This window comes from Variovorax multivorans (assembly GCF_051216835.1).
Lineage (GTDB): Bacteria > Pseudomonadota > Gammaproteobacteria > Burkholderiales > Burkholderiaceae_C > Variovorax.
This window is the reverse complement of record NZ_JBPJZL010000011.1, coordinates 57,035-113,615: the sequence shown is the minus strand read 5'-3', so window position 1 is coordinate 113,615 and position 56,581 is coordinate 57,035. Positions and strand designations below refer to the sequence as shown.

The window sequence follows — 56,581 nt, the reverse complement described above, 5'->3', positions numbered from 1 at the left end:
AGTCGATCGACGCCACCTTGCCCACCGCGATGCCGCGGTAGCGCACCATCGCCTGCGGCTGCAGGCCGCTGACGGCGTCGCGCGTGGACAGCTCGTAGATGTTGCGCACGGTGTTGTCGCGCGTGAACCAGATCACCAGCCCGACGAGCGCGGCGATCAGGCCGAGCACGAAGGCGCCGGCGGCGAGGGCGTGGGCCTTGTTTTCCATGGTGGCTACCTACCTTTCAGCGGCCCGCCTCGGCGGCGGGCTGCGATGGAGATTGTTCGGCGGGCTTGTCGTGCAGAGCCTCAAGGGCGCGCTGGCCGCGCCCGCCGAGAAAGTATTCGTGAATGAAGGGATGCGGGTACGCGATGACTTCGCGCGCCGCGCCGGTGACGATCACCTTCTGGTCGGCCAGCACCGCGATGCGGGTGCTCAGGTCGAACAGTGTGTCCAGGTCGTGCGTGACCATCACCACCGTGAGGCCCAGCTCGCGGTGCAGGCCGCGCAGCAGGTCGCAGAAACTGTCGGCCGCCTCGGGGTCGAGGCCGGCCGTGGGCTCGTCGAGCAGCAGCAGCGGCGGGTCCATGATGAGCGCGCGCGCCAGCGCCACGCGCTTGATCATGCCGCCCGAGAGGTCTGACGGGCTCTTGTTCGCGTGCTGCGGGCCCAGGCCCACCATCTGCAGCTTCACCAGCGCCGCGTGGCGGATCAGCTCGTCGGGCAGCAGCTTCAGCTCGCGCAACGGAAAGGCGATGTTCTCCAGCACGCTGAAGGCCGAGAACAACGCGCCGTGCTGGAACAGCATGCCCACGTTGGCCGCGCCCGATGCGCTGAGCTCGCCGGGCTCCTGGCCCAGCACCTCGACGTGGCCGCGCGTGGGTTTTTCGAGCCCGAGGATCTGGCGCAGCAGCACCGTCTTGCCGGTGCCCGAGCCGCCGACCAGCGACAGCACCTCGCCGCGGTCGATGTGCAGCTGCAAGTCGCGGTGCACCACCTGCTCGCCATCGGGGCTCTGGAACACCGTCCACAGGCCGCGGATGTCCACCACGGTGGTGTAGGTGTCGGAGCGTACGGGCATGCTCATGGTGTCAGGCCCTGAATCCGATGCCCTTGAAGAGCACTGCGAAGAGCGCGTCCACAAGAATCACCGCGGTGATCGACGTGACGACCGACTGCGTGGTGCCGCGCCCCAGGCTCTCGGTGTTGGGCTTGACCTTCATGCCGAAGTAGCAGCCGATCAGCGCAATCAGAATGCCGAACACCGCCGACTTGGCAAGCGCCAGCCAGAGGTTCGAGATGGGCACCGCGCGCGGCAGCGCTGAAAGAAAGTAGGCGGGCGAAATATTGAGCGCCGCATCGGCCGCCAGCATGCCGCCCGCGAGCGCCGCCATCGAAGTCCAGAGGCTGATCAGCGGCATCGCGATGGCCAGTGCCAGCACGCGCGGCATCACGAGGCGAAAGCCGTGGGCGATGCCCATCACGCGCATTGCGTCGAGTTCTTCCGTTACCCGCATCACGCCGATCTGCGCCGTGATGGCCGAGCCCGAACGCCCGGCGATCAGCACGGCAGCCAGCACCGGCCCCAGCTCGCGGATCAGCGAGAGCCCGAGGATGTTCACCACGAAAGTCTCGGCGCCGTACTGCCGCAGCTGCTGCGAGATCAGGTAGGCCAGCACCACGCCAATCAGCAGCCCCACCAGCGCCGTGATGTGCAGGGCCGTGGCGCCGAACTGATACAGGTGCCCCGAGAAATCGCGCCACGGCCCGCGGTGCGGCGCGCGGATCAGCCGGCCCACGTCGAGCGCCAGCTGGCCGATCAGGCTCGTGAAGTCGCGCACCACGTACATCACGCGCGGGCCGTTGTGCGAGAACGCGCGGATGCGGTCGCTGAGCGAGGGCGGGGGCTCGTCCGGCGTGGCGACGGTGTACTGCGCCACCTGGTCGAGCACGGCCTTGTGCTGCGGCAACATTTCGAGCGTGGCCGGCCACTGGTGGCGCCAGTGCTCCCACAGCAGCTGCGCGCCGATGTGGTCGAGCTGCCCGATGGGGCGCAGGTCCCAGGCGCGGTCGTCGGCGGGAGGGGCGGTTTCCAGGCTTTTGGCCAGTGCTTGCCAGGCCGGCTTGGACGACATCGCCAGCGTGGTCCAGCAGCCGCTGGCTACCGTCCACTGGCGGCCTTCCTGCTCCCGCTGCTCGACGCGGGGCCACGCGCTGTCGGCGGCGGAAGCGTCGGCAGTCGATGTGGCAGGGGACATAGGGCGGGTGAGCGGGAAAGTTAACAAAGGCGGGGGTGGAAGCGCGCATCGTAACCGGGTGCATCCAGTGTGAAGGTGCTCCAGACCCCTCGTTTGCGTAGGGCACAACGCCGTTTCTTCAGGTTTTCTTCAGGGCAGATGCGATCACGCTGAAAAGCCCTCGGACAGCGCCTCGCGCAGCCACCCCACAAAGGCCGTCACAGCCTGCGGCACATGCGTGGCGTAAGGACGTATTGCATACAGCCGCTCGCCGAAAGCACCCACCGAGCGCCACTGCGGCAACACCTGCTGCAGCTTGCCCGACTGCAGCGCCGACTGCGCGCTGAAGTCGGGCACCAGCGCAATGCCCAGCCCGCTGAGGGCCGCGTCGCGCAGCGCCTCGCTGTTGTTCGCGACCAGCGGCCCCGAGACCGGCACCGTGATGCGCGGTGCCGAGGCCTTTGCCTCGAAGTGCCAGGTCGGCGTTTCCTGCGCGCGCGGGTAGTGCAGGCAGTCGTGCTCCGCCAGCGCCTGCGGCTCGCGCGGCGTGCCGCGGCGGCGCAGGTAGGCACGGCTGGCCACCAGCACCGAGCGGGTTTCGCAAAGCGTCCACGCCACGTGCGTGTCGGGCGGTGCGGCCGTATGGCGGATGGCCAGGTCGAAGCCCTCCATCGCGAGCGAGCTGAGCCGGTCCGACAGGTCGAGCTCGAGGCGCACTTCGGGCTGCGCGCGCAGGAAGTCGGCCAGCCGCGGCACCAGCTGCTGGCGCGCGAATGCCACCGGCGCCGTCACCCGCACCAGCCCGCGCGGTACGCCAGCCAAGTCGCGCACGCCCGCGAAGCTGTGGGCAATCTGCTCGAAGGGGCCGCGCATGTCTTCCACCAGCCGCTGGCCGGCCTCGGTGAGCCGCACGCTGCGCGTGGTGCGCTGCACCAATGGCGCACCGGCCGCGCGTTCGAGCTCGGCGATGCGCTGGCTCATGGCCGCCTTGCTCACGCCCAGGCGTAGCGCCGCAGCCGTGAAGCTGCCCTGTTGAGCCAGCACCGTGAGCCAGTGCAGGTGCGTCCAGAGCGACTCGATATTTTGGGGTTTCATGTTTGTATTGTTCAGCATCATGAACAATAAGTTCAAGCTTCGTGACTAGGCGCGGAACAAGGTGCTGCCTAAACTGACCGCACTCCTCCGCCAGCAAAGCCCTCTTCAAAGCCTTCCCCATGCCCACCTCCATCGACCACTTCATCGCCGGCAAGCCCGCCGCCAACACCTCCGGCCGCACGCAGGACGTGACCAACCCCGCCACCGGCGCCGTCACCGGCAAGGTCGGCCTGGCCGACACCGCGCAGGTCGCGGCAGCCGTTGCAGCCGCGCAGGCCGCCTTCCCGGCCTGGGCCGACACCCCGCCCATCCGCCGCGCGCGCGTCATGTTCAAGTTCCTGCAGCTGCTCAACGAGCACAAGGACGAGCTGGCCCACCTCATCACCGCCGAGCACGGCAAGGTCTTCACCGACGCGCAGGGCGAAGTCAGCCGCGGCATCGACATCGTCGAGTTCGCCTGCGGCATTCCGCAGCTGCTCAAGGGCGACTTCACCGACCAGGTGAGCACCGGCATCGACAACTGGACGCTGCGCCAGCCGCTCGGCGTGGTTGCCGGCATCACGCCCTTCAACTTCCCGGTGATGGTGCCGATGTGGATGTTCCCGGTGGCCATTGCCGCGGGCAACACCTTCGTGCTCAAGCCCAGCCCGACCGACCCGAGCGCCTCGCTGCGCATGGCCGAGCTGCTGACGGAAGCCGGCCTGCCCGACGGCGTGTTCAACGTCGTGCAGGGCGACAAGGCCGCCGTCGACGCGCTGCTCGAACATCCGGACGTCAAGGCCATCAGCTTCGTCGGCTCCACGCCCATCGCCAACTACATCTACGAAACCGGCGCACGCCACGGCAAGCGCGTGCAAGCCCTGGGTGGCGCGAAGAACCACATGGTGGTGCTGCCCGACGCCGACATCGAGCAGACGGTCGACGCGCTGATCGGCGCGGGCTACGGCTCGGCCGGCGAGCGCTGCATGGCCATCAGCGTGGCAGTGCTGGTCGGCGACGTGGCCGACAAGATCATTCCCAAGCTCATCGAACGCACGAAGACGCTGAAGGTGCTCAACGGCACCAACCTTGCCGCCGAAATGGGCCCGATCGTCACGCGTGCCGCGCACGAGCGCATCACCGGCTACATCGACCTGGGCGAGAAGGAAGGCGCGAAGCTGCTGGTCGACGGCCGCGGCTTCGACGGCAGCAAGGCCGGCGAAGGTTGTGGCGACGGCTTCTGGATGGGCGGCACGCTGTTCGACAACGTCACGCCCGAGATGCGCATCTACAAGGAAGAAATCTTCGGCCCGGTGCTCAGCTGCGTGCGCGTGGCCAACTTCAAGGACGCGGTTGACCTCGTCAACGCGCACGAGTTCGGCAACGGCGTGAGCTGCTTCACCCGCGACGGCAACGTGGCGCGCGAATTCAGCCGCCGCATCCAGGTCGGCATGGTCGGCATCAACGTGCCGATCCCGGTGCCCATGGCCTGGCACGGCTTCGGCGGCTGGAAGCGCTCGCTGTTCGGCGACATGCACGCCTACGGCGAAGAGGGCGTGCGCTTCTATACCAAGCAGAAGTCCGTGATGCAGCGCTGGCCCGAGAGCATCGGCAAGGGTGCCGAGTTCGTGATGCCGACTGCCAAGTAATCAGATAAAAAAGCAAGCCCCCGGCCGCCGTTGCGCCGGGGCCTCCCCGATCCTTCGGGTTCTGAAACGTTTCTTCCGTAGAGTTCGCCATGACCGCCTAGAAACCCGGACGCATCTCGCGTCCAACATCAGAAGACCAGAGAGGACCGAGGAGACATGGCTGCGAACAACAACACGAGGACTTTCCGAAACCCGGCTTCGGCCGGCGGCGCGCTCTGGCGGCTGCTGGCCCTGGCCACGGCGCTCGTCGCGGCGCCGACGCTGCACGCGGCCAGCGTGCTCAGCGTGAGCCCGCAAGGCGAAGCGCGCGACGTGCGGCAGGTGGCTATCCGCTTCGATGCCGACATGGTGCCGCTGGGCCAGAGTGAAGGGGCCGAGCCCGCGAGCGTGCAGTGCTCGCCGCAGGCGCCGGCAGGGCGCGCGCGCTGGATCGGTCCGCGCGCCTGGGCCTTCGAGTTCGAGAAAGATGTGCGTGGTGGGACGCGATGCAATGTCGTGTTCAAGGCTGGGCTGAAGACGCTGGCGGGCGAGGCCGTGACCACGCCGCCGGCTGCGAGCTTCGTGGCCGGTCCCCATGGTTTTTCTACTTCCTTTCCGGCCGAGGGCTCGCAGGTCGCGCCCGATCAGGTCTTCCTGCTGCGCCATTACGACCCCCAGCCCGTGGGTGATCCGCAGACGCTGGCGGCCGGCTTCACCTGCGAGCTGCGCGACGGCGACAAGGTGCAGAGCCAGCCGACAGAGCTGGTCACCGGGGCCGCCCTGACCTCGGCGCTGCGCGCAGCCCAGTCGGGTACCTATGCCCTGGCACTGCGCTGCGCGCAGCCGCTGCCCGAAGGCGTGCAATTGCGCTTGCGCCAGGTGCCCGTGGACGGTGCCGAGCCGAAGCTCTTCAACTACACCACCCGCCCGCGCTTCACCGCGCGTGTCGAGTGCACGGTGCTCGACTACCCCCAGGGACAGAAGGCCTGCGACCCGCGCCGGCCGGTCGAACTGACTTTCTCCGCCGGCATCGGCCTCATGAGGTCCGGCGGCATCCGCCTGACCGACGCGTCGGGCGCCGACCTGTCTTTCGATGCCGTCGACACGTGGCGCCGTGACGAGGTTCGGCAGTTGCGTGTGATGCCGCCGAAGGGCAGTTTTGGCGAGGGCACTCGCTTCACCGTGCGCCTGCCCGAGGACTTCCGCGACGTGCTCGGCCGGCCGCTGGTCAACGCGTCGGAGTTTCCCAAGACAGTCGAATTCGCTCGCCTGCCGCCATATCTGGGTGTGGCCAACTCTCTCGCCGTCATGCCGTGGCAAGCCGGCAAGTCCGACGCAGTGGCGGCCTTTGCCGTGCGCCGCGTCGAGAAGTCGGTGCCGCTGCGGCAATGGCGGCTCGGCGGCGAGATGGGCGTGGGCATCGAGGCCTACGCCATCGAACTGCTGCAGAACCAGCAGGCCGGCCAGTGGCCCACCGAACAGCTGAACGCCAAGGCAGGGGTACCGCGTACATCGACGTTGGCCACGCAGGGCGAAGGCATGGAATTCGTCGGCGTGCCGCTCGCCGCGCCCGGCTTGCACGTGGTGCGCGCTGACAGCGCCGCCTTCACGCAATACATCGACACGCGCCCGCTTGGTCCGAGCGAAACCCGGGATGCCTCGCCGCGCCAGCGCTATGCGGTGGTGCAAGCCACCAACCTCAACCCCGGCGCGAGCTTCGGCAATGCGGGCGCTTCGGTGATCTGGGTCACCGCGTTCGACAGCGCCAAGCCGGTGGCGGGCGCCGATGTGGCTGTGTACTCATGCAACCGCGAACTGCTCTGGCGCGGCAAGACCGATGCGCAGGGCCTGGCCCGGCCGGACGAAGCCTTGCGCGGCAAGTTGGCGTGCAGCAACAACACCCGTGCCGTGACGCCACGCTACGGTGGCGGCGGCAACAACAGCCCTTGGGTGGTGGTGCGCGCCGGCGACGACATGGCATTGATGCAGGTCTCGGCCGGGTGGAACGGCTTCTCCGCAGGCCGCGATGCGCAGAACATCCGCGCCCATACCGTGCTCGACCGCACGCTCTTCAAGGCGGGCGAGACCGTCAGCATGCAGCACGTCGTGCGGCTGCTCGAAAGCCGTGGCTTCGCGCTGCCGCCAGCGGGCACGCTGGATGTCGAGATTCGCTACAGCTGGAGCGACAAGGTGAATACGTCCAGTGTGCCGCTCGGCGCCGACGGCAGCGCCACCAGCCAGTGGACGATCCCGTTCGACGCCAAGCTCGGCAACTACACCGTGTTGGTGTTGCAGGGCGGCCGGCAGCTGGCCAGTGCGCAGTTCCAGGTCGAGGAGTTCCGCACGCCGGTGTTCGACAGCGAACTGCGCACCAAGGCGCTGTGGGAGCGCGACGCTCAGCTCGCGGTGGTCGATGCGCGGCTGAGCTACTTCGCCGGCGGCGCCGCGGCCGGGCTGCCGGTGACCGTGCAGCAGGGCTGGGCGCGCCAGGTGCAAGGCCCGCAGCCCGGCTACGCGTTCTACGACGAAACGCTCGATGCCGCGCCTGCCATGCCGTCGTCCATTCCACCGCAAGCCACGAAGCTCGATGCCGCCGGCAGGACGCAGCTGCGGCTCAAGGCGCCATCGCTGGAACGGCCGATGCTGCTGCAGACCGAGCTGAAGTTCCAGGACCCCAACGGCGAAACCCAGACCGTCGGCGCCAGCACCATGCTGTGGCCCGACCGCATGAAGCTCGGCCTGCGCGTGCGTGCGAAAGACCGGGATCGGCCGCAGGCCATCGAAGGCATTGCCCTCGACGACCAGAACCGGCCGGTGGTCGACGAGCCCGTGAGCGTGCGCGTCAAGCCGGTGCAGCGGAACTGGAACAGCGGGCAGACGCGAGTCACCGACCTCGGCCCCGAGATGGATGTGTGCAGCACCCGCACCGACGCGCAAGGGCGGTGGACCTGCGATTGGCAGCTACCCGCCGCGGTGTCGGGCCAGCAGGTGCCCGAGCAATGGCTGTTCAGCGCGAGCGCCAGCAGCCTGAAGCACAGCCGCGCCGTCGTGCGCACCGACATGCTGCAGTACCGCTGGACACTGGGCTGGCAGGAGGCGCTGGCCCGCTCAGCGCTGCAGCTGGAGAACGGACCGTCCTTCGGCCCTGGCGAGACCGCCATCGTGGTCGCGCGTCCCGAGCGTCTGCCGGCGAACCTGCTGCTCACCGTGGAACGCGAAGGTGTGATGGCCGCCAGCGTGCATGCGATCACCGCGATGGCGCAGCGCATCGAACTGCCGCTGACCGCGCAACATGCGCCCAACGTGCATCTGGCGGCGCGCTATGTGTATCCGCTGCAGGACGCAGGCAAGGACGCACCGCTGGCGAGCGTGCAGCGAGCCGAGGTGCCGGTGCGTCCCGACGCGTGGACGCTTTCCGTCGGTTTGCGTCCCGAGGCTGCGACGGCGCGGCCGCGCACGCAGCTACCGATGGAAGTCGCGGTGCGCGATGTTGCCGGCCAGCCCGTGGGTGGCGCGCGCGTGACACTGGTCGCGGTGGACCAGGCCCTGCTGGCGCTCAAGCCCAATGGCACCTGGGCGCTGGCCCGGGCGATGTTCGCGGCGCGTGGCAACTCGGTCACCAGCACGGCCCTCGATGCCCGCCTGTTGCGCCGGGTCGAGCTCGGTCTGCAGCCGCAGCACCGGCCGGACGACGAGGCCGCGCGCGGCTTGTTCGGCGTCGTACCGGGCGCTCCGGCCCCGGTCGCGGCCGCCGCGATGCGCGCCTCGAAGCCGGACGCGCCGGACGAGCCGCCCCCGCGCACTGACCTCTCCTCCCTCATCCTCTGGCGCACCGACCTGCGCACCGACGCCCAAGGCATCGCCCGCGCCACCGTCCCGCTCAACGACGCGCTCACCCAGTTCCGCATCGTCGCCATCGCCAGCGCGGGCGAGGCGCAGTTCGGCCAGGGCGAAACCACCATCACCAGCACGCAGCCGCTGCAGATCTTCAGCGGCCTGCCAGAGCTGCTGCGCGCGGACGATGCCATCGTGCAGAAGCTCAGCCTGCGCAACACGGGTGCGTCGCCGCTCGCCGTGGTGCTCAAGGCCGAGGCCGTCGTCGAGCCCAATGGCGAATGGTCCGGCGCACGCGATGTAGTGCCCGCCGATGCACTGGCCGCGCGCGGCCTGAAGATCGAGCGCCGCGTGCAGCTCGCGGCCGGCCAGACGCAGGAAGTGTTGTGGCCTGTCGCCGTGCCCGGTGGCGCCGGCACGCTGCGCTGGCGCATCAGTGCGCAGGGTGGTGAAGAACGCGACGCGCTGGAAGTCACGCAGCGCGTGGTGCCAGCACTGACCGCCACGGTGCGCCAGTCGACGCTGCTGTCGGTGGTCGACGCGGGCGCCGTGCCCGTTGTGCAGCCGCGCGATGCGGTGCCGCTCACAGGCGGCATGCGCGTCGCGCTGCAGTCCAGCCTCGTCGATGCGGCACTCGCCGAATCGACGCGCTGGATGGCGCAGTACCCGTACAGCTGCCTCGAACAGCAAAGCTCGCGCTATGTCTCGCTCGACGACCGGGCGAGCTGGGACAAGCTGATGGCCCAGCTGCCCAAGTACATCGACGGCAAGGGGCTGGCGCGCTACTTCCCCGAGTCCTCGCTGTCCGGCAGCGAGATGCTCACCGTGCAACTGCTCGACCTCGCCCACGCCAAGAGCTGGCCCGTGCCCGAGGCACTGCGCCGCCAGATGCTCGATGCGCTCGATGCCCTGCTTCAAGGCCGTCTGACCGCGCAAGACTGGGCGCCGCGCAATTACCTGGAGCCGCAGCAGCTCGCCGCGCAGGCAACGCTGGTGGAGCACGGCCGCGCGAAGATCGTGGTCAAGCCCAAGGCGCTCGATGCGCTCTCGGCCCAATCGCTGGTCGACTGGTCGCGCGCGCTCATGGCAATGCCCGCCGATGCCGAGCGCGACGCCGCACTGAAGGAAGCCGGCGCGCAGTTGCGCAGCCGCTTCGACGTGCAAGGCACGCGCCTGCGCTGGCGCGACGAATCGGCGCAGCACTGGTGGTGGTTCATGTGGAGCGGCGACAGCACCGCCGCGCGCATGGCCCTGCTCGCTCAGCAATGGGCCGAGACCGACGCAAGCTGGAAGGCCGATGCACCGCTCATCACGCAGGGGCTGGTCGGCCGCCAGAGCGTAGGCCGTTGGAGCACCACCACCGGCAATGCCTGGAGCACGGTCGCGCTGCGCCGCTTCCAGCAGCAGTTCGAGGCGGGCCCGGTCGATGGCGTGACGCGCGCCACGCTGGGCCGCACCACGCGCGACGCCACATGGGCCGATGCCAAGGCCCCGAGCATGCTGCTGCCCTGGCCCGCGCAAGGCGCCCGAGGCACGCTGCAGTTGCGCCACGAAGGCAGCGGCAAGCCGTGGGCCACCATCAGCACGCTGGCAGCAGTGCGCAACACGCAGCCCGTCACCAACGGCCTCGTGGTGCGCCGCAGCGTCACGCCAGTCGAGCAGAAGCGCAAGGGCCAGTGGTCGGTGGGCGACGTCTACCGCGTGCGGCTGGATCTCGAATCGACCGCCGAGCAGACCTGGGTGGTGGTGCGCGACGCCGTGCCCTCGGGCGCGAGCCAGCTCGGCCGCGGCCTGGGCCGCGAGAGCAATCTCGCGCAGCGCGGCGAAACCAGAGAGGGCTGGGCCTGGCCCAGCTACATCGAACGCGCCACCGACAGCTATCGTGCCTACTTCCGCTATGTGCCGCGCGGCAACTGGCGCGTGGAATACACCGTGCGGCTGAACAACGCGGGCGACTTCAAGCTGCCCCCGGTGCGCGTGGAAGCCATGTACGCGCCTGAAGTTTTCGGCGAGGGCACCGCCCAGACCATGACCGTGAAACCCTGAGAAAAAAGATGAGAGACAACGACAACACCTTCGACTACATCATCATCGGCGCGGGCACCGCCGGCGCGCTCATGGCGAACCGGCTCAGTGCCGACAAGAGCAAGCGCGTGCTGCTCATCGAGGCAGGCCGCAAGGACGACTACCACTGGATCCACATCCCGGTTGGCTACCTCTACTGCATCGGCAATCCGCGCACCGACTGGCTCTACAGCACCGAGCCCGACGCTGGCCTCAACGGCCGCGTGCTGCGCTACCCGCGCGGCAAGACGCTCGGGGGCTCGTCGAGCATCAACGGCATGATCTACATGCGCGGCCAGTCGCGTGATTACGAGCACTGGGCCGACCTCACCGGCGACGAAGACTGGCGCTGGCAGAGCGTGCTGCCGGCCTTCAAGAAGCACGAAGACTTCTACCTGGGCGCCGACGAGATGCATGGCGCCGGCGGCGAGTGGCGCATCGAGAAGCAGCGCCTGCGCTGGGACATCCTCGACGCCTTTGCCGAAGCCGCCTCACAGGCCGGCGTGCCGCACACCGCCGACTTCAACCGCGGCAACAACGAAGGCGTGGGCTACTTCCAGGTCAACCAGAAGAACGGCTGGCGCTGGAACACCGCCAAGGCCTTCCTGCGGCCGACCTGCTATGGCAGGCCCAACTTCGAGCTCTGGACCGGCGCGCAGGTGTCGCGCCTGCTGTTCGAGACGCTGCCCGACGGTACGCGCCGCTGCACCGGCGCCGAGGTTTGGAACGGCAGCGAGATGACCACCGCGCACGCTTCGCGCGAAGTGATCCTGAGCGCGGGTGCCATCGGCTCGCCGCAGATCCTGCAGCTCTCGGGCATCGGCCCGGCCGACCTGCTGCGCCAGCACGGCATCGATGTGGTGCTCGACGCGCCAGGCGTCGGCGCCAACCTGCAAGACCATCTGCAGATTCGCGCGGTCTACAAGATCGAAGGCGCGCCCACGCTCAACGTGATGGCCTCGTCGATGGTCGGCAAGGCCAAGATTGGCCTCGAATATCTGCTCAAGCGCAGCGGCCCGATGAGCATGGCGCCGTCGCAGCTCGGTGCCTTCACGCGCAGCTCGCCCGATCGCGAATGGCCCAATCTGCAGTACCACGTGCAGCCGCTGTCGCTCGATGCCTTCGGCGATCCGCTGCACAGCTTTCCGGCTTTCACCGCGAGCGTGTGCAATCTCAATCCGACCAGCCGGGGCTCGGTGCGCATCAAGAGCAAGCGCTTCGAAGACGCCCCGGCCATCGCGCCCAACTACCTGAGCACCGACGAAGACCGCAAGGTGGCGGCCGATTCGCTGCGCGTCACGCGCCGCATCGCCGAGCAGCCCGCGCTTGCCAAGTACAAGCCGCAGGAGTGGAAGCCCGGCGTGCAGTACCAGACCGACGAAGACCTCGCGCGGCTGGCTGGCGACATCGCCACCACCATCTTCCATCCGGTGGGCACCACGAAGATGGGAGCAGAGGGCGACCCGATGGCCGTGCTCGATTCGCAGCTGCGGGTGCGCGGGATCCAGGGCCTGCGCGTGGTGGATGCGGGCGCGATGCCGACCATTACCAGCGGCAACACCAACAGCCCTACGTTGATGATGGCGGAGAAGGCCGCCGGCTGGATTCTCGGCGGGGCCGGGGGCTAGCCTCGGCGGCCTGGCCCTTGTCCGCGAGGCGCGCCTTCGCGCCTTCGAGCATCAGGTCGACGCCGATCTCGAACAGCGCGTCGGGCCCGGCCCGGCGGTAGTGGGCGAATGCCTCGGCCAGCAGCGGACGCGAGGCCGCGGCGGCATCGAGCACCTGCTGGCGCATCTCCGCGTCGGGCGGCGTCGCCTGTTCCTCCAGCACGCAGCCTACGGTGTAGCGGCCCAGCGCGATCAACAGCGTCATCGCCTGCGTCGCCGGCACGCCCAGGTTGACCACGGCCGCGAGTTGAGCCTCGACCATGTCGAGGTCGCCCGGATCGGGCTCGGAGCCGGCATGCAGCCGCGCGCCGTCTCGCCGCGCCAGCAGCGCGCGGCGGAAGCTGTGCGCGTTCTCGCGCAGGAACGCGTCCCAGGTCTCGCTGGGCAGCGGCAGCTTGCGCTCGTGGGCGCGGTGCAGGATCTCGCTGTTCATCGCGTCGAGCAGCGCCCGCTTGTTCTTGAAATGCCAGTACAGCGCGGGTTGCTGCACGCCGAGCCGCTCGGCCAGCAGCCGGGTGCTGAGTTTGTCCATGCCGACCTCGTCGAGCAGCGCGAGCGCTGCCTCGAGGATCACTTCGCGGTCCAGTTTCATGTCGATTCGGGTGGGTACTTCACAGCCTGGAATTTATCGCTGATAATTACTTATCAATGATAAATTCCAACAGTTCATCAACTTCTTTCGCGACGAACGGCCGCCACGCGCAGTTCGTGATCCTCGCGATCGTCACGCTCGACGCCATCGGCATCAGCCTGGTCATGCCGATCGTGCCGAGCCTGCTGCGCGAGGTCGGCCACACCGGCGACCTCGGCTGGCACTTCGGCGCCTTTCTCTCGCTCTATGCGCTGATGCAGTTCCTCTGCGCGCCCGTGCTCGGCGCGTTGAGCGACCGCTTCGGCCGCCGGCCGGTGCTGCTGGCTTCGGTGCTGGGCGCGGCTGTCGACGCGCTCTTCATGGCCTTCGCGCCTTCGCTGTGGATGCTGTTCGTGGGCCGCGCGATCGCGGGCGTGACGGGCGCGAGCACCGCCGTGGCCTCCGCCGCCATCGCCGACCTCACGCCCGAGCACCAGCGCGCGCGCTGGTTCGGCCGCATGGGCGCCTGCTTCGGCCTGGGCTTCATCGCCGGGCCGGCAATCGGCGGCGTGCTCGGCGACCACGGCGTGCGGCTGCCGTTCATCGCGGCCGCGATGCTCAATGGCGTGACCTTTCTCGTGGGTCTGCTGGTGTTGCGCGAGTCGCGCCCGCCGGCACTCGCGTCGCAGCCCTTCGACCGCGGCGTGCTGCATCCGCTCGCGCCGCTGCGCTGGGCCACGAGCTTTCCGGCGCTGCTGCCCTTGCTCGGCGTGTTCCTGCTGCTCGTGCTGGTGGGCGAAGTCGCCGGCACGACCTGGGTGCTCTACGGCCAGGACCGCTACGCCTGGAACGGCACCATGGTCGGCCTCTCGCTCGCGGTCTTCGGCCTGCTCCATGCGCTGGTGCAGGGCTTCGTGGCGGGTCCGCTGGTCGAGCGCTGGGGCGAACGCGCGGCCATCGCCGTCGGCACCATCGCCGACGGCACGGGCTATGCGCTGATCGCCTTCGCCACGCAGGGCTGGATGGTGATCGCGCTGCTGCCGCTGCTGTGCATGGGCGGCGTCTGCGCACCCGCGCTGCAGGCGACGCTCTCGGCGCGCGTGGGCGAGGCGCAGCAGGGGCGCCTGCAGGGCGTGCTCGCGAGCATTACCAGCCTGGCGGCGGTGTTCGGCCCGCTGCTGATCAGCCCGCTCTACTTCGCGTTCCACACGCGCTTTCCGGGCATCGTGTGGCTGGCGGGGGCGTCGCTCTACCTGCTGTGCCTGCCGGTGCTGCTGCGCAGGACAGCCCGGCAATAGCTCCCGTCCAACACCAGAAACACCGAGGAACCGGCTTTGCCGGGCCTCAGGTGTTGCCCCCGGTAGGGGGTTGGCGCAGCGACACGAAGTGCGCGCAGCCTGGGGGCGAGCCCTATTTTTCGATCGTCTTGTTCCAGCGGGCGTTCCACGCGGGGCGATTGGCGTTGATGCTCTCCCAGTCGATGGTGACAGCGGCCTTCATCCACTTGTTGATGTTCGCCACCTGCGTCGCGCTTTCACCCACGACCGGGGCCTTGGGGTTGGTCGGGATCTGCGCGCCGTACTGCAGCACGTTGGCCTGGGCCACCGGGCTGAGCAGGAACTCGGCGAGCTTTTGCGACAGCTCGGGCTCGCTGTTGTTGGCGATCACGCACTGGGCCGTGACCAGCACCACCGCGCCTTCCTTGGGCGGCGCATATTCGACCGGAATGCCCTTTTCCTTGAGCGCACCCACGATCGTGGGCGTCAGCGGAAAGATCGCCGCCTCGCCGGTCTGAACCATCTCCGAAAGCTTGGCCGAACTCGGGATGTACTCCAGCACGTTCGGCCCGATCGTGGTGGGCCACGCCTTGAAGCCCGGCTCCACGTTCTTGTCGTTGCCGCCCTGGATGCGGTTGAACATCAGGAAGCCGTGCAGCCCGAAGGACGAGGACGACATCGACTGGAACACCACCTTGCCCTTGTACTTGGGGTCGGCCAGGTCCATCCACGAGGTGGGCGGGGCCCAGCCCTTTTCCTTGAACATCTTGGCGTTGTAGGCAAGGCCCGTCATGCCCAGGCTCACGCCGCTGGCCATGTCGTCCTTGAAGCGCGCGGCCGGGTAGATCTCGCTGAGCGACTGGCTGGGCTTCTGCTTCTGGCACAGGCCCATGCCGATGGCGCGCACCATCACGCCGTCGTCCAGGAACATCACGTGCATCTGCGGCTTGTCCTTGTTGGCTTGCGCCTTCGCGAGGATGTCGGACGAGGTGCCGGGCACCACCACCACCTTGGCACCGTAGGCCTTCTCGAAGGCCGGGAAGACGTACTGCGTGTACGCCTTCTCCATGGTGCCGCCGTTCATGCCGATATAGATGGTCTTGGTCTGCGCGCTGGCGCTGCCGGCCGCCGCGAGCAGCGCGACAAGGAGGAGAAACCGGGGGGACTTGGCGATGCGGTACATGGCGATGCTCTCCAATCAAGTTCAGGTTCAGGTGGGGGAAACGGTAAGGGGTTGTTCGTCGAAGCGCTCGATGGCGAAGGCGTCGATGGGCGTCTCGGTGCGCCCGTCGCGCGCCAGCTCGGCCAGCACTTCGCCGGCGGCCGGGCCGATCTGGAAGCCCGCGCCCGAGAAGCCGAAGCCGTGGAACAGGCCGGGCGTGGTGCGGCTGGGCCCGAGCACCGGTTCGCGGTCGGGCAGGTAGCCTTCGGTGCCGCCCCAGGTGCGGATGATGTGCGCATGGCGCAGCACGGGCAACAGCTCCACGGCCTGCATTGCGAGCGTGGCGATGGCGTCGCGCTCGGCGCGCGCGCGTTCGGCATCGAGCGTGATGCCCGTGCCGCCGCCGAGCACGAGATTGCCACGCGCCACCTGCCGGCAGTAGATGCCGCCGCCTTCCACGCCAAGGCTCCATTGCATGAAGTGCGGCACCGGCTCGGTCACCGCCATCACGGGGCTGCGCGCGCGCAGCGGCGGCGTCTCGTCGAACTGGCTGGCGATGGCGCCGGCCCAGGCGCCCGCGCAGTTGAGCAGCACGGGGGCCTGCACTTCGAGCGCATTGCCGCTGCGCACCATGAACATGGCGCCGTCATGTGCGACTTCGTCGACCTTGTGGCGCTCGAAGATCTGCGCGCCCGCGCGCTGCGCCGCGAGCGCGAAGGCCGGCGACACCAGGCGCGGATTGGCCTGCCCGTCTTCTGCGCACAGCGAGCCGCCCACGGCGCGCGTGCCGAGCCAGGGGCATTGCTCGCGCAGGCGCGCACCGGAGATCAGCTCGAGGCCCAGGTCGAAGTCGCTGCTCAGCGCGCGGTAGCGTTCGAGCGAAGCCATGTCCGATTCGCTGCGCGCGATCTTGAAATGGCCCGAGCGGATGTATTCGCCGTCGGTGCCCAGCAGTTCGGGCAGCTGGCCCCAGATGCGGTGCGCGCGCTGCGTCAGCGGCAGCTGGCTCAATGACCGGCCCTGCCGGCGCACGCCGCCGAAGTTCACGCCGCTGGAGCGCGAGCCGCAAAGATCGCGCTCCAGCAGCACCACGCCCAGACCCATGCGGCGCAAGGCCAGCGCGGCAGAAGAGCCGACGATGCCGCCGCCGATGATGGCGACGTCGGTCTGCAGCTTTTTGATGGTGCTCATTGGAGTACCTTCGTGCTTCGCACTGCGGTGCGAGCTTGCTTGGGGCGGCCCGGCGCGGCGCTCATGCGCCGGCTCCCTCGGCGGGCACGAGCATGATCGGAATCGGCTTGATCGGCGCCTGCCCGCGCAGCCTGCCGACCTGCTGCAGCGGCTGGCCCGTGGCGTGCGCGAGGATCTCCGCCGCCGCCACGCCGCACATGCGGCCCTGGCAGCGGCCCATGCCGACGCGCGACAGCGCCTTCAGGCGGTTCATCTCGTCGGCGCCGGCGGTGGCGACGGTCTGGCGCAGCGTGCCGGCCGTGATGTTCTCGCAGCGGCAGATCACGAGGTCGTCGCTCACGTGCGCGGCCCAGTCCTGCGGCACGGGGAAGGCGCGTTCGAGGCCCTGGCGGAATTTGGTGAGCTTGTCGAGCTTGCGTTCGAGTTCGGCGGCGCGTGTTGTGTCGACGGTCACGCCGTTGTCCGCCAGCAGCGCCAGTGCAGCGCGTTCGCCGGCCCACTCGGCCGCGTCAGCGCCCATGATGCCGGCGCCATCGCCCGCGAGGTACACACCTTCGACGCTGGAGCGCCCCGCCGCATCGCGCACCGGCAGGTGCGCGCGGTGCATCGGCGCGTAGTCGAATCGGCAGCCGAGCAGGTCGGCGAGCTGCGTTTCGGAGCGCAGCGCGTAGCCGAAGCCGACGGCGTCGCAGACCAGCGTGCGTTCTTCATTGCCGTCTTGCCATGCCACGCCGGTGACGCGGCCCTGCGCCTCGTCGCCGAGCACGCGCAGCGGCCGCACGCCGCTGTGCAGCGCCACGCCGTGCGCGCGCAGCCAGCCCACGTAGTACACGCCCTTGGCGAACACCGCAGGCTGCGTCAGCATCGCGGGCGTGGCGGCGATCTGGTCGGCCAGGCGCGCGGTGTCGAGCACCGCGGCCACCTCTACGCCAGCCTTCGCGTACTGATACGCCACCAGGTACAGCAGCGGCCCGGTGCCCATGAACACCACGCGCTGCCCGATGGCGCAGCCCTGGAACTTGAGCGCGACCTGCGCGCCGCCGAGCGTGTAGACACCGGGCAGCGTCCAGCCCGGCACCGGCAGCACGCGGTCGGTGGCGCCGGTCGCCACGATGAGATGGCTGTAGGGCACGCGGCGGGTGCTGCACGTGGGGTTGTGCATCACGTCGAGCTTGTGGTCCTGTGCGTTCCACACGAGGCTGTCGGGGTGATGGTCGATGCGGCCCTGCAGTGCGTCGAAGGCCGCGTGCACGGCGTCGGCGCGCTTCGACTCGAAGCCGTAGAGTGTTCGCGCAGTGCGCTGTGCCAACACGGTGGGCGGGCGGCGGTAGATCTGCCCGCCGGCGCGCGAGGCTTCGTCGATCAGCACGGGCCGCAGGTCATGCGCCACCAGCGTCTGCGCCGCGCGCACGCCGGCCGGGCCAGCGCCGACGATCACGGGGCGGATTTCGCTTGCCGTCGTCATGCGCCGTTCCTTCCCGTGACCAGCGCCATGCCGGGCGCGATGAAGGTCGAGCAGGCGCGCAGCCGTTCGCCTTCGCCGGTGGAGATCCAGCAGTCCTGGCAGGCGCCCATCATGCAGAAGCCCGCGCGCGGCAGGTTGCTGAATTCGTTGCGGCGCAGCTGGGCGCATTGCGTGAGCACGGCCGTGAGCACGGTGTCGCCGGCCAGTGCGCTCGCGGGTGCGCCGTCGAGGGTGAAGGGCACGGCGTCGCGGCCGTTGATTTCGGCCACGCGGTGCAGAAGTGCATGTTGAGTCATGGTCATTTACCTGCGTCCCACCAGCACGCGGTCCAGTCCGTACACGCGGTCGAGAACGATCATCGCGACGGCCGTCACCGCCACCATCAGCGCCGACACAGCCGCCATCAGCGGATCGATCGACTCGGTCGCGTACATGTACATGCGCACCGGCAGCGTCACCGTGCTCGGCGCGGTGACGAAGATCGACATCGTCACTTCGTCGAAGCTGTTGATGAACGACAGCATCCAGCCGCCCGTCACGCCCGGCAGGATCATCGGCAGCGTGATGCGACGGAACACCGTGGCCTGGCTCGCGCCCAGCGACAGCGCGGCCTGCTCGGCGCTGCGGTCGAAGCCCACCAGCGCCGCCACCACCAGCCGCAGCGTGTAGGGCGTGACGATGAGTGCATGCGCCATCACCAGCCAGCCGAAGCTGCCCGTGCCGCCGACCAGCGCGAACAGCCTCAGCAGCGCCACGCCCAGCACCAGGTGCGGCACGATCAGCGGCGATAGGAACAGGCCGTTGAGAAAGTTGCGCCCCGGAAATTCATAGCGCGTGATCGCCATGCCGGCCGGCACCGCGAGCAGCGTGGCGATGGTGGCCGAGCTCAGCGCGAGCCACAGGCTGTTCCAGAACGACTGCATGAAGTCGGGATGCGCGAACACCGCCTTGAACCACCGCAGCGAGAAGTGCGTGGTCGGAATGGTCAGCGTGTTCTCGGGCGTGAACGCCACGATGCACACCACCACCAGCGGCGCCAGCATGAAGACGATGACGAGCGCGTTGAACGCGAGGGCGATGGGGCCGTTCTTGTTCATCGCTTCAGCCCAGCGCTTTCTTGTAGCGGCCTTCTACCAGGCGGTTGTAGCTGAGCGTCACGACGAGATTGGCCACCAGCAGAACCAGCGCCACGGCTGCGCCGAGCGGCCAGTTGAGCTCGCTGAGGTATTCGTCATAGACGATGGTCGCGACCATCTTGAGGCGGCGTCCGCCAAGCAGCCCCGGAATCGCGAACGAGCTCGCGGCCAGGCCGAACACGATCAGGCTGCCCGAGAGAATGCCCGGCATCACCTGCGGCAGCACGATGCGCCGCAACGTGATGAAGGGCGTGGCGTTGAGCGAGAGCGCTGCGTTCTCGACACCCGGGTCGAGCTTCTGCAGCGATGTCCACACCGGTATCACCATGAAGGGCAGCATCACGTGCACCAGCGCAATGACCACGGCCGTGCTGGTGTAGAGGATCTTCACCGGGCCGATGCCGAGCAGACCCAGCAAGCCGTTCACAGCGCCCTCGGGGCCCAGCAGCATGCTCCAGCCGAAGGCGCGCACCACCACCGACACCAGCAGCGGCGCCAGCACCACCAGCAGCAGCACCGAGCGCCACGGGTTGCGCATGCGGCTCAGCACATAGGCCTCGGGCGCACCGACCAGCACGCAGATCAGCGTGACCAGGGCCGAGACCCAGAAGGTGCGCCAGAAGATGCCGAGGTAGTACGAGTCGGAGAACACCAGCGCGTAGTGCGCGAGCGTGAACTCGCCGGACTTCGGGCCGGTGGCCGGGTCGTACACGTTGAACGACAGCACCGCCGTGAGCGCGAGCGGCACCAGCAGCAGCGCGGTGAACAGCAGCAGCGCGGGGCCGGAGAGCCACCACGGGGTGGCCTTGCTCTTCAATGCGCTGCTCATGCTGCAACGGCCTTTTCTTCCGCAGGCAGCAGCCGCATGCAGTGCGCCGGCCAGTCGAGGCCTGTGCGGCTGCCTTCTTCGAGCGCTTCGCGCCCGTCGTTGGGGCTCAGCACAGTGAGGTCTCCCACGGAAGTGGCCACGCGGTAGAGCCACTGGCTGCCGAGGAAGAAGCGCTCCTGCACCTCGCCGTCGAGGCGGCCACGACCAGGCGGCACGAGCTGCAGTTTCTCGGGCCGCACGCTCAGCAGCGCGGCGGCATCGACGCTGAAGCCCGTGTCGTCCACGTCGAGCGAGAGCGCGCCGACCTCGACGCAGGTGCGCGTGGCGCCACTGTTCGAAACGCGGCAGTCCAGCAGGTTGGCCTTGCCCACGAATGTGGAAATGAAGCGCGTGCTCGGGTGTTCGTACACGCGCTGCGGGTGGTCGATCTGCGTGGCGCAGCCGCCTTCCATCACCACCACGCGGTCGCTGATCGACATGGCCTCGCTCTGGTCGTGCGTGACCATCACCGTGGTGGTGCCGACCTTGCGCTGGATCTGGCGCAGCTCGAACTGCATTTCCTCGCGCAGCTTGGCGTCGAGGTTGGACAGCGGCTCGTCGAGCAGCAGCACCGGCGGCTCGATCACCAGCGCGCGCGCCAGCGCCACGCGCTGCCGCTGGCCGCCCGAAAGCTCGCGCGGATAGCGCCCGGCATGCGCTTCGAGGTGCACCAGCGCCAGCGCCTGCTTCACGCGCTCGATGCGCTCGGCCTTGGGCATCTTGCGCATCTCGAGGCCGAAGCTCACGTTGTCGGCCACCGTCATGTGGGGGAACAGGGCGTAGGTCTGGAACACGATGCCCAGCCCGCGCGTGTTGGCCTTGGCATGCGTGATGTCCTTGCCCGCGAGCTCGATGCGGCCGCTGCTCACGGCCTCGAAGCCCGCAATCATCTGCAGCGTGGTGGTCTTGCCGCAGCCCGAGGGGCCGAGCAGCGAGACGAACTCGCCCTTTTCCACAGTGAGGCTCATGGCCGACACCGCGCGGGTGGCGCCATAGAACTTGGTCACGTCGGTAAGCCGGAGGAATGACATGGAACGGGCCTTTCTTCGGGGGCGAAAAGATGGCTTCAGGCACCTTGTTTCACCTTGGTGCGGGCCATGGACAGCTTGCTGCTCTTAATTCACTCTATTGCAACGATTGCGCCAGATCGCCTCGGGTATTCCATTAATCAGAATCTTTCTTCAATTTATTCCGATCAATGGAATATGATGGCTGCGATTGATACATCGGATTCCACAGGAGCAAGGTATGGAGACCTCTTCGGCGTCGCCGGCGGCCAGCGGCGGCGTGCCGCGCGTCTTTTCGGTGATCCGCGCGCTCGGCGCGGTGCAGGCCGAAGGCGGCCGCGTGACCCAGATCGCACGATCCGTGGGCCTCACCCAGGCCACCACGCACCGTTTGCTGCAATCGCTCATGGCCGAAGGCATGGTCGAGCAGGACGAGCGCAGCAAGCTCTACCGGCTGAGCATCGATTTCTTCGCGCTCGCCGCGAGCGCTGGCAACCCGGGCGACCTGCGTTCTATCTGCCGGCCGGTGCTGCTGCGCCTGTGCGCGAGCCTGGGCGACAGCATCTTTCTATTGGCGCGCAGCGGCTTCGACGCGGTGTGCCTCGACCGTAGCGAAGGGCCGTTCCCCATTCGCTCGTTCACCGGCGACATCGGCGGGCGCATCGCGCTGGGTGTAGGGCAGGGCGCGCTGGCGATCCTGGCCTTCCTGCCCGAGGCCGAGCGCGAAGAGGTGATCCGCTTCAACCTGTCGCGCGTGCGCGAGTACGGCGTGTACGACGAGGTGTACCTGCGCACCGAGATCGAGCGTGTGCGGCAGCAGGGCTACGCGGGGCGCAACACCGGCCTGCTCGAAGGCATGGCCGGCGTGGCCGTGCCGATTCTCGACCGCGAAGGGCGCGCGGTGGCGGCACTGAGCGTGGGCACGATTGCCGACCGGCTCAATGCGGACCGCATGCCGACGGTGGTCGAACTGCTCAAGCGCGAGGCGGCGGCCATCGGGCCGAGGATCAATCCGTTCGATGCGACGTTGAGGAGGCCGGCGCAGAGCTTGGCGGGGTCACCGGCGAGCCAGAAGATTTCGTTGCCCGAGGCGCCTGGGCCAGGCTGAGCAAGGAACCTCCTATGAACAACCCCTCGATCCTCTACCCCGTATTCGCCCTCGCCGGCCTCACCGGCCTGGTGCTGCTGCTCATCCCCATCGTGCGCATCCGCGCGGTGCGGCGCCGCGAGGTCCGGGGCATCGATTTCAAGCTGGGCGAATCGGCGGCGGTGCCCGACGCCGTGCGCATCCCGAACCGCAACTACATGAACCTGCTGGAGCTGCCGGTGCTGTTCTATGTGGTGTGCCTGCTGTTTTACGTGGCGGTGCTGCCCACGCCCGGGGCCATCTGGCTGGCCTGGGTGTACGTCGGCCTGCGCGCGTTGCACAGCGTGGTGCACCTGACCTACAACCACGTGATCCACCGGCTGGTGCTGTTCGCCGCGAGCAACAGCGTGCTGGTGGTGTTGTGGGTTCTCGCGGCCACCCGGTTGGTGCGCTAGCCGCACATGAACCGTGCGAGTTCATTCCTGAAACGCATCAGGTCCTTCCATATTTTCACTAGGCAAGCGCGCGGGATTCGCAGATATTGACCGGGTCCTCCTTTCTCCTCCTTCCCGGAGCGCGTCCATGTCCGAAGCCAACACCTCCCCCTCCGTCGCCACCGAAGTCGAACAGCTGCTGCAGCGCCTGGGCGTGCCCCCCGAGGCCCACACCGGCGGCGAGCTGACGGTGCGTTCGCCCGTCAGCGGCGAGGTGATCGCGCAGGTGCCGCAGACTTCGCCGGCCGAGGCCACCGCTGCCATCGGCCGCGCGCACGAGGCCTTCAAGGCTTGGCGCAACGTGCCGGCGCCGCGCCGCGGCGAGCTGGTGCGCCTGCTGGGCGAAGAGCTGCGCGCCGCCAAGCGCGACCTGGGCCTGCTCGTCACGCTGGAGGCGGGCAAGGTCCCGTCCGAAGGCGCGGGCGAGGTGCAGGAAATGATCGACATCTGCGACTTCGCGGTCGGCCTCTCGCGCCAGCTCTACGGCCTCACGCTGGCCACCGAGCGCGCCGAGCACCGCATGATGGAAACCTGGCACCCGCTGGGCGTGTGCGGCGTGATCTCGGCCTTCAACTTTCCCGTGGCCGTGTGGTCGTGGAACGCGGCGCTGGCGCTGGTGTGCGGCGACTCGGTGGTGTGGAAGCCGTCTGAAAAAACGCCGCTGACCGCGCTGGCCGTGCACGCCATCGCGCAGCGCGCCATCGAACGCTTCGGCGATGCGCCCGAAGGCCTGCTCGGCCTGCTGCTGGGCCAGCGCGACGTCGGCGAGGTGCTGGTCGACGACCACCGTGTGCCGATTCTCTCGGCCACCGGCTCGACCGCCATGGGCCGGCAAGTGGGGCCGAAGCTGGCCGCACGCTTTGCCCGCGCCATTCTCGAACTCGGCGGCAACAACGCTGCCATCGTCACGCCCTCGGCCGACCTCGACCTCGCCCTGCGCGGCATCGCCTTCGCGGCCATGGGCACGGCCGGCCAGCGCTGCACCACGCTGCGTCGCCTGTTCGTGCACGAGAGCGTGTACGACCAGCTGGTGCCCAAGCTCGCCAAGGTCTACGGCAACGTGCAGGTAGGCGACCCGCGCGAGACCGGCACGCTGGTCGGTCCGCTGATCGACCGCGCGGCCTTCGATGGCATGCAGAAGGCGCTCGGTGAGTGCCGCGAGATCGGCGCCAAGGTGCACGGCGGCCAGCGCGTCGAAGGCATCGGCACGAAGGACGCCTACTACGTGCGCCCCGCGCTGGTCGAGCTGAAGTCGCATGAAGGCCCGGTGCTGCGCGAGACCTTCGCGCCCATCCTGTACGTGGTGCGCTACAGCACGCTCGACGAAGCCATCGAGCTGCACAACGCAGTGGGCGCGGGCCTGTCGTCGTCGATCTTCACGCTGAACATGCGCGAGGCCGAGCGCTTCATGTCGAGCGCGGGTTCGGACTGCGGCATCGCCAACGTCAACATCGGTCCGAGCGGCGCGGAGATCGGCGGTGCCTTCGGCGGCGAGAAGGAAACGGGCGGCGGGCGCGAAGCCGGCTCCGACAGCTGGAAGGCGTACATGCGCCGTGCCACCAACACCATCAACTACTCCACTGCCTTGCCGCTCGCGCAAGGCGTGACCTTCGACATCGGCGACTGATCGCCCCCCGGTTCGTTCGAGCTTGCCGCGCAGCGTTTGGCTGCGGCGGCAGGCGGGCGGCCGCATGCGTTCACCAAAAAACCATAACCAGGAGACAGAGAACATGAGCATTCCCTTCAAGAGAATCGCGGCCGCCACGCTGCTTGCATTCGCATTCGGTGCCATCGCGCAGACCCCCGCCACCGGCACCCTCGACAAGATCAAGACCAGCGGCAAGGTCGTGCTCGGCGTGCGCGAAGCCTCGCCGCCGATGGCCTACATGCTCGGCGCGGGCGACAAGTACGTGGGCTACCACGTCGAGCTGTGCGAGCGCGTGCTGAAAGACATCGCGCCCACGGCCAGGCTCGAATACATGGCCGTGACTGCGCAGAACACCATCCCGCTGGTGCAGAACGGCACGCTCGACATCGGCTGCGGCCCCACCACCAACAACACTGCGCGCCAGCAGCAGGTGGCCTTCGCGCTCACCACCTACGTGAGCGAAGTGCGCATGGCCACCAAGGTCGACTCGGGCATCACCACGCTCGACCAGCTCGCGGGCCGCAACGTGTCGGCATCGACCGGCACCACTGCGGTGCAGCTGCTGCGCAAGCGCGAGCGCGCGCAGAACGTCTCGTACAACACCATGCTCGGCAAGGACCACCTCGAAAGCTTCCTGCTGATGGAGTCGGGCCGCGCCGATGCCTTCGTGCTCGACGACAACCTGCTCGCCGGGATCATCGCGAACTCGAAGAACCCCGCGGGCTACCGCATCGTGGGCGACGCGCTGGGCTCGGAGCCGATCGCGCTGCTGTTCCGCAAGGACGACCCGGCCTTCAAGACCGCGGTGGACGATTCGCTGCGTCGCATGATGAAGAGCGGCGACCTCGAGAAGATCTACACCAAGTGGTTCGTGGCGGCCATTCCGCCGAAGAACACGAGCCTGAACCTGCCGATGAGCCCGGCGCTGAAGCAGCTGATGCTCGAACCCAACGACAAGCCACTGGAGGCCTACGCCAAGTGACAGCAGATACCGTTGCCCCTCTCGCTTTTCAGCCGGCGCAGCGCGTGCGCGCCATCGGTGTCTCGGAGATCCTGCGCATCACCGACCACGCCAACGCCCTCAAGCGCGCGGGCCGTCCGGTGATCGTGCTGGGCGCGGGCGAGCCTGACTTCGACACGCCGCAGAACGTGCGCGAGGCCGCAGTGCGCGCCATAGGGCGCGGCGACACACGTTACACGGTGCTCGACGGCAGCCCGGCGATGAAGGCGGCGGTGCAACTCAAGTTCAAGCGCGACAACGCGCTCGACTTTGCTCTTGACGAAATCAGCGTGAGCGCAGGCGCCAAGCAGGTGATCTTCAACGCGCTGATGGCCAGCCTGAACCCCGGCGACGAGGTGATCCTGCCCGCGCCGTACTGGACCTCGTACGCCGACATCGTGCAGATCTGCGGCGGCGTGCCTGTGCCGGTGGCATGCACCGGGGAGAACGGTTTCCGGCTCGATGCCGCGCAGCTCGAAGAAGCGATCACACCGCGCACGCGCTGGCTGTTCATCAACTCGCCGTCGAACCCGAGCGGCGCAGCCTACAGCGCAGCGCAGCTGAAGCCGCTGTGCGAGGTGCTGCTGCGGCATCCGCAAGTCTGGGTGCTGGCGGACGACATCTACGAACACATCCTCTACGACGGGCTGGCGTTTGCGACGCCGGTGGCCGTGGAGCCGCGCCTGCGCGAACGCACGCTGACCATCAACGGCGTGTCGAAGGCCTACGCAATGACTGGCTGGCGCGTGGGCTACGGCGCCGGGCCGCGCGCGCTGATCGCGGCCATGGCCGTGGTGCAGAGCCAGACGACCTCCTGCCCCTCGTCCATCAGCCAGGCCGCTGCCATCGAGGCGCTGACCGGACCGCAGGACATCGTGGCCGAGCGCTGCGCCGACTTCCAGGCGCGGCGTGACTTCGTGGTCGCCGCGCTGAACCGCGCGCCGGGGCTGCACTGCCGCGTGCTGGAAGGCGCGTTCTATACCTTCGCGAGCTGCGCCGGCGTGCTCGGCAAGCGCACCCGAGGCGGCGCGCTGTTGCAGACCGACAGCGACTTCTGCCGCTACCTGCTGCAGGACTTCGAGGTGGCGGTGGTGCCGGGCAGCGTGTTCGGGCTGGCGCCGTACTTCCGCATTTCGTATGCGACGTCGATGGCGCAGCTGGAAGAGGCGTGCGCGCGCATCATCGCTGCCTGCGCCGCGCTCGAATGACCTCCTTCATTTCATTGGAAACCGCATGACCTCACCTCGCACCGGCGGCCAGATCCTGGTCGACCAGCTCATCACCCACGGCGTCAAGCAACTGTTCTGCGTGCCCGGCGAAAGCTTTCTTGCCGTGCTCGACGCGTTGCATGACGCATCCATCGACGTGACCGTGTGCCGCCAGGAAGGCGGCGCGACGATGATGGCCGAGGCACAGGGCAAGCTCACCGGCAAGCCGGGCGTGTGCTTCGTCACGCGCGGCCCGGGCGCTACCAACGCGGCGGCCGGCGTGCACATCGCGCACCAGGATTCGACACCGCTGCTGTTGTTCGTCGGCCAGGTCGCGCGCGATGCACTGGGCCGCGAAGCCTTCCAGGAGCTGGACTACGGCGCGGTGTTCGGCACCATGGCCAAGTGGGTGGTGCAGATCGACGATCCGGCGCGCGTGCCCGAGCTGGTATCGCGCGCCTTCCATGTCGCAACCTCGGGCCGGCCCGGTCCTGTGGTTATCGCGCTGCCCGAAGACATGCTGACCGAGGCCGCGACAGTGGCCGACGCGCAGCCCTACGCGGTGACGGAAACCCATCCCGGTGCGGCGCAACTCGCAGAGCTGCAGCAGCGACTGTCGCAGGCGCAGCGCCCGGTGGTCATCCTGGGCGGCAGCCGCTGGTCGGAGAAGGCCACGCAGCAGTTCGCAGATTTCGCGGCCGCGTTCTCGCTGCCCGTGTACTGCTCGTTCCGCCGCCAGATGCTGATGTCGGCCGAGCACCCCTGCTACGCAGGTGACCTGGGCCTGGGCGCCAACCCGCGCATGCTGGAGCGCATCCGCAACGCCGACCTCGTGCTGCTGGTCGGCGGGCGTTTGTCGGAAGTGCCGTCGCAGGGCTACGAGCTGCTGGCCATTCCGCAGCCGAAGCAGGCGCTGGTGCATGTGCATGCCGACGCCGACGAGCTCGGCAAGCTCTATCGCCCGGCCCAGGGCATCCACGCCACGCCGCAGGCTTTTGCCGAGGCCGTGTCCACGCTGCGCCCCGTGCAGACGCCGGCATGGCAGGCAGAAACGAAGACCGCCGGCGAAGACTTCCTGCGCTGGAGCGACCCGGCTCCCATCCACATTCCAGGCCCGCTGCAGATGGGCGAGGTCATGCAGCACCTGCGCGAGGTGTTGCCGGCCGACACCATCTTCTGCAACGGCGCAGGCAACTTCGCCACCTGGGTGCACCGGTTCTGGCCGTTTCGCTCCTATGCCAGCCAGCTCGCGCCCACCAGTGGCTCGATGGGCTACGGCCTGCCGGCCGGCGTCGGCGCCAAGCGGCTGTGGCCGCAGCGCGAAGTGGTCGTGTTTGCGGGCGACGGCGATTTCATGATGCACGGCCAGGAGTTCGCGACGGCCGTGCAGTACGGCCTGCCGATCATCGTGGTGCTGCTCGACAACGCCATGTACGGCACGATCCGCATGCACCAGGAAAAGCACTACCCCGGCCGCATCAGCGCCACGCAGTTGAAGAACCCAGACTTCCGCGGCTATGCCGAAGTGTTCGGCGGCCACGGCGAACGTGTGACCAGCACCGAAGAATTCGGCCCCGCACTGGCTCGTGCGCGTGCCAGCGGCAAGCCGGCCATCCTGCATTGCCTGCTCGATCCGGAAGCGATCACCCCGGGAAGCACGCTGCAGTCGATTCGCAAGGCAGCGCTGGCTGCAAGCTGAGCACCCGGTGTCATTCGCACGCACCCCGAAAAGACCTAGCGCAATCCACCCACATAGCGAGGCGGCGGCGTAGGCGGCGTCCCATCAGGCTGCCGCGCCGCCAACCGCGCAGCGCGCGCCAGCGGCTCCATCGCCTGCTCCAGCCGCATCGCCAGTTGGTAAAGCTCCTCGTCCTTGGTATCAGCAGCGTGCGCGCGCGTCATGCGCACGATCTCGGCGGCGTACTCGGCGTTGGTCGCCATCCACTCGGTGTCGGTCACGCGCCCATGCTTTCGCCGCAGCGCCACGTGAAGGCGGGCAGCAAGGGCGATGCGTTCGCTTTCGGACATGGATGGCATGGTTCCTCCGTCGGTGGGTCAACTACTCCCGAGATGTTCTCTGTGCTGTGCAAGATCGAGGCCCAGCACCTCGCTGTCGGCATCGACGCGCAACCCGACCATGATGTGCACCAGAAACAGCACCACCGCCGTCCCCGTTGCGCTGTAGATAGCCACGCTGCCGACGGCGATCGCCTGCGTCAGCACGTCGCCCGTGGCGCCCGAGATGCGCGCATCGGCGAACACGCCCGTCAGCAGCGCGCCCACGATGCCACCGATGCCGTGCACGCCGAACACGTCGAGCGAGTCGTCCGCGCCAAGCAGGTGCTTGAGCCCGGTGGCGCCCCAGTAGCAGGCCAGCCCCGCGATGGCGCCGATGGCCAGCGCGGACAGCGGCGTGACGAAGCCGGCCGCTGGCGTGATGGCCACCAGCCCGGCCACCAGGCCCGAGCACAGGCCCAGCAGCGAAGGCCTGCGCCGCACGATCCATTCGCCCAGCATCCAGCTCATGGCGCCGGCCGCCGCCGCGATGTGCGTCACCAGCATCGCCAGGCCCGCGCGCCCGTCGGCCGCCACCGCCGAGCCCGCATTGAAGCCGAACCAGCCCACCCACAGCAGGCCCGCGCCCGTCATCGTCATCGCCAGGCTGTAGGGCTCGAAGGCCTCGCGCCCGTAGCCCTTGCGCGGCCCGAGCGCATAGGCGCACACCAGCCCCGCGATGCCCGCGTTGACGTGCACCACCGAGCCACCGGCAAAGTCGAGCGCGCCCATCTGCGCGAGCCAGCCGCCCGGCTCCCACACCCAGTGCGCGACAGGTGCATACACCAGCACGCTCCAGAGCAGCGCGAACCACAGGATCGCCGAGAAGCGCATGCGCTCGACAAAAGCGCCCAGCACCAGTGCGGTGGTGATGATCGCGAAGGTCAGCTGGAACATCGCGTAGACCGACTCGGGCACGTTCGGCGCGACGTGGCTTACCGCCACCTGCCCGGCCTCCTTCAGATACTCGAAGCCCGAGAACCAGAAGCGCCCGGTGCCGCCCAGCCACGGCCAGCCCTCGGTAAAGGCCAGCGAATAGCCCACCGCGAACCAGGTCAGCGAGACCGCCGCGGCAATCGCCACCACCCCCGCCATGGTGGCCAGCACGTTCTTGCGGCGCACCATGCCCGCATAGAAGAGTGCGATGCCGGGCAGCGTCATCAGCAGCACCAGCGCGGTCGAAGTCATCATCCATGCGGTGTCTGCCGCGTTGATGGAGGCGTGCGGAGCCAGGGCCATGACCGTTTCTTCTTCTTGAAGTGATGGACCTTGGTGCTGCCTGCACAAGTCGTGCCACATCGTTAACTATCAGAAACACTTTGGTTCGCAAATCGGGCTTTCTCGGTAAGGCAAAGCGGGTAATTCCCAATGCACTGAGGCGGTGCGCACCCTAAAGTCTGCCCACTCGCGAACGGGCCCTGCTCGTGCTGCCGAGGGTCCGAGGAGACAATCCCCAAGCAACAATAAAAATGCTTCAAAGGCTCCGTACGAGATGCCGTGTTTGACTTTGAAAGGCGCCGCTGGTCGGCGCCTTTTTTATGCCTGCATGACTTGACACACCTGCATCTTCAGCTCCCTTTTTGATAGCGCCACGGGTGGGGCAATCCTCCCCTTATGAAAATGCTGGTGGTAACGGGCGCCTCGTTGTTCGCCGTGTTTCCGGGCACCGTCGGCGACCCTGCTGGGCACCAACAAGAGCGCGTCCATTTGGGGCACGCACCCCGAACAAAGGCCCCAAATGAAAAAAGCCCCCGGAGTGGGGGCTTCTTGTGAGGACCGGAGCGCTCACTCCTCGACGAAGGCTTCCTCGCGCTTGGCCTTGATTGCGGGCAAGAGCACGATGCCCAGCAGCAGAGCCGCCGCCACCAGCAGCCCCGCCGACAGCGGCCGGGTGACGAACACGCTCCACGCACCGCGCGACAGCAGCAGCGCACGCCGCAGGTTCTCTTCCATCATCGGCCCCAGGATGAAGCCCAGCAGCAATGGCGCAGGCTCCGTCCGCAGCTTGATGAACAGGTAGCCGATGAAGCCGAAGGCCGCCACCATCCACACGTCGAAGGTGTTGTTGTTGGTCGAGTACACGCCGATTGCGCAGAACAGCACGATGGCAGGGAACAGGAACTTGTAGGGCACCGTCAGCAGCTTGATCCACATGCCGATCAGCGGCAGGTTCAGGATGATCAGCATCGCGTTGCCGATCCACATCGAGGCGATCAGGCCCCAGAACAGCTCGGGGTTGCTGGTCATGACCTGCGGGCCGGGCTGGATGTTGTGGATCGTCATCGCGCCCACCATCAGCGCCATCACCGCGTTGGGCGGAATGCCCAGCGTCAGCAGCGGGATGAAGGAAGTTTGCGCACCGGCGTTGTTGGCCGACTCGGGCGATGCCACGCCGCGGATGTTGCCCTTGCCGAAGGGCACTTCGCCCGGGCGCATGCGGATCTTCTTCTCCAGCGCATACGAGGCGAACGAGGCCAGCAGCGCGCCGCCGCCGGGCAGGATGCCCAATGCCGAGCCCAGCGCTGTGCCGCGCAGCACCGCGGGCAGCATGCGCTTGAAGTCATCCTTGGTGGGCCACAGGCCCTTGACCTTGTGCGTGAACACTTCGCGCTCGTCGTCGGGCTGCGAGAGGTTGCCGATGATTTCGCCGTAGCCGAACACGCCCATGGCGATCACCACGAAGCCAATGCCGTCGGTGAGTTCCGGAATGTCGAAGCTGTAGCGCGCGACACCCGAGTTCACATCAGTGCCCACGATGCCCAGTAGCAGGCCCAGCACGATCATCGCCACCGCCTTCAGCAGCGAACCCGAAGCCAGCACCACCGCGCCGATCAGGCCCAGCGTCATCAGCGAGAAGTACTCGGCCGGGCCGAACTTGAAAGCCAGCTCTGTCAGCGGCGGCGCGAAGGCGGCCAGGATCAGCGTGCCCACGCAACCCGCGAAGAACGAGCCCAGGCCGGCCGCGGCGAGCGCCGGGCCCGCGCGGCCCTGCCTTGCCATCTGGTAGCCGTCGATACAGGTGACCACCGAGGACGACTCCCCGGGCAGGTTCACCAGAATGGCCGTGGTCGAGCCGCCGTACTGCGCGCCGTAGTAGATGCCGGCCAGCATGATCAGCGCCGACACGGGCGGCAGCGCGTACGTGGCGGGCAGCAGCATCGCGATGGTCGCGACCGGGCCGATGCCCGGGAGCACGCCGATCAGCGTGCCCAGGATGCAGCCCAGCAGGCAATACAGCAGGTTGGTGAAGGTGAAGGCAACGCCGAAACCGATGGAAAGGTTGTGGATCAGGTCCATGGTGTGCGCTCCTCAGCCCGAAATGAAAGTGGGCCAGACCTGGATCTGGAGCTTCAGCGCCCAGATGAAGGCCACGTAGCTGCCAGCCGCCAGGATGGTCGAGAGGATCAGCACGTCGCGCAGCTTGAAGTGCTCGCCCGCCATGCTCGAGATGATCGTGAGCGCGTAGATCGCGATGATCATCCCCATGGCCGGCAGCCCGATGCTGGGCAGGCCGCCCAGCAGCACGCCGAAGGCCAGGTTGGCGCCGAGCACGAAGGCCAGCGGCTTCCAGGCCCACTTGCCGATCGGGTGGCCGTCGGTGGTTTCGACCACCAGCGCCTGGAACATGATGATGGCCCCGAGGATGGCCAGCAGGATGCCCAGCATGAGCGGGAAGTAGCCCGGCCCCATGCGGGCGCCGTCGCCGATGGTGTAGGTGGTCGCGCCTATCGCAAAGGCGCCCCCCACGGTGGTGAACATGACTCCTGAAAAGAAGTCAGCCTGACTCTTGATGCGCATGTCGTCTCGCCCCTCTTGTATGGAGGAGTGAGGGTCGTTCTGCGGGCCTGACCGTTGGCTGACCTGCCCGGTACGGACAAATGCTTACCGCAGGGCGAGGGTTCTCCCTCGGCGCTCCCTGCGCCACAGAGGGCCACAAACGAAAAAAGCTCCCGAAGGAGCTTTTTATTCAGAAGCCCGAAGGCTCTGGAGGGAAGGGCTTAGTAGCCGCCGCGACCACCGCCGCCGCCGCCGTAACCGCCGCCACCACCGCTGCGGCCACCGCCGCCGCCGCCGTAACCGCCGCCGCCACCACCACCGTAGCCGCCGCCACCACCACCGCCGCCGTAGCCGCCGCCACCACCGGTACGGGGGGGACGAGCTTCCATCGGACGGGCTTCATTCACCGTCAGGGCGCGGCCCTGCAGCGAGTGGCCGTTCATGGCTTCGATGGCTGCGAGTGCTTCAGCATCCGAACCCATTTCGACAAAGCCGAAGCCCTTCGAACGGCCGGTGTCACGTTCCATCATGACCTTGGCGCTGACGATTGCGCCGAACTCGCCAAAGGCTTGTTCCAGGTCGTTGTCACGCACGGAGTAGGCGAGGTTGCCTACGTAGAGTTTCTTGCCCATTGAGGGACTCCTAATTCAAACCAACAAGACAAAGCGATGGAGTCCCAGAATCACAACAAACAAAATGCGCTGTGGCGCGAAACTGACCGATCACCGAATTACGTGCACGGGAGACAAAGCTCACAGACACGTAGGCCGGATTATCCAGCCCTAATTGCAAAAAACGTGGCGAAATCGTGTGTTATTGAGAAACATCCCGGCGCGACGGGCGGTTTCGCAACGGTTTCAGCAGGTCCGAGAGCCCGTTGTGGTCTATTTCATGCATCAAATGGAGTAGCCGGCCTATTTCTCCCGAGGGAAAACCCTCGCGTGCAAACCACGTCAGGTAATTTCCGGGCAAATCGGCAATCAGCGTGCCTTTGTGCTTGCCAAAAGGCATTTCGAGCGTCACCAGGCGCTGCAGGTCTTCGGGTTTCATCGCGCGCTCAGCCTCCCGCCCGCTTGACCGTGTGGCCCTGCTTCACGAGCGCGGCGATCACCGTTTCGCGGTGGTCGCCCTGGATTTCGATCACGCCGTCCTTCACCGTGCCGCCCGAGCCGCAGGCCGTTTTCAGCTGCTTGCCGAGTGCCGTGAGCGCCGCCGCATCGAGCGCAACGCCCTTGACCACCGTCACGCCCTTGCCTTTGCGCCCCTTGGTCTCGTGCGATACACGCACAATGCCGTCGGTGGCCGGAACGCGCGCCTTGAGTTCCTTGCAGCGGCACTGGGCCACCGGCTCCCCGCAGTCGGGGCACATGCGCCCGCCCGCCTCGGTGGAGTACACCAGGGCGCTGCCGGACTGATTGCGCTGCTGTTTCATCGTCGACATTCGATTCGTCTCTTCTCTCTCTGTCTGCTTACATGCCATTCGACTCACTGGGCCTGATCCCCGCGCTCGTGCAGGCTGCCGCCCAAAGCGGCTATGCCGCGCCGACCGCCATCCAGGCCGCGGCCATCCCCGCGATTCTGCAAGGTCGCGACGTGCGGGGCTCGGCGCAGACCGGCTCCGGCAAGACCGCCGCATTTTCCCTGCCCCTGTTGCAGCGCTTAGTCGCCGAAGCTGCGCAGTCGCCGCGCCGTGTGCGTGCGCTGGTCCTCGTGCCCACACGCGAACTCGCGGCCCAGGTCGGCGAGACCATGCGCAGCCTGGCGCAGCACCTGCCCGAGCGCCTGAAGATCGTCGTCGCATTCGGCGGCGTGTCGATCAACCCGCAGATGATGGGCCTGCGCGGCGGTGCCGACATCGTCGTTGCCACACCGGGCCGTCTGCTCGACCTGGTCGAGCACAACGCGCTGAAGCTCGATGCCGTGTCGATGCTCGTGCTCGATGAAGCCGACCGCCTGTTCGACCTCGGCTTTGCCGAAGAACTCGGCCGCATCCTCGCGCTGCTGCCCAAGCAGCGCCAGAACCTGCTGTTTTCCGCCACCTTTCCGAGCGCCATTCAGGCATTGGCAGATGGCATGCTGCACGACCCGGCCGTCGTCGACGTGCAGGGCGAGCCCGGCACCGAGCCGAACATCGTGCAGCGCGTGATCGAGGTCGACGCCGCCCGTCGCACGCAGCTGCTGCGCCATCTGCTGAAGCAGCACGAGAACGAATGGGACCGTGTGCTGGTCTTCGTCGCCACGCAGCACGCCGCGCAGATCGTGGCCGAGAAGCTCTACAAGAACGGCATCTACGCAGTGCCCTTCCACGGCGACATCGCGCAGGGTACGCGCACCGACATCCTTGCGCAGTTCAAGCAGAGCCGCTGGGACGTGGTGATTGCCACCGACCTCGCGGCACGCGGCATCGACATCGCGCAGCTGCCCGTGGTCATCAACTACGACCTGCCGCGCTCGCCGACCGACTACATCCACCGCATCGGCCGCACGGGCCGCGCGGGAGAGAGCGGCCTGGCGATCAGCTTCGTGAGCGCATCGACCGAGGCGCATTTCCGGCTGATCGAGAAGCGCCAGGGGCTGAGCCTGCCACGTGAGCGTGTCGAAGGCTTCGAGCCGACGGAAGTGGCGGTGCCAGTGGTCGATGCGTCGGGCACGGGCGGCATCAAGGGCAAGCGGCCGAGCAAGAAAGACAAGTTGCGTACGGCTGCTGCGCTTGCCGCGGCCCGGGGGGATGCTCCCGAGAAGAACGATTGACCAGCGCCGATCAGTCTGCCGCGTAATCGACCTGGTGCCGCGCGACGCGCAGGTCGCCCAGCTCTTCGCGAATGCGCAGGTGCGCCGGATGCGTGGCATAGCCGTCGAGCGAGGCCTGGCTGTCGAACTCGCTGTAGAGCACCACGTCGCAGGCATAGCTTGCGCGGCTCGAATCGACGCCCACTTCGATGTGCAGCAGGCCCGGGATCTGGCCGCGCAGCGATTCGAACTTGCGCTTGAGCAGTTGGCGGGCCTGCGTCTTTTCTTCCGGCGTGTCGCCACGCAGGTCCCACATCACGATGTGCTTGAACATGCGGACGATGGTAAGCACGTGCCTTGCGAAAGGCCATGCGCCGCGCGCCCCGCGCGTGAAGAACAGTTTTCCGTTTCCGTGCGCTATGCGTGCTTGCCGAGGAAGCTGGATATCAGATCCACCGGCAGCGGAAACACGATGGTCGTGTTCTTGTCCGCACCGATCACCGTGAGCGTTTCCAGGTAGCGCAGCTGGATGGCCTGCGGCTCCTGCGCCAGCACGCGCGCGGCCTGGAACAGCTTCTCCGAGGCCTGCAGCTCGCCCTCGGCGTGGATCACCTTGGCGCGCCGCTCGCGTTCCGCCTCGGCCTGCCGCGCGATGGCGCGCACCATCGATTCGGTCAGGTCGATCTGCTTGATCTCCACGTTCGACACCTTGATGCCCCATGACGCCGTCTGCACGTCCAGCGACTCGCGCACGTCGAGGTTGAGCTTCTCGCGCTCGGCCAGCATGTCGTCGAGCTGGTGCTTGCCGAGCACCGAGCGCAGGGTGGTCTGGGCCAGCTGGCTGGTAGCGTTGAAGAAGTCCTTCACCTGGATGATGGCCTTCTCGGCATCGACGATGCGGAAGTAGACGACCGCGCTGACCTTCACCGACACGTTGTCGCGCGAGATCACGTCCTGCGTCGGCACTTCGAGCACCACGGTGCGCAGATCGACGCGCACCACCTGCTGGATGGCCGGTATCACGAGCACCAGGCCCGGCCCCGAAACCTTCGAGAAGCGCCCGAGGGTGAACACGATGCCGCGTTCGTACTCCCGGAAGATCCATACCGCTGAAAACAGCAGCACCGCCAGCAGAACAATGATGACGGCGCCTATGCCGGAGGTGAGAGAGAGCATGTCGGTCTCCTGCGACCCAGCGAAAGCGCTGGATGGTTGGACAACCGGCGCGCGGCGGCGTTCCTCGCAGCACGAAGAAAGAAAGGCCGGCTAAGAAAGGCCTGCGGCTACCAGCCCATCTGCTTCGCTGCCAGCTCCTTCATGATCTCTTCGGCCCCGCCGCCGATCATCATCACCTTCACCTCGCGGTAGATGCGCTCGCTTACGGTGCCGCGCATGAAGCCCATGCCGCCGAGGATCTGCACCGCCTGGTCGGCGCAGAACTGCATGGTCTGCGTCGCGTGGTTCTTCAGCATGCAGATCCGCGCGACCCATTCGGGTGCGTTGAAGCGCCCGGCTGCTTCGAGCGCGTCGCCCTCGACCGACACCGCCTCGATCCAGGCCTCGGTGGAGGCGATGCGCATCTGCATGTCGACCAGTTTGTGGCGCACCGCCTGGTGTTGGATGAGCGCAGCGCCGAATGTCTTGCGCTCGCGCGCCCAGGCCAGGGCCTCATCGAGGCAGGCCTGCGAGAAGCCCAGGGCGCCCGCAGCAAGGCCGATGCGCTCGCCGTTGAAGTTGCCCATGACCATGCGGAAGCCTTCGCCCTCGTTCCCGAGAAGGTAGCGCGCCGGCACGCGCACGTTGTCGAAGTGCAGCGTCGCGGTGTCGGAGCACAGCCAGCCCATCTTCGACAGGCGCGTGCGCGAAAGGCCCGGCGTGTCGCCTGGCACCATCAGCATCGAGATGCCGCCCGCGCCGCGCCCTTCGCCGGTGCGCACGGCTACCGTGATCCAGTCTGCGCGCATGCCGGAGGTGATGAAGGTCTTCTCGCCGTTGACCACGTAGTGATCGCCGTCGCCGTCTGTTTCCCGCTTTGCTGTGGTGCGCAGCGCAGCCACGTCGGAGCCACCACCGGGTTCGGTGATGGCGAGCGCCGCGATCTTCTCGCCGCGCAGCACCTGCGGCACGACCTCTTGGCGCACCGCGTCGCTTGCATGCAGCACCACGGGCGGCAGGCCGATGTTGTGCGAGAACAGGCTCGCGAGCACGCCGCCGCTCTTGCCATGGCGCGCGAGCGCGACCCACGCAGGCAGCTTCAGCGAATACGAGGCGGGCGTGCCGCCAAGTTCTTCCGGATAGCCCAGGCCCAGCAGGCCGAGTTCGGCGGCACGCGCGTAGAGCGCGCGCGGAAACTCGCCCGCGTCGTCCCATGCCTGCACATGCGGCGCGATCTCGCTTTCGGCGAAGCGCCGCACCGTGTCGGCGAGCGCGGCTCGGTCGGCTTGCAGTTCGGCGTTCATGCGGCGTTGCTCGTTCAACCGCGCGGCGGCCGCTTGGCGATGCCCATGGTCTTCGCGAGGATGCCCAGCATCACCTCGTCGGCACCGCCGCCGATGGAGCCCAGCCTGCCGTCACGGTACAGCCGCGAAACGCGGTTTTCCAGCGTGAAGCCCATGCCGCCCCAGAACTGCAGGCAGGTATCGGACACCTGCCGCGTGAGGCGGCCGGTCTTGAGCTTGGCCATCGACGCGAGTTCGAGCACGTCTTCGCCCTGCACATGCAGGTCGCAGGCGCGGTACGTGAGCGCGCGCAGCGCCTCGACCTCGGTCTTCAGCTCGGCCAGCTTGAACTGCACCCATTGCTGGTCGGCCAGCGTGGCGCCGAACATCTGCCGCTGCTGCGCCCACTCGATGGTCTGCGCGATGCAGTCTTCCATCGGTTCGAGCGAACTTGCGGCGGCCCACAGCCGCTCTTCCTGGAACTGCTGCATCTGGTAGACGAAGCCCTGGCCTTCCTCGCCGACGCGGTAGCGCTGCGGCACGCGCACGTTGTCGAAGTAGATGAGCCCGGTGTCGCTCGAATTCATGCCGATCTTGCGGATCTTCTTCGCCTTCTCGATGCCGGGGCTGTCCATCGGCACCATCACGAGCGACTTGTTGCGGTGCACCGGGCCGTCGCTGGTGTTGACCAGCATGCACATCCAGTCGGCCTGCAGGCTGTTGGTGATCCACATCTTCTGGCCGCTGATGAGGTAGTCGTCGCCGTCCTTGCGCGCGTGGCTCTTCAGGCCCGCCACGTCGCTGCCCGCATCGGGCTCGCTCACGCCGATGCAGCCGACCATGTCGCCGGCGATGGCGGGCGCCAGGAACTCGCGGCGCAGTTCGTCGCTGCCGAAGCGTGCGAGCGCGGGCGTGCACATGTCGGTCTGCACGCCGATCGCCATCGGCACGCCGCCGCAGCTGATGTGGCCCAGCGCCTCGGCCATCGCCATCGCGTACGAGTAGTCGAGCCCGGCGCCGCCGAAGGCCTCTGGCTTGTTCAGGCCCAGCATGCCGAGATTGCCGAGCTTCTTGAACACCTCGTGCGCAGGGAAGATCTCGGCCGCCTCCCATTCGTCCACATTCGGGTTGATCTCGTCGTCGATGAAGCGGCGCAGGGTCTTCTGGATTTCGAGGTGTTCGTGGGTGTACTGCATGGTGTCTTGTCTCCGGTCGTTCTTTACTTGTCCTGGAACACGCGCGGCGTCTGCGCGAGATGGAAGCCATCGAAAGGCCGAACCGCCGCGCGCTGCTGCGTCTGCGCGTCGGGAATTTCCATCGGCCAGCCCATGCGCACCTGTGGCCGTGCGCCGTCCACGCGCAGCACGCTGCCGCTGATGAAGCTGGCCGCGGGGCTCAGCAGGAAGGCAATGGCGGCTGAGGTCTCGGCCTCGTTGCCGAAGCGCCCGGCGGGCACGGTGTTGCGCATGGCGCGCAGCATGTCGCCGGCTTCGGGCGGGTAGTGGTCCATGCCGCTCGATGCGATGTAGCCCGGCGCCACCGCGTTCACGCGCACGCCGCTCACGGCCCATTCAGCGGCGGCCGTCTCGGTGAAGCTCACCATGCCGGCGCGCGCCGCGCCGCTGTGGCCCATGTTGGGCATCGAGCCCCAGATGTCGGCCACGATGTTGACGATGGCGCCGCCGTTGGCCTGCATGCTTTGCACGTAGCACTCGCGCGCGACCAGGAAGCCGCCCGTCAGGTTGGTGTGGATCACCGCCTCCCAGCCCTTGGCCGAGATGGCGGCGAGCGGCGTGATGTACTGGCCGCCTGCGTTGTTCACGAGCCCGTCGATGCGGCCATGCGCGGCGACGACGGCGGCTATGGCTGCGCGCACCGCTTCTTCCTGGCGGATGTCGAAGGCCTGCGTGCTGGCCTTGCCGCCGCTGGCTTCGATCTCGGCGCGCACCTTGTCGAGCTTCTCGGGCTTGCGGCCGACCAGCACCACCTGCGCGCCGAGCGCCGCGAGTTCGTGCGCTGTGCAGCGGCCAATGCCGGAGCCGCCGCCGGTGACGACGATGACCTGTCCGCCGAACAGGCCGGGTGCGAAGACGGAGCGGTAGCGGGAGGATGCATTCATGCGGAAGACTTTCGGAAACTTGTCTTGAAGAGCGTCACGCGTCGGCGACCTCGGCCACCACATGGCGCGCGGCCACCTGCGTGCCCACCGCGACATGCAGTGCGACACGGCCGGAACGCGGCGCGCAGTGCACGTGCTCCATCTTCATCGCTTCGAGCGTGACGAGCGGCTGGCCTGCGGCGACCGCATCGCCCTCGGCCACCAGCAGGGCGATCACGCGGCCGTTCATGGATGCGCGCAGCAGGCCGTCGCCGGCGGTGTCGTCGGTGCGTGCAACCGCGACGTGCGTGAGGTTTTCCAGCTGGAATGACTGGCCGCGGAAGTGGAAATCCACGCGGTCGGGCTGCCGCACGACGAAGGCTTGTTCGGACAGGCCGTCGCACGAGAAGCGGAGGCTGCCGTTGCCGGGTAGAGCGAGCAAGGCGAGTTGCACAGGTGCTTTGTCGCCCAGTGCAATGTCGAACCGACCGGCGCCGCATGGTGTCACGCGGGCCGCGTGCACCGTGCCGTCGAGCGCGAAGCGCAGGGCGTTGGGGAGCGTGTGCGCGAGCGGCGAGGGCCAGCCGCGCTCGCCCAACTGGAGCAGCAGAGCGGCGAGCAATGCGGCGCGGGTGTCGTTCGCCGCGTCTGCGGCGAGCAGGGCGTCGAGGTGATCGCCGATGAAGGCGGTCGTAGCAGCACCGCTTGCGAACACGTCATGCGACAACACGCGTCGCAGAAGCTGCTGGTTGGTCGAGATGCCGAGCGCTACCGTGTCTTGCAGGCCCGCGATCAGCCGGTGCCGGGCTTCTTCTCGCGTGCGGCCATGCGCCACGAGCTTGGCGATCATCGAGTCGTAGAAGGGCGGCACGGCGGCCCCGTCGCGCAAGGCGTGCTCGGCGCGCAGCGCGGCAGAGGGCCGCCACGCCGTGAGGGTGCCGCTTTGCGGCATGAAGCTCTGCCGCGGATCTTCGGCGCACAGACGCACTTCGATCGCATGGCCTGTGATGCGCACGTCCTGCTGCGCGAGCGGCAAAGGTTCGCCGGCCGCGACGCGCAGTTGCAGCTCGACGAGGTCGAGGCCCGTCACCGCTTCGGTCACCGGGTGCTCCACCTGCAGGCGCGTGTTCATTTCCATGAACCAGTACTGGCCTTCGGCGTCGAGCAGGAATTCGAGCGTGCCCGCGCCTTCGTAGGCGATGGCTTTCGCCGCAGCGACGGCGGTGGCACCCATGCGTTCGCGCAGCGCTTCAGACACTGCCGGCGAGGGCGCTTCTTCGACGACCTTCTGGTGCCGCCGCTGAACCGAACAGTCGCGCTCGCCGAGGTGGATGGCGTTGCCGTGCCGGTCCGCGAATATCTGTACCTCGACATGGCGCGGCGCGACGATGGCGCGCTCCAGGATCACGGTGGCGTCGCCGAATGCGTTGAGCGCTTCGGACTGCGCGCTGTGCAGCTGCGCGGTGAATTCAGCGGCCGACGTCACGAGCCGCATGCCGCGCCCGCCGCCGCCCGCCGTTGCCTTGATCATCACGGGCCAGCCGATGCGTGCTGCCTCGGCCGCCAGCGTCTCCGCGCTCTGGTTTTCGCCCTGGTAGCCCGGAATGCACGGCACGCCCGCCGCCTGCATCAGCCGTTTGGCGCCGGCCTTGTCGCCCATCGCGCGAATGGCCTCCGGTGATGGTCCGATGAAGACCAGTCCCGCGTCTCGGCAGGCCTGCGCGAACGCTGCGTTCTCCGCGAGAAAGCCGTAGCCCGGATGCACCGCATCGGCGCCGCTGGCGCGCGCGGCCTCGATGATCGCAGCGATGTTCAGGTAGCTCTGCGCGGGCAGAGATTCGCCGATCCACACTGCCTGGTCGGCCTGCCGCACATGTTCGGCCTCCGCATCGGCGCTGGAGTACACGGCCACCGTGCGGTAGCCCATCGCGCGCGCAGTGCGCATCACGCGCACCGCGATCTCGCCGCGGTTCGCGATCAGGATCTTGTGGAATGCACTCATGGCCGCGCCACCGAAAACTGCATCGGCTGCGGCACGCGCGCATCGGCATCGCGGCAGATGGAGAGCACTTCCGCCAACACCGCACGCGTGTCGCGCGGGTCGATCACGCCGTCGTCGAGCAGCAGCGCGCTGGTGGTGAAAACGCTCATCTGCCGATCGAAGCGTTCGACGATCTGCTGCTGCATCGCGTCGATCTTCGCGTGGTCGATCGCGCCCTTGCGCGCCATGCCCGCCTCCATGACGATGGCCATGGTCTTCGCAGCCTGCTCGCCGCCCATGACGGCTGTGCGCGCGTTGGGCCACGAGAAGCAGAAGCGCGGCGCGAAGCCCCGGCCGCACATGCCGTAGTTGCCCGCGCCGTACGAAGCGCCGCAGTGAAGCGTGATCTGCGGCACGCTGGCGTTGGTCACGGCCTGGATCATCTTCGCGCCGTGCTTGATGATGCCGGCCTCCTCGTGCGCCCGGCCCACCATGTAGCCCGTGATGTTCTGCAGGTAGACGATGGGCGTGCGCGTCTGGCAGCAGGCCTGGATGAAGTGCGTGGCCTTGGTCGCGCCGTCGGAATCGATGGGGCCGTTGTTGGTGACGATGCCCACGGCGTGGCCTTCGAGCCGGATGTGGCCGCAGACGGTGGCGCTACCGTAGTGCTCGCTGAACTCAAGGAACTCGGAGCCGTCGGCGATGCGCGCGATGACCTCGCGCATGTCGACCGGCCTCCGTCCGTCGCTCGGCATGATGCCGAGCAGGTCTTCGGCGTCGTAGCGCGGCGGAATGAACTGGCGCGGCGCTTCGTTGCGCGCCCAGTCGATGCCGCCGAGGATCGAGCGCGCGATGCGGATGGCGTCGCGGTCGTCTTCCGCCAGGTAGTCGCCGAGGCCCGAGATGTGCGTGTGCATCACCGCGCCGCCCAGTTCTTCTTCGGTCGCGATCTCGCCGGTGGCTGCCTTCAGCAGCGGCGGTCCCGCGAGAAAGGCCCGCGTGCGGTCGCGCACCATCACGATGTAGTCGGACAGGCCCGTCTGGTAGGCGCCGCCCGCGGTCGAGGAGCCGTGCGTCACCGTCACCACCGGCAGGCCCGCAGCCGACAGCCGCGCGAGGTTGCGGAAGATGTTGCCGCCGCGCACGAAGTCCTGCACGCGGTAGTGCATGAGGTTGGCGCCGGCGCTTTCCACCAGCTGCACGTAGGGCAGCTTGTTTTCGAGCGCGATCTCCTGCACGCGCAGCTGCTTGTCGAGGCCCATGGGCTGCAGCGCGCCGGCGTCGATGCCCGAGTCGGATGCGTTGACCATGCAGCGCACGCCCGACACCTGGCCGATGCCGGAGATCAGGCCGCCGCCGGGCACGCTCTTCTCCAGGTCGGGGTTGTCCTGCCCCAGCCCCGCGAGCGAGGCCAGCGGCAGAAAGGGCGCGCCGGTGTCGAGCAGCAGCGCTATGCGCTCGCGCGGCAGCAGCTGCCCGCGCTTGGCAAAACGCTCGGCCGAAGCGCCGGAGGCCGCTACGGCGCGGGCCTCGTGTGCGCGCACCTGGTCGAGTAGCGCGAGCATGCCGGTGCGGTTGGCCTGGAAGGTGTCGCTGGCCGCTTGCAGCCGGGATTCGATGACGGGCATGGGAAGAGTCTGTACAGGTCGCTTGTTTTCGCTCTGCACAGACTCTAGGGGGCGGGCGCCGCGCCCGCTTGCGCCTACTAGCTGGTCGTCAACCGGGCATCAGCCGGCGCGCGCGCGTGGCGCGGCAACGGGGGCATCGAGGCTGCTGCCCGTGACCACCCAGTAGATGAAGATCAGCACCGCGCCGGCCGTGCCGAACACCGTGAGACCCATGTAGCTGCCGCCGATGGCCAGCGCGTCGGCGGGCGCGGCTGCGATGCAGACCATGCTGGCCGCGCTCATGCCCACGTAGTGCATGGTGCAGACCGCCACGCCCATCACGGCGGCCGCCGCGACCTTGTGCGAGAACTTGCGCAGGTTGAACGCCAGCCACAGGGCCGCCGCGGCGGCGGTGACGGCGATGAGCACCGACAGCCCGACCACCGCCAGGTCGAAGTTCATCGAGGCGCGCATGCTCATCGCGAACATGCCCATGTAGTGCATCACGCAGACGCCGATGCCGGCCAGCAGGCTGCCGGCGAGCCAGCCCGATTTGCTGAACTTGCGCCGTCCGCCGGCCATGTACAGCGCAATGCCGGAGATCAGGATGGCCGCAACCAGCGACACCACCGTGAGCGGCATGTTGTACGAAATGGCCACCGGCAGGCGGTACGCCAACATGCCGATGAAGTGCATCGACCAGATGCCGATGCCGCCCAGCGCCACCGCGGCGCAGGCCACGACGGCGAGGTTGGGCTTGCCGTCCGCGCCGACCATGCGGCTGGCGCAGATGAGGGCCACCAGCGAGCCCGCGAATGAGATCAGGAAGGAGAGCGCCACCATGCCCAGGGAGTACTCGGGCGACAGGAGTTGGCCTACGACGAGCGGAGTCATGCGATGTCCTTTCAAGTTCAGGAAAAGAGCGCCTCGCAGACCTCCCGACCACCGGATGCAATCGGGACGCCACAAGACGTCCCGCGCAGTCTGTAATATTTGTTTTTAAAAGTAAACTCCAATTTACACTTATTGTTACCCTACCTTACGGGACGGATTCGATATATCGCATTGTTGCGGTCGGCCGCCATGTAGATCGTGCCGTCGCGCCCCACAGCGACGCCCGTGACCACGTAGGGCGGGGGCAGGCCGGGCCCAGGCGTGAGGCCGATCGGCAGGTTCTCGACGACCGTGCGGCGTGTGCCGTCGGGGGCAATTTCCACCAGCCGCCGCGCCGCGCTCTCGGCCACAATGAAGCTGCCCCACGGCGTTTGCGCCACGCCTTCGGGCAGCGCCAGCCCGTCGGCCACGGTGCGCAGCGGCGCGCTGGCGTCCAGCGGAATGCGCAGCAGCTTGCCGGCGGCCTCGGTCACGTAGAGCGCGCCGTCCTGGCCGACGATCATCTGCACCGGGCCGTTCAGGCCGCTAGCAAGCACTGACTTTTCAGTGAACTTCGGCTCGCTGGCGCGGGTGATGCTGCCGGTAGCTATTTCGGCGTAGATCACGCTGCCGTCCGGCATGGGGATGGCGTCGAACGGCGCCTTCAGGCCGTGGATGGTTTCGACGGTCTTCAGCGTCTGCCGGTCGACCAGCTGCACCGTGCCCGTGAACCACGAGCTCAGCGCGAAGAGTTTTGGCGACAGCCCCACCGCGAAGGGGTAGTCGAGCTCCGGATCGCGCTGCATGCGGAACACGTCTCGCACCTCGCCCGTGCGCACGTCGACCTGGCGGAAGCCGAAGACGTCGGCCACCCAGAGGTCGTTGCCATCGATCTTCATGCCGGCCGGCACCGCCAGCTTGCCGCTGGTGAGCGTGCGCAGTTCGCCAGTGGCGGGGTTGAAGGCCTGCACCTCGTTGTTGGCCATGTTCGACACGTAGATCGTGCCGTCGGGCGCGATGGCCAGGTTGTCGAGCGAAGGCCGCAACTGCTTCGCGACCGTCTTGCGCCCGGTGGCGAGGTCTACTTTCACCAGCTCGCCGCTGCGCGCATCGACCACCCAGAGGTTGCCCTTGCCGTCGAGGTTGGCGGCGGCCGGGATCTTGAAGCCATCGGCGATCACGGTCATGTTGCCGTTCGCCGGGTCGATCTTCACGACCTGCCCCTTGAACCACAGCGGCCCGTAGAGCATGCCGTCGGGGCCGGCTTCGAAGCCGTTGAAGCCGCCCATGTCCTTCTTGATGAGCCGCGGCGGCTTCTGGCCTTCGCGGTCGATCTCCCACAGCGCGTCGCCCAGGAACACTTGCGAGGCGTAGAGCTTGCCGTTGCGGCGGTCGAAGTCGAGCGAGTTCAGGCCGGGCAGGTCCTTGGCCAGCACGCGCAGCGGGGCGGTGTCGCTCTCGCGGTAGCGCAGCATGCCCATGAGGTAGTTGGTCCAGGCCAGCTCGCCCTTCGGGCCCACGGCGATGTCGTCGGCCTGGCCTTCGGGTGCATCGATGAGCACCTTGGCCGCGCCGGTGTTGCGGTCGACCTCCCACAGCGTGTTGCCGACGACCGAGCCCGCGAGCAGCCGGCCCTTCGCGTCGATGGCCAGCCCGTGCACGCCCGAGAAGGACGAGGGCGCGACCAGCGCCTCGGGCGGGCCCCACGAGGCGGGCCGGGTGGGTGGCGGCGCAAGGCTGCTGCAGGCGCCCAGCAGGGCGAGGGAGGCGGTCAGCGCGATCGCGCCGAGGCTGCTTCTACGGGGCATGGTGTCTCCTCTTGTGGGTGCGCGAAGCAGTCTAGGAGGAGGAAGAGGCGGTGGAGTCTCTCCGGAGACACGATGCGGACTTTCGTCCGCTGTGGATTACCCGAGCCCGCTCGCTCAGCCGCGCAGCAGCTGCGTCACCGTGTGGATCAGCAACCCCACCAGCCCACCTACAAGCGTGCCGTTGATGCGGATGAACTGCAGGTCGCGCCCGATGTGGCGTTCCAGCTCGAGCGTCATTTCCTGTGCGTTCCACTCGCCGACGCGTTCCTCGATGTAGCGGCGGATGTCTTCGCGGTAGCGCTCGATGGCCAGCGGCGCGGCGGCCTCGATCTGCTCGTTGATCCAGCGGCGGATGGCTTCGTCGCCCTGCAGCCGTGCGCCCAGCGCGCCGGCCATCGAGGCAATGCGCTGGCGGATGGCCGAGTCGTCGCGGCCCAGGTCGTCGTGCAGCCACGCCAGCAGCTCACCCCACAGCCCGTGCAGGTAGTCGCCGAGGGCGGGGTGCGCGATGAGTTCGGCGCGAATCTGTTCGCCGCGCTGCTGGAACTCGGGGTCGAGCTTCAGTCGCACCACGAAGTCGTCGACGAAGTGATCGAAACGCCTGCGCATCGGATGGTCGGGCTCGGCCGCCAGCTCGCCGATGGTGCGCGCCACGGCCGCGACGATCTTGCGCGTGGCCAGCTTGGCCGCCACCTGGTCGAGGCCCACGTAGCGCAGCGTCTTGATCTCGCGCGCAATGGCTTCGGTGATGTGCGCCTGCACCTCGTCGCCTTCGAGCAGACCGGCCACCTGCTGCAGCACGTCGTCGAGCAGGGCCTGGTGGCGCCCGCCGGCAGTGAGCGCGTCGAGCGCCTGGCCGGTCAGGCGCGAGAGGTCAATTTTTTCGAGGCCGGCCGCGGCGGCGCGCCCCATGAAGTCGCGCACCCGTTCGTCGTCGAAGGCCGAGAGTCCGTAGCGCGTGGCGGCCACGCCCAATTCGCCGAGCTTCTCGCCGCTGGCGGGGCGTGCCAGCCAGTCTGCGATGCGCCCGGCCGCATCGAACTGCCGCAGCTTGCCGAGCACCTGTTCGGTGCTCAGGAAGTTGTCGCAGATGAAGCCCGCGAGCTTGGCGCCGATGCGGTCCTTGTTGCTCGGGATGATCGCGGTGTGCGGGATCGGCAGGCCCAGCGGATGGCGAAACAGCGCCACCACCGCGAACCAGTCGGCAATGGCGCCGACCATCGCGGCCTCCGAGAAGGCTGCCACGTAGCCCCAGGCCGGGTGCTGCGCATGCAGCGCGCTCGCCAGTGCATAGAGCAGCGCCGCGCCGCACAGCAGACCGAGCGCGACGCGCTTCATGCGCCCCAGCGCATCGCCGCTGTCAGCCAATGCTGGGGGTGGAAGCAAGGCGCTCCATGAACAATTCGCAGCGCGCCAGTTGTTCGAGGCTCACGAATTCGTCGGGCTGGTGCGCCTGCTCGATGCTGCCGGGGCCGCACACCACGGTGGGGATGCCGGCGTTCTTGAACAGACCCGCTTCGGTGCCGAAGGCCACCAGCGTGGTGCGTTCTTCGCCCGCCAGGCGCTGCGCCAGTTTGGTGATCGGGTTGTCGGCCGCGCCAAGGAAGCTCGGAATCTCGCAGATGGTCTCGAAGCTGAAGCCCGCGTCGGGCGCAACCTTCTTCATCGCCGGTTCGATGCTGCCCGCGTAGGCCACCACGTCGGCCTGCATGCGCTTGGCGTCGGCGGTCGGCAGGTCGCGGAATTCATAGCGGAACTCGGCATCGCGCGGCACCACGTTGTCGGCGATGCCGCCGTGGAACTGGCCCACGCTCGCGGTGCTGAAGGGCACGTCGAAGCCTTCGTAGCGCGGCTCGTTGCGCTCGAAGTCTTCTGCCATGTCGCGCACCTTGCCGATCACTCGGGCCGCCATCTCGATGGCGTTGACCGACTTCGGCGTGAGCGAGGAATGCGCCTCCTTGCCGCGCACGCAGCACTTGTAGCGGTACACGCCCTTGTGCGCGATGGCGGGCACCATGCTGGTGGGCTCGCCCACGATGCAGGCCAGCGGCTTGATGTTGGCATCGCGCATGTCGGCGATCAGTTCCTTCACGCCGAAGCAGCCGATTTCTTCTTCGTAGCTGAAGGCGAAGTGCACCGCGAAGGGCGAGTTGCTCTCGAGGAAGCGCTTGGCATTCGACAGCGCGATGGCAATGAAGCTCTTCATGTCGGCCGAGCCGCGCCCGTAGAGGCGCTCGTTCTGCACCACAGCGGAGAGCGGGTCGACGCTCCAGTCCTGCCCGTCCCAGGGCACCGTATCGGTGTGGCCGGAGACGATCACGCCGGCTGGCTTGCCTTCGCCCAGCGTGGCGAACAGGTTCGCTTTGGTGCGTTCGGCGTTGTAGGTGATGCGGCTTTTGACGCCCAGGGCCGCGAGGTGGCTCTGCGCGAAGTCGATCAGTTCGAGGTTGCTGTTGGCGCTGACGGTGTTCATGCGCACCAGGGTCTGGGCCAGCAGCAGGCTTTGGGGGGAAAGCGTGTGGAGCATGCAACACATTCTCCCGGAAGTCGGCGCGGCGCGTGCGTGGATGTCGTAGCCGTCACGCGAAGCGGGTACGCTGCCCCTCTTCTTTTGGACGGAGAAACCAGCACCATGCGCACCCTTCAGATCGCCTTGACCGCCACCGCCGCCCTCTGCGTGGCCGCCTGCAGCACCACCGGACCTTCCAGCAACAAGCTGCTGACGCTCGACGGCAACCCGCCGCTGGTCATCGCCCACCGCGGTGCATCCGGCTACCTGCCGGAAGAAACGCTCGAAGCCTATGCGCGCGCCATCGAACTCGGCGCCGACGTGATCGAGATGGACCTGATCTCCACCAAGGACGGCGTGCTCATCGCCCGTCACGACCCCAACCTCGCCCTCAACACCGACGTGGCCAAGCACCCCCGCTTCGCCTCGCGCAAGAAGACCATCAAGGTCGACGGCGAAACCCAGACCGGCTGGTTCAGCAACGACTTCACGCTGGCCGAGATCAAGACGCTGGGCGGCATCTCCACCGACGCCGAGCGTCCGCAGGAATTCAACGGCAAGTTCAAGATCGTCACGTTCCAGGAGATCATCGATTTCGCCAAGGCCAAGTCGAAGGAAACCGGCCGCACCATCGCCATCTACCCCGAGACCAAGAACCCGACCTACTTCCGCGAGCTCGGCCTGCCGATGGAAGACAAGGTCATCGCCGCCATCAACGCCGCCGGCTGGAACAGCAAGACCGCGCCCATCTACGTGCAGTCCTTCGAGCCCGGCAGCCTGAAGTACATGAAGAGCAAGGGCCTGAACACCCGGCTCATTCAGCTGATCGACGGCGACAGCGTCGACCTGAAGACCGGCGCCGTGACCTTCGCCGTGCCCAGCGACCGCCCCTACGACTGGACCAAGGCCGGCGACAAGCGCAACTTCGACGCCATGGTCACGCCCGCGGGCCTGGCCGAGATCAAGACCTACGCCGACGGCATCGGCCCGTGGAAGCGCTACATCGTGAGCATCAAGGGCACCATCGGCGCCGACGGCAAGCCGGTGGACGTCAACAAGGACGGCAAGATCAACGACGCCGACGCCACCTCCACCGCGCCCACCTCGCTGATCGCCGATGCGCACAAGGCCGGCCTGTTCGTGCACCCCTTCACCTTCCGCAACGAGTCGCGCCGCCTGGCGTCCGACTACAACAAGGACGGCAAGAGCGAATACGGCGTGTACTACAAGCTCGGCGTGGACGGCGTGTTCACCGACTTCACCGACACCGCGCTGGCTGCGCGCGCCGACTACCTGAAGAGCATCGGCCGCTGATCGGGGCGTTGTCCGCAAATGACCACCGACAACTTGTCGCCACGCGACCTCGAACTTCTGCGCATGGCCATCCGGCTGTCGGATGAGTCGAAGGCGCGCGGGCGCCATCCCTTCGCTGCGCTGGTGGCGAACGAGCATGGCGAGGTCGTCGTCACCGCGGGCAACAACTCGATGCCGCCCGAGGGCGACCCTACGCAGCATGCCGAACTGGTGGCCGCCGCGCAGGCCGCGCGCCTGCTCACGCCCGAGCAGCTCGCGCGCTGCACGCTGTTCACCAGCGCCGAGCCCTGCTGCATGTGTGCGGGCGCCATCTACTGGACGAACATCGGCCGCGTGGTCTACGCGCTTTCAGAGCACGCGCTGCTCGGCCTGACCGGCGACCACCCCGAAAACCCGACCTTTTCGCTTCCCTGCCGCGAGGTCTTTGCGCGCGGGCAGCGACGTGTCGAGGTGGTGGGGCCGCTGCTCGAGGAAGAGGCCTCTGCGCCGCACGTCGGCTTCTGGACCGCCGGGCACTGAACCCCGGGTGCGCACCCGGGGTGCGTATTTTTGGTGGTGCCTCGAAACGCCAGAGTGGATAGACTGGCATTTTGAGACGTCCACGCCATGAAACTCATCGACTCGCTCGTCACGCAGGCGGCTGGCATCGCCGCCGTCCGACGTGACCTTCACGCCCACCCCGAACTCTGTTTCCAGGAAGTCCGCACCGCCGACGTGGTGGCAGGCAAGCTCACCGAATGGGGCATTCCCATTCACCGCGGCCTGGGCACCACCGGCGTGGTGGGCATCGTCAAGAATGGCTCCAGCAGCCGCGCAGTCGGCCTTCGCGCCGACATGGACGCGCTGCCCGTCACCGAGCTCAACACCTTCGCCCACGCCAGCAAGCACCACGGCAAGATGCACGCCTGCGGCCACGACGGCCACACGGCCATGCTGCTCGCGGCCGCTCAGCACCTGGCGAAGAACCGCAACTTCGACGGCACCGTCTACCTGATCTTCCAGCCGGCGGAAGAGGGCGGCGGCGGCGCCCGCGAGATGATCAAGGAAGGGCTGTTCGAGCAGTTCCCCATGGATGCCGTGTTCGGCATGCACAACTGGCCCGGCATGAAGGCGGGCCAGTTCGCCGTGAGCCCCGGCCCGGTGATGGCCTCGGGCAACAAGTTCCACATCAACGTGATCGGCAAGGGCGGCCACGCCGCGCTGCCGCATACGGGCATCGACCCGGTGCCTATCGCCTGCGAGATCGTGCAGGCCTTCCAGACCATCCTCACCCGCAAGATGAAGCCGACCGATTCGGCCGTGATCTCGGTCACCACCATCCATGCCGGCGAAACCAACAACGTGATTCCCGACAACTGCGAGCTGTCGGGCACGGTGCGCACCTTCTCGCTGGAGGTGCTCGACCTGATCGAGGCGAAGATGAAGCAGGTCGCCGACCACATCTGCGCGGCGCACGACGCCACCTGCGACTTCCGCTTCGAGCGCTACTACCCGCCCACCATCAACACCGAGGCCGAAGCCGACTTCGCGCGCCGTGTGATGGGCGGCATCGTCGGCCCCGAGAACGTGCTGAAGCAGGAGGCCGCCATGACTTCCGAAGACTTCGCCTTCATGCTGCAGGCCAAGCCCGGCGCCTATGCCTTCATCGGCAACGGCGACGGCACGCACCGCGACGTGCACCACGGCGAAGGCCCGTGCACGCTGCACAACGCGAGCTACGACTTCAACGACGACCTCATCCCGCTGGGCGCCACCTGCTGGGTGCAGATCGCCGAGCAGTTCCTCAAGCCCGGCGGCGCAGCGACATGATCGGCATCGCAGAGGCCTTTTCGCCGCGCTACGCCCAGGCGCGCCAGAAGTTCCTGCAAGGCTGCGTGAGCGCCGGCCTCACGGTCGAGCCGCATGCGCACCCGCTCAAGGGGCGCGACGGCGAAGACCTGTCGATGGACGTCGCGCTCGACGGCGACGCGAATGCGCAGAACCTGCTGATCGTCAGCAGCGCCTGCCATGGCGCCGAAGGCCACTGCGGCAGCGGCGTGCAGGTGTTCGCGCTGCACGACTCTGAATGGCGCGAGAAGGCCAAGGCGCAGGGCGTGGCGGTGCTGTACGTGCATGCGCTCAACCCGCACGGTTTTTCCTACGGCCGGCGCGTGACGCACGAGAACGTCGACCTGAACCGCAACTTCATCGACTTCTCGAAGCCGGTGCCGGTCAACGAGCCGTATGCCAAGCTGCACGACCTGCTGCTGCCCGCCACCTGGCCGCCCACGCCCGAGAACCAGGCGGCCGTGGACAAGTGGATCGGAAAGCACGGCGCCACTGCCTACCAGGCGGCCGTGACAAGCGGGCAATACCAGTTCGACGATGGTCTGTTCTTCGGCGGCAAGGCGCCGACCTGGAGCAACAAGACCATCCGCAGCGTGCTCAAGCGCCACGCGGGCAACGCCAAGCGCCTGGCCTGGATCGACCTGCATACGGGGCTCGGCCCGAACGGTCTGGGTGAACGCATCTTTGCCTGCCGCGACGACAAGGTCGCCTATGCGCGCGCCAATGCATGGTGGGGCACGCCCGCCGCGCCCGTCACCTCGATCTACGACGGCTCCTCGACCTCAGCGCTGCTGCGCGGGCTGATGTGGGACTCTGTATACGAGGAGTGCCCGCAGGCCGAGTACACCGGCATCGCGCTCGAATACGGCACGCTGCCGATCCTCGAAGTGACCGGCGCGCTGCGTGCCGACCACTGGCTGCACAAGCACCCCCAGGCGCCGGCCGACCTGGCCGACGGTATCCGTGCTCGGATGCTGGAGGCGTTCTATACGGACACCGATGCCTGGCGCGGGCAGATCGTCAGCCAGGCGCGGCAGGCGATGTTCCAGGCTGTTGACGGGCTCAGCGGCTGACCTGATCGGTCAGCACAGTCAGCACAAGTCTCAAGTCCTGACCCGCCCATCCCCAGTAAGCATCGAAAGCTCGACGAACTTCGACGCCACGTGGTTCTTGGCGGAGAACGACACCTCGAACCCCCCGAACTGCTGGCGGTCGATGCTTTCCAGCCCTGCGATCAGGCTCTCGCGCGTGGGCTTGCCCGGTGCCTTGCGCAGGCCCTCGGTCAGCACCTTCGCGGCCAGGTAGCCTTCCATGCTCGAAAAATTGGCGCTCGCGCCGCCGCCGGCCTTGCGCACCGCCTCGGTGAATTCGCGCGCCAGCGCATTGGCCTGGTTGTAGGGCGAGGGCACCACCTGCGTCACCATCACGCCGGCCGCGTCCTTGCCCAGCTCGTCCGCCAGCGCCTGCGTGCCGACGAAAGACATGTTGAAGAAAGTGCCGCCATAGCCCGCCTTGCGCGCCTCGCGGATGAAGGCCGCGCAGGCCTTGTACGCGCCCACCTGCACCACCGCGTCGGGCTTCGCCGCCACGATGGACTTCACCGCCTGCGCCACGTCGGCCGAATTGCGCTCCACCGTGGCCAGCGCCACGGGCTTGAGCTGCTGCTCGCCGAGCGCCAGCGTCACCCCGTCGAGCCCGGCCTTGCCGTAGGCGTCGTTCTGATAAAAGACCGCGATCTTCTTCAGGCCCAGGTGGGTGAGCTGCTTCACCATCAGCGCCGTCTCGTCGTTGTACGAGGCGCGCACGTGAAACACATTTTTCTGGAAGGGCTCGCGCAGCGACATCGCGCCGGTGAAGGGGGCCACGAACGGCACCTTGTCCTTCACCGCCAGCGGCAGCGCCGCCAGGCTGGTCGGCGTGCCTATGTAGCCGAAGAGTGCGAACACGTCTTCCGAGATCAGCTTCTGCGTGTTGGCCGCGCAGCGGTCGGGCTCGTAGCCGTCGTCGAGGTTCTTGATGACCACGTCGCGGTGCCCCGACTGGGCGTTGTACTGGTCCAGGAACAGCTTGGCGCCCTGGTGAAACTGGATGCCCAGCTGCGCCGCCGGACCGGTGAACGCTGCCGACTGGCCCAGCACCAGCGGCGTGTCGCCCTGTGCCCGCGCGATGCCGAAGCCCCCCAGCGTGGCGGCCGCGCCCGCGGCCAAAGAAAAATGACGTCGATTCAACATGATGAAAACCCACTCCCGCGCTCTGACTCGCGCACAAATTAGACTCGCCCGATGGCCCACGCACCGGATACCTTGCTCGAAGAAGCGCCTCCCCAGCCCGTAACGACCACCGTGCTGGGCGCCTGTCCCCACGACTGCCCGGACACCTGCGCGCTTGTTACAACCGTCAAGGATGGCGTGGCCGTCAAGCTGCAGGGCAATGCCGCCCACTCGCACACCGGTGGCGTGCTGTGCACCAAGGTGTCACGCTACATCGAACGCAACGACCACACCGAACGGCTGGTACAGCCCCTGAAACGTGTCGGCCCCAAGGGCAGTGGCCAGTTCGAGCCCGTGTCGTGGGACGCCGCGCTGGACGACATTGCCGCGCATCTTCGAGTATTACAGGGAAAACCCGAAGCTATTGTCCCCTACAGCTATGCGGGCACCATGGGGCTGGTGCAGGGCGAGTCGATGGATCGGCGCTTCTTCCACAAGCTGGGCGCCACCCTGCTGGACCGCACCATCTGCTCCATGGCCGGCGGCGAAGCCATGGTCTACACGCTGGGCGCCAAGGTCGGGATGCGCATCGAGTTCTTCGCCGAGGCCAGGCTGATCCTCATCTGGGGCAGCAATTCCATCGCCAGCAACCTCCATTTCTGGCGCCATGCCCAGGCCGCCAAGCGCGCCGGCGCACGGCTGGTGTGCATCGACCCGCGCAAGACCGAAACCGCCGACAAGTGCGACGAGCACATCGCGCTGCTGCCCGGCACCGACGCCGCGCTGGCGCTGGCCCTGATGCACGAGCTGATCGTGCACGACTGGCTCGACCACGACTACATCGCCAACCACACGCTGGGCTGGGAGCAGCTGCGAGAGCGCGCGCTCCAATGGCCGCCGTCGCGCGCGGCCGAAGTCTGCGGCATTCCAGAAGAACAGATCGTGTCGTTGGCAAAGGCCTACGGCACCACGAAGCCGGCTGCGATCCGCCTGAACTACGGCATGCAGCGCGTGCGCGGCGGCGGCAACGCGGCCCGCGCCATCGCCTGCCTGCCGGCGCTGGTTGGCGCCTGGCGCGACCGCGCGGGCGGCCTGCTGCTGAGCAGCTCGGGTCATTACCCGGTCGACCGCGCCGCGCTTCAGCGCCCCGACCTGCTGGCCGGGCGCAAGCCGCGCACCGTCAACATGAGCACCATCGGCGACGCGCTGCTGGACACCGCCAATCCGGTGGAGGCCATCGTGGTCTACAACAGCAACCCGGTGGCGGTGGCGCCCGAGTCGGCCAAGGTGGCGGCCGGCTTCGCGCGCGAAGACCTGTTCACCGTGGTGCTGGAGCAGTTCCGCACCGACACCGCCGACTACGCCGACTACCTGCTGCCCGCCACCACGCAGCTGGAGCACTGGGACATCCACTGCAGCTACGGCCACACCGACGTGCTGCTGAACCGCCCGGCCGTGGCGCCGCGCGGCGAGGCCCGCAGCAATGCCTGGGTGTTCCGCGAGTTGGCGCGCCGCATGGGCTTTAGCGAGCCCTGCTTCTCGGATTCCGACGAAACGCTGTGCCGCACCGCCTTTGCCGACAACGCCATCGACTTCCCCGAACTGCTGGCGCAGGGCTTCACCAGCGTGAAGTTGCCCGAGGCGCCGTTTGCCGAAGGCAGCTTCCCCACGCCTTCGGGCCGCTGCGAATTCTTCAGCGCGCGCCTCGAAGCCATGGGCATCGGCGGCCTGCCCGACCACATACCCAACTGGGAGCCGGCCGGCAGTTCGACCGAATTTCCGCTGGCCATGATCTCGCCGCCGGCGCGCAATTTCCTCAATTCGACCTTCGTCAACGTGACGAGCCTGCGCGCCATCGAGGTCGAGCCGCTGCTTGAGATCCACGAGGCCGACGCCGCCGCGCGCGGCATCGAGGACGGCGCGATGGTGCGCGTGTTCAACAAGCGCGGTGAGCACCGCTGCCGCGCCGAGGTCTCGCGCCGCGCGCGGCAGGGCGTGGTGCACGGCATGGGCATCTGGTGGCGCAAGCTCGGCATGGACGGCACCAATGTCAACGAGCTGACCAGCCAGCGCCTGACCGACATCGGCCGCGGGCCCACGTTCTACGACTGCCTCGTCGAGGTCGAGAAGGCGTGAGGCCTCTTCCCGCGCTTCCCGCGCTCGCGCTGGCCGGCTCGCTGTTCCTCACCGGCTGCGCTGACCTCGGCTATTACTGGCAGTCCGCCAGCGGCCACATCGGCATCATGCGGGCCGCCAAGCCCGTGCCCGAGTGGCTGGCCGACCCGGCCGTGTCCGCGCCGCTGAAGGCCAAGCTCGAACTCACGCAGCGCATCCGCCGCTTCGCATCCGCCGAACTCGGCTTGCCCGACAACGCCAGCTACAAGTCGTACGCCGACCTGCACCGCCCCGCCGCCGTGTGGAACGTGGTGGCCGCGCCGCCGTACTCGCTGACGCTCAAGAGCTGGTGCTTCCCGGTGGCCGGCTGCGTGGGCTACCGCGGCTACTACAGCGAGGACGCGGCCAAGGCCGAAGCCGAGGCGCAGAAGAAACAAGACCTGGAAGTTGCCGTGTACCCCGTGCCCGCGTACTCCACGCTGGGCTGGATGAACTGGGCCGGCGGCGACCCGCTGCTGTCCACCTTCATCGGCTACCCCGAGGGCGAGCTCGCGCGCATCGTGTTCCACGAATTGGCGCACCAGGTGCTCTACGTGGCCGGCGACACGGTATTCAACGAGTCGTACGCCACGGCCGTCGAG

Annotated in this window: 48 protein-coding genes (2 of these 48 cut by a window edge); 17 read left to right on the top strand and 31 right to left on the bottom strand. The window is 67.7% G+C overall.

Going from position 1 to position 56,581, the window contains the following annotated elements:
- From ACSFCA_RS26390 to ACSFCA_RS26375, 4 genes are all read right to left on the bottom strand, one after another.
- Positions 1–208, bottom strand: the beginning of a protein-coding gene (locus ACSFCA_RS26390) for an MlaD family protein (RefSeq protein WP_097200589.1). Its footprint begins 752 nt before the window's first position; 208 of the gene's 960 nt are visible here — the first part of the coding sequence; it begins with the start codon at positions 206–208; its stop codon lies off the left edge, out of view.
- A gap of 16 nt (positions 209–224) precedes the next feature.
- Positions 225–1,067 carry an ABC transporter ATP-binding protein gene (locus ACSFCA_RS26385; protein ID WP_258351749.1) on the bottom strand — a complete coding sequence of 281 codons (843 nt, stop codon included), beginning with the start codon at positions 1,065–1,067 and terminating at the stop codon, positions 225–227.
- 4 nt (positions 1,068–1,071) lie between these two features.
- Complete coding sequence (locus tag ACSFCA_RS26380) at positions 1,072–2,238, bottom strand: MlaE family ABC transporter permease (RefSeq protein ID WP_258351748.1); 1,167 nt, start codon at positions 2,236–2,238, stop codon at positions 1,072–1,074.
- A gap of 144 nt (positions 2,239–2,382) precedes the next feature.
- The gene (locus ACSFCA_RS26375; protein ID WP_258351747.1) at positions 2,383–3,312 is read right to left on the bottom strand and encodes a LysR family transcriptional regulator; all 930 of its coding nucleotides are present in this window, start codon (positions 3,310–3,312) and stop codon (positions 2,383–2,385) included.
- Positions 3,313–3,431: 119 nt separating this feature from the next.
- Between ACSFCA_RS26375 and ACSFCA_RS26370 the strand changes: the two genes are divergently transcribed.
- The 3 genes from ACSFCA_RS26370 (at position 3,432) to ACSFCA_RS26360 (ending at position 12,445) form a co-directional block, all read left to right on the top strand.
- Entirely contained in the window at positions 3,432–4,940 is a 1,509-nt protein-coding gene (locus tag ACSFCA_RS26370; RefSeq protein ID WP_435461598.1) for a CoA-acylating methylmalonate-semialdehyde dehydrogenase, read from the top strand.
- 156 nt (positions 4,941–5,096) lie between these two features.
- Positions 5,097–10,799: an alpha-2-macroglobulin family protein gene (locus ACSFCA_RS26365; RefSeq protein WP_435461599.1), complete on the top strand. Its 5,703-nt coding sequence runs from the start codon at positions 5,097–5,099 to the stop codon at positions 10,797–10,799.
- Positions 10,800–10,807: 8 nt separating this feature from the next.
- Complete coding sequence (locus ACSFCA_RS26360) at positions 10,808–12,445, top strand: GMC family oxidoreductase (RefSeq protein ID WP_435461600.1); 1,638 nt, start codon at positions 10,808–10,810, stop codon at positions 12,443–12,445.
- Here ACSFCA_RS26360 and tetR read toward each other — a convergent pair.
- Positions 12,387–13,076 (bottom strand): tetracycline resistance transcriptional repressor TetR, encoded by a 690-nt coding sequence (gene tetR / locus ACSFCA_RS26355; protein ID WP_435461601.1) that lies wholly within the window; start codon positions 13,074–13,076, stop codon positions 12,387–12,389. The two genes, ACSFCA_RS26360 and tetR, sit on opposite strands and share 59 nt — an antisense overlap.
- 56 nt (positions 13,077–13,132) lie before the next feature.
- Between tetR and tet the strand changes: the two genes are divergently transcribed.
- A complete protein-coding gene (tet, locus tag ACSFCA_RS26350; RefSeq protein ID WP_435461602.1) occupies positions 13,133–14,353 on the top strand; it encodes a Tet(A)/Tet(B)/Tet(C) family tetracycline efflux MFS transporter in 1,221 nt (406 codons plus the stop codon).
- A gap of 112 nt (positions 14,354–14,465) precedes the next feature.
- Here the strand turns inward: tet and ACSFCA_RS26345 are convergent, their stop codons facing one another.
- The 7 genes from ACSFCA_RS26345 to ACSFCA_RS26315 all read right to left on the bottom strand — a co-directional run bounded on the left by ACSFCA_RS26345 (position 14,466) and on the right by ACSFCA_RS26315 (position 21,185).
- The gene (locus ACSFCA_RS26345; protein ID WP_435461603.1) at positions 14,466–15,515 is read right to left on the bottom strand and encodes an ABC transporter substrate-binding protein; all 1,050 of its coding nucleotides are present in this window, start codon (positions 15,513–15,515) and stop codon (positions 14,466–14,468) included.
- A 27-nt stretch (positions 15,516–15,542) separates the two neighbouring features.
- Positions 15,543–16,685, bottom strand: a complete 1,143-nt coding sequence (locus ACSFCA_RS26340) for an NAD(P)/FAD-dependent oxidoreductase (protein ID WP_435461604.1) — start codon at positions 16,683–16,685, stop codon at positions 15,543–15,545.
- A 61-nt stretch (positions 16,686–16,746) separates the two neighbouring features.
- On the bottom strand, positions 16,747–18,150 hold the full coding sequence (locus tag ACSFCA_RS26335; RefSeq protein WP_435461605.1) for an FAD/NAD(P)-dependent oxidoreductase: 1,404 nt from the start codon (positions 18,148–18,150) through the stop codon (positions 16,747–16,749).
- Entirely contained in the window at positions 18,147–18,452 is a 306-nt protein-coding gene (locus ACSFCA_RS26330) for a (2Fe-2S)-binding protein (RefSeq protein ID WP_435461606.1), read from the bottom strand. The genes ACSFCA_RS26335 and ACSFCA_RS26330 overlap by 4 nt, the downstream gene beginning before the upstream one ends.
- Positions 18,453–19,247 carry an ABC transporter permease gene (locus tag ACSFCA_RS26325; protein WP_435461607.1) on the bottom strand — a complete coding sequence of 265 codons (795 nt, stop codon included), beginning with the start codon at positions 19,245–19,247 and terminating at the stop codon, positions 18,453–18,455.
- Between the two features lie 4 nt (positions 19,248–19,251).
- A complete protein-coding gene (locus ACSFCA_RS26320; RefSeq protein ID WP_435461608.1) occupies positions 19,252–20,115 on the bottom strand; it encodes an ABC transporter permease in 864 nt (287 codons plus the stop codon).
- Positions 20,112–21,185 (bottom strand): ABC transporter ATP-binding protein, encoded by a 1,074-nt coding sequence (locus ACSFCA_RS26315; protein WP_258351736.1) that lies wholly within the window; start codon positions 21,183–21,185, stop codon positions 20,112–20,114. The genes ACSFCA_RS26320 and ACSFCA_RS26315 overlap by 4 nt, the downstream gene beginning before the upstream one ends.
- A gap of 217 nt (positions 21,186–21,402) precedes the next feature.
- Here ACSFCA_RS26315 and ACSFCA_RS26310 point away from each other — a divergent pair, with 217 nt between their 5' ends.
- The 6 genes from ACSFCA_RS26310 to ACSFCA_RS26285 all read left to right on the top strand — a co-directional run bounded on the left by ACSFCA_RS26310 (position 21,403) and on the right by ACSFCA_RS26285 (position 28,297).
- Positions 21,403–22,269 carry an IclR family transcriptional regulator gene (locus ACSFCA_RS26310; protein WP_435461609.1) on the top strand — a complete coding sequence of 289 codons (867 nt, stop codon included), beginning with the start codon at positions 21,403–21,405 and terminating at the stop codon, positions 22,267–22,269.
- 14 nt (positions 22,270–22,283) lie between these two features.
- Entirely contained in the window at positions 22,284–22,703 is a 420-nt protein-coding gene (locus ACSFCA_RS26305) for an MAPEG family protein (RefSeq protein WP_258351734.1), read from the top strand.
- A gap of 127 nt (positions 22,704–22,830) precedes the next feature.
- Positions 22,831–24,369: an L-piperidine-6-carboxylate dehydrogenase gene (amaB, locus tag ACSFCA_RS26300; RefSeq protein ID WP_435461610.1), complete on the top strand. Its 1,539-nt coding sequence runs from the start codon at positions 22,831–22,833 to the stop codon at positions 24,367–24,369.
- Positions 24,370–24,472: 103 nt separating this feature from the next.
- Positions 24,473–25,372, top strand: coding sequence for an amino acid ABC transporter substrate-binding protein (locus ACSFCA_RS26295; RefSeq protein ID WP_435461611.1), 900 nt, complete (start codon positions 24,473–24,475; stop codon positions 25,370–25,372).
- The gene (locus tag ACSFCA_RS26290; protein ID WP_435461612.1) at positions 25,369–26,598 is read left to right on the top strand and encodes a pyridoxal phosphate-dependent aminotransferase; all 1,230 of its coding nucleotides are present in this window, start codon (positions 25,369–25,371) and stop codon (positions 26,596–26,598) included. Before ACSFCA_RS26295 ends, ACSFCA_RS26290 begins: the two co-directional genes overlap by 4 nt.
- 25 nt (positions 26,599–26,623) lie before the next feature.
- Positions 26,624–28,297 (top strand): thiamine pyrophosphate-binding protein, encoded by a 1,674-nt coding sequence (locus tag ACSFCA_RS26285; RefSeq protein WP_435461613.1) that lies wholly within the window; start codon positions 26,624–26,626, stop codon positions 28,295–28,297.
- 35 nt (positions 28,298–28,332) lie between these two features.
- Here the strand turns inward: ACSFCA_RS26285 and ACSFCA_RS26280 are convergent, their stop codons facing one another.
- From ACSFCA_RS26280 to ACSFCA_RS26250, 7 genes are all read right to left on the bottom strand, one after another.
- Positions 28,333–28,635 (bottom strand): hypothetical protein, encoded by a 303-nt coding sequence (locus tag ACSFCA_RS26280; protein WP_258351729.1) that lies wholly within the window; start codon positions 28,633–28,635, stop codon positions 28,333–28,335.
- Between the two features lie 18 nt (positions 28,636–28,653).
- Entirely contained in the window at positions 28,654–29,892 is a 1,239-nt protein-coding gene (locus ACSFCA_RS26275; RefSeq protein ID WP_093053644.1) for an ammonium transporter, read from the bottom strand.
- A gap of 546 nt (positions 29,893–30,438) precedes the next feature.
- On the bottom strand, positions 30,439–31,950 hold the full coding sequence (locus ACSFCA_RS26270; protein WP_093053647.1) for a tripartite tricarboxylate transporter permease: 1,512 nt from the start codon (positions 31,948–31,950) through the stop codon (positions 30,439–30,441).
- Between the two features lie 12 nt (positions 31,951–31,962).
- Positions 31,963–32,451, bottom strand: coding sequence for a tripartite tricarboxylate transporter TctB family protein (locus ACSFCA_RS26265; RefSeq protein ID WP_093053650.1), 489 nt, complete (start codon positions 32,449–32,451; stop codon positions 31,963–31,965).
- Positions 32,452–32,651: 200 nt separating this feature from the next.
- The gene (locus ACSFCA_RS26260; RefSeq protein WP_093076793.1) at positions 32,652–33,062 is read right to left on the bottom strand and encodes an RNA recognition motif domain-containing protein; all 411 of its coding nucleotides are present in this window, start codon (positions 33,060–33,062) and stop codon (positions 32,652–32,654) included.
- Between the two features lie 181 nt (positions 33,063–33,243).
- A complete protein-coding gene (locus ACSFCA_RS26255; RefSeq protein WP_093053658.1) occupies positions 33,244–33,480 on the bottom strand; it encodes a DUF3820 family protein in 237 nt (78 codons plus the stop codon).
- Positions 33,481–33,487: 7 nt separating this feature from the next.
- A complete protein-coding gene (locus ACSFCA_RS26250) occupies positions 33,488–33,862 on the bottom strand; it encodes a translation initiation factor Sui1 (RefSeq protein WP_371127361.1) in 375 nt (124 codons plus the stop codon).
- Positions 33,863–33,903: 41 nt separating this feature from the next.
- On the opposite strand from ACSFCA_RS26250, the gene ACSFCA_RS26245 reads away from it, so the two are divergent.
- Complete coding sequence (locus ACSFCA_RS26245) at positions 33,904–35,181, top strand: DEAD/DEAH box helicase (RefSeq protein WP_435461614.1); 1,278 nt, start codon at positions 33,904–33,906, stop codon at positions 35,179–35,181.
- Between the two features lie 10 nt (positions 35,182–35,191).
- Here the strand turns inward: ACSFCA_RS26245 and ACSFCA_RS26240 are convergent, their stop codons facing one another.
- The 11 genes from ACSFCA_RS26240 to argE form a co-directional block, all read right to left on the bottom strand.
- A complete protein-coding gene (locus ACSFCA_RS26240; protein ID WP_435461657.1) occupies positions 35,192–35,494 on the bottom strand; it encodes a Dabb family protein in 303 nt (100 codons plus the stop codon).
- A gap of 83 nt (positions 35,495–35,577) precedes the next feature.
- Complete coding sequence (locus tag ACSFCA_RS26235) at positions 35,578–36,336, bottom strand: slipin family protein (RefSeq protein ID WP_258351727.1); 759 nt, start codon at positions 36,334–36,336, stop codon at positions 35,578–35,580.
- A 107-nt stretch (positions 36,337–36,443) separates the two neighbouring features.
- Positions 36,444–37,619 carry an acyl-CoA dehydrogenase family protein gene (locus tag ACSFCA_RS26230; RefSeq protein WP_435461615.1) on the bottom strand — a complete coding sequence of 392 codons (1,176 nt, stop codon included), beginning with the start codon at positions 37,617–37,619 and terminating at the stop codon, positions 36,444–36,446.
- Between the two features lie 14 nt (positions 37,620–37,633).
- Positions 37,634–38,794, bottom strand: coding sequence for an acyl-CoA dehydrogenase family protein (locus ACSFCA_RS26225; RefSeq protein WP_435461616.1), 1,161 nt, complete (start codon positions 38,792–38,794; stop codon positions 37,634–37,636).
- Between the two features lie 23 nt (positions 38,795–38,817).
- The gene (locus ACSFCA_RS26220) at positions 38,818–39,717 is read right to left on the bottom strand and encodes an SDR family oxidoreductase (RefSeq protein ID WP_258351724.1); all 900 of its coding nucleotides are present in this window, start codon (positions 39,715–39,717) and stop codon (positions 38,818–38,820) included.
- Between the two features lie 34 nt (positions 39,718–39,751).
- On the bottom strand, positions 39,752–41,698 hold the full coding sequence (locus ACSFCA_RS26215; protein WP_435461617.1) for an acetyl/propionyl/methylcrotonyl-CoA carboxylase subunit alpha: 1,947 nt from the start codon (positions 41,696–41,698) through the stop codon (positions 39,752–39,754).
- Positions 41,695–43,305 carry an acyl-CoA carboxylase subunit beta gene (locus tag ACSFCA_RS26210; RefSeq protein WP_435461618.1) on the bottom strand — a complete coding sequence of 537 codons (1,611 nt, stop codon included), beginning with the start codon at positions 43,303–43,305 and terminating at the stop codon, positions 41,695–41,697. Before ACSFCA_RS26210 ends, ACSFCA_RS26215 begins: the two co-directional genes overlap by 4 nt.
- A 99-nt stretch (positions 43,306–43,404) precedes the next feature.
- Positions 43,405–44,178, bottom strand: a complete 774-nt coding sequence (locus tag ACSFCA_RS26205; protein WP_258351720.1) for an MHYT domain-containing protein — start codon at positions 44,176–44,178, stop codon at positions 43,405–43,407.
- Positions 44,179–44,318: 140 nt separating this feature from the next.
- Positions 44,319–45,965 (bottom strand): Vgb family protein, encoded by a 1,647-nt coding sequence (locus ACSFCA_RS26200; protein WP_435461619.1) that lies wholly within the window; start codon positions 45,963–45,965, stop codon positions 44,319–44,321.
- 114 nt (positions 45,966–46,079) lie between these two features.
- Complete coding sequence (locus ACSFCA_RS26195) at positions 46,080–47,351, bottom strand: DUF445 domain-containing protein (RefSeq protein ID WP_435461620.1); 1,272 nt, start codon at positions 47,349–47,351, stop codon at positions 46,080–46,082.
- Positions 47,326–48,492: an acetylornithine deacetylase gene (argE, locus tag ACSFCA_RS26190; RefSeq protein ID WP_258351717.1), complete on the bottom strand. Its 1,167-nt coding sequence runs from the start codon at positions 48,490–48,492 to the stop codon at positions 47,326–47,328. Before argE ends, ACSFCA_RS26195 begins: the two co-directional genes overlap by 26 nt.
- 105 nt (positions 48,493–48,597) lie before the next feature.
- On the opposite strand from argE, the gene ACSFCA_RS26185 reads away from it, so the two are divergent.
- The 4 genes from ACSFCA_RS26185 (at position 48,598) to ACSFCA_RS26170 (ending at position 52,688) form a co-directional block, all read left to right on the top strand.
- Complete coding sequence (locus tag ACSFCA_RS26185) at positions 48,598–49,788, top strand: glycerophosphodiester phosphodiesterase (RefSeq protein WP_258351716.1); 1,191 nt, start codon at positions 48,598–48,600, stop codon at positions 49,786–49,788.
- An 18-nt stretch (positions 49,789–49,806) separates the two neighbouring features.
- A complete protein-coding gene (locus ACSFCA_RS26180; protein ID WP_435461621.1) occupies positions 49,807–50,307 on the top strand; it encodes a nucleoside deaminase in 501 nt (166 codons plus the stop codon).
- 87 nt (positions 50,308–50,394) lie between these two features.
- Positions 50,395–51,597 carry a M20 aminoacylase family protein gene (locus ACSFCA_RS26175; protein WP_258351714.1) on the top strand — a complete coding sequence of 401 codons (1,203 nt, stop codon included), beginning with the start codon at positions 50,395–50,397 and terminating at the stop codon, positions 51,595–51,597.
- Complete coding sequence (locus ACSFCA_RS26170) at positions 51,594–52,688, top strand: M14 family metallopeptidase (RefSeq protein WP_435461622.1); 1,095 nt, start codon at positions 51,594–51,596, stop codon at positions 52,686–52,688. The genes ACSFCA_RS26175 and ACSFCA_RS26170 overlap by 4 nt, the downstream gene beginning before the upstream one ends.
- Before the next feature lie 30 nt (positions 52,689–52,718).
- Here ACSFCA_RS26170 and ACSFCA_RS26165 read toward each other — a convergent pair whose 3' ends face one another.
- Positions 52,719–53,846 (bottom strand): ABC transporter substrate-binding protein, encoded by a 1,128-nt coding sequence (locus tag ACSFCA_RS26165; protein WP_435461623.1) that lies wholly within the window; start codon positions 53,844–53,846, stop codon positions 52,719–52,721.
- Between the two features lie 51 nt (positions 53,847–53,897).
- On the opposite strand from ACSFCA_RS26165, the gene ACSFCA_RS26160 reads away from it, so the two are divergent.
- Together ACSFCA_RS26160 and ACSFCA_RS26155 are read left to right on the top strand one after the other, a co-directional pair.
- Complete coding sequence (locus tag ACSFCA_RS26160; RefSeq protein ID WP_435461624.1) at positions 53,898–55,961, top strand: molybdopterin-containing oxidoreductase family protein; 2,064 nt, start codon at positions 53,898–53,900, stop codon at positions 55,959–55,961.
- Positions 55,958–56,581, top strand: the 5' portion of a protein-coding gene (locus tag ACSFCA_RS26155) for an aminopeptidase (RefSeq protein ID WP_435461625.1). The gene runs 510 nt beyond the window's last position; only the first 624 of its 1,134 coding nucleotides appear in the window; the start codon lies at positions 55,958–55,960; the stop codon falls past the right edge of the window. The genes ACSFCA_RS26160 and ACSFCA_RS26155 overlap by 4 nt, the downstream gene beginning before the upstream one ends.

What these genes read in the sequence shown, in the direction of transcription:
- ACSFCA_RS26240 (WP_435461657.1), bottom strand. Translation starts at nt 35,494, where the DNA reads ATGTTCAAGCACATCGTGATGTGGGACCTGCGTGGCGACACGCCGGAA.
- ACSFCA_RS26165 (WP_435461623.1), bottom strand. Translation starts at nt 53,846, where the DNA reads ATGTTGAATCGACGTCATTTTTCTTTGGCCGCGGGCGCGGCCGCCACG.
- ACSFCA_RS26265 (WP_093053650.1), bottom strand. Translation starts at nt 32,451, where the DNA reads ATGCGCATCAAGAGTCAGGCTGACTTCTTTTCAGGAGTCATGTTCACC.
- ACSFCA_RS26210 (WP_435461618.1), bottom strand. Translation starts at nt 43,305, where the DNA reads ATGCCCGTCATCGAATCCCGGCTGCAAGCGGCCAGCGACACCTTCCAG.
- ACSFCA_RS26250 (WP_371127361.1), bottom strand. Translation starts at nt 33,862, where the DNA reads ATGAAACAGCAGCGCAATCAGTCCGGCAGCGCCCTGGTGTACTCCACC.
- ACSFCA_RS26260 (WP_093076793.1), bottom strand. Translation starts at nt 33,062, where the DNA reads ATGGGCAAGAAACTCTACGTAGGCAACCTCGCCTACTCCGTGCGTGAC.
- ACSFCA_RS26330 (WP_435461606.1), bottom strand. Translation starts at nt 18,452, where the DNA reads ATGACCATGACTCAACATGCACTTCTGCACCGCGTGGCCGAAATCAAC.
- ACSFCA_RS26180 (WP_435461621.1), top strand. Translation starts at nt 49,807, where the DNA reads ATGACCACCGACAACTTGTCGCCACGCGACCTCGAACTTCTGCGCATG.
- ACSFCA_RS26295 (WP_435461611.1), top strand. Translation starts at nt 24,473, where the DNA reads ATGAGCATTCCCTTCAAGAGAATCGCGGCCGCCACGCTGCTTGCATTC.
- ACSFCA_RS26370 (WP_435461598.1), top strand. Translation starts at nt 3,432, where the DNA reads ATGCCCACCTCCATCGACCACTTCATCGCCGGCAAGCCCGCCGCCAAC.
- ACSFCA_RS26385 (WP_258351749.1), bottom strand. Translation starts at nt 1,067, where the DNA reads ATGAGCATGCCCGTACGCTCCGACACCTACACCACCGTGGTGGACATC.
- ACSFCA_RS26175 (WP_258351714.1), top strand. Translation starts at nt 50,395, where the DNA reads ATGAAACTCATCGACTCGCTCGTCACGCAGGCGGCTGGCATCGCCGCC.
- argE (WP_258351717.1), bottom strand. Translation starts at nt 48,492, where the DNA reads ATGCTCCACACGCTTTCCCCCCAAAGCCTGCTGCTGGCCCAGACCCTG.
- ACSFCA_RS26275 (WP_093053644.1), bottom strand. Translation starts at nt 29,892, where the DNA reads ATGGCCCTGGCTCCGCACGCCTCCATCAACGCGGCAGACACCGCATGG.
- ACSFCA_RS26340 (WP_435461604.1), bottom strand. Translation starts at nt 16,685, where the DNA reads ATGAGCACCATCAAAAAGCTGCAGACCGACGTCGCCATCATCGGCGGC.
- ACSFCA_RS26360 (WP_435461600.1), top strand. Translation starts at nt 10,808, where the DNA reads ATGAGAGACAACGACAACACCTTCGACTACATCATCATCGGCGCGGGC.
- ACSFCA_RS26375 (WP_258351747.1), bottom strand. Translation starts at nt 3,312, where the DNA reads ATGAAACCCCAAAATATCGAGTCGCTCTGGACGCACCTGCACTGGCTC.
- ACSFCA_RS26310 (WP_435461609.1), top strand. Translation starts at nt 21,403, where the DNA reads ATGGAGACCTCTTCGGCGTCGCCGGCGGCCAGCGGCGGCGTGCCGCGC.
- ACSFCA_RS26270 (WP_093053647.1), bottom strand. Translation starts at nt 31,950, where the DNA reads ATGGACCTGATCCACAACCTTTCCATCGGTTTCGGCGTTGCCTTCACC.
- ACSFCA_RS26220 (WP_258351724.1), bottom strand. Translation starts at nt 39,717, where the DNA reads ATGAATGCATCCTCCCGCTACCGCTCCGTCTTCGCACCCGGCCTGTTC.
- tetR (WP_435461601.1), bottom strand. Translation starts at nt 13,076, where the DNA reads ATGAAACTGGACCGCGAAGTGATCCTCGAGGCAGCGCTCGCGCTGCTC.
- ACSFCA_RS26215 (WP_435461617.1), bottom strand. Translation starts at nt 41,698, where the DNA reads ATGAGTGCATTCCACAAGATCCTGATCGCGAACCGCGGCGAGATCGCG.
- ACSFCA_RS26170 (WP_435461622.1), top strand. Translation starts at nt 51,594, where the DNA reads ATGATCGGCATCGCAGAGGCCTTTTCGCCGCGCTACGCCCAGGCGCGC.
- ACSFCA_RS26285 (WP_435461613.1), top strand. Translation starts at nt 26,624, where the DNA reads ATGACCTCACCTCGCACCGGCGGCCAGATCCTGGTCGACCAGCTCATC.
- ACSFCA_RS26230 (WP_435461615.1), bottom strand. Translation starts at nt 37,619, where the DNA reads ATGAACGCCGAACTGCAAGCCGACCGAGCCGCGCTCGCCGACACGGTG.
- ACSFCA_RS26380 (WP_258351748.1), bottom strand. Translation starts at nt 2,238, where the DNA reads ATGTCCCCTGCCACATCGACTGCCGACGCTTCCGCCGCCGACAGCGCG.
- ACSFCA_RS26235 (WP_258351727.1), bottom strand. Translation starts at nt 36,336, where the DNA reads ATGCTCTCTCTCACCTCCGGCATAGGCGCCGTCATCATTGTTCTGCTG.
- ACSFCA_RS26245 (WP_435461614.1), top strand. Translation starts at nt 33,904, where the DNA reads ATGCCATTCGACTCACTGGGCCTGATCCCCGCGCTCGTGCAGGCTGCC.
- ACSFCA_RS26335 (WP_435461605.1), bottom strand. Translation starts at nt 18,150, where the DNA reads ATGACGACGGCAAGCGAAATCCGCCCCGTGATCGTCGGCGCTGGCCCG.
- ACSFCA_RS26200 (WP_435461619.1), bottom strand. Translation starts at nt 45,965, where the DNA reads ATGCCCCGTAGAAGCAGCCTCGGCGCGATCGCGCTGACCGCCTCCCTC.
- ACSFCA_RS26320 (WP_435461608.1), bottom strand. Translation starts at nt 20,115, where the DNA reads ATGAGCAGCGCATTGAAGAGCAAGGCCACCCCGTGGTGGCTCTCCGGC.
- ACSFCA_RS26365 (WP_435461599.1), top strand. Translation starts at nt 5,097, where the DNA reads ATGGCTGCGAACAACAACACGAGGACTTTCCGAAACCCGGCTTCGGCC.
- ACSFCA_RS26205 (WP_258351720.1), bottom strand. Translation starts at nt 44,178, where the DNA reads ATGACTCCGCTCGTCGTAGGCCAACTCCTGTCGCCCGAGTACTCCCTG.
- ACSFCA_RS26160 (WP_435461624.1), top strand. Translation starts at nt 53,898, where the DNA reads ATGGCCCACGCACCGGATACCTTGCTCGAAGAAGCGCCTCCCCAGCCC.
- ACSFCA_RS26305 (WP_258351734.1), top strand. Translation starts at nt 22,284, where the DNA reads ATGAACAACCCCTCGATCCTCTACCCCGTATTCGCCCTCGCCGGCCTC.
- tet (WP_435461602.1), top strand. Translation starts at nt 13,133, where the DNA reads ATGATAAATTCCAACAGTTCATCAACTTCTTTCGCGACGAACGGCCGC.
- ACSFCA_RS26185 (WP_258351716.1), top strand. Translation starts at nt 48,598, where the DNA reads ATGCGCACCCTTCAGATCGCCTTGACCGCCACCGCCGCCCTCTGCGTG.
- amaB (WP_435461610.1), top strand. Translation starts at nt 22,831, where the DNA reads ATGTCCGAAGCCAACACCTCCCCCTCCGTCGCCACCGAAGTCGAACAG.
- ACSFCA_RS26280 (WP_258351729.1), bottom strand. Translation starts at nt 28,635, where the DNA reads ATGCCATCCATGTCCGAAAGCGAACGCATCGCCCTTGCTGCCCGCCTT.
- ACSFCA_RS26225 (WP_435461616.1), bottom strand. Translation starts at nt 38,794, where the DNA reads ATGCAGTACACCCACGAACACCTCGAAATCCAGAAGACCCTGCGCCGC.
- ACSFCA_RS26255 (WP_093053658.1), bottom strand. Translation starts at nt 33,480, where the DNA reads ATGAAACCCGAAGACCTGCAGCGCCTGGTGACGCTCGAAATGCCTTTT.
- ACSFCA_RS26345 (WP_435461603.1), bottom strand. Translation starts at nt 15,515, where the DNA reads ATGTACCGCATCGCCAAGTCCCCCCGGTTTCTCCTCCTTGTCGCGCTG.
- ACSFCA_RS26325 (WP_435461607.1), bottom strand. Translation starts at nt 19,247, where the DNA reads ATGAACAAGAACGGCCCCATCGCCCTCGCGTTCAACGCGCTCGTCATC.
- ACSFCA_RS26315 (WP_258351736.1), bottom strand. Translation starts at nt 21,185, where the DNA reads ATGTCATTCCTCCGGCTTACCGACGTGACCAAGTTCTATGGCGCCACC.